Origin of the sequence: Bradyrhizobium sp. HKCCYLS3077, from assembly GCF_051167555.1 — a bacterium.
GTDB lineage: Bacteria > Pseudomonadota > Alphaproteobacteria > Rhizobiales > Xanthobacteraceae > Bradyrhizobium.
On record NZ_JBNPTH010000002.1, the window covers coordinates 173,015 to 227,581 of the forward strand.

The following is a 54,567-nucleotide window of genomic DNA, read 5'->3' on the forward strand; positions in this document are numbered from 1 at the left end:
AACGATACGACGGTCATGCGCGGGGCGAAGGCATTCATGAAGAAGGCGACCGTCGTCGGCTTCAAGTCTTACGAGGAGGTCTATGCGTTGCTCGCGGCCGGCGAGATCGATGCACTGGCGCTGGCGCGTGATCAGCTGGTCATCCTCTCCAAGCAGCTTCCGGGCACCAAGGTGCTGAACGAGACCTTCAAGAAGACCGACACCGCTGTCGCCGTGCCGCTGAAGCATCCGCAGTCGCTCGCCTTCGTCACCAAGTTCATGACGGAATCCAAGGCAAATGGCCTGTTGAAGAAGGCCTACGGCGCCAACAATCTGAGCGAGGCGACGCTGTTCACCCAGTGAGCGTCGCAGCCGTTGCGGTATAGCCGACCGAACTCTCCCTGCGCGTCATGCGAGGGAGAGTTTTCTGTTTCGACCCGATGCGATCGGATCAGTTCGGGGACTTCCTGACGATCGGATCGAGGCCACTCTCCGCGATCACCTTGCGTGCGTCCGGTGATCCCAGGAAATGGATCAGCGCCTTGCCGGCCTCCGGCTCCCTGGCATTCGTCGCGATGCCGGCGGAGAACACGGTGATCTTCTGCAGGCCCGCCGGCAGCGGCCCGACGATGTCGATGCCATGCACCGGCTTCAGCTCGCTGATCTGCTGGAAGCCGATTTCGGCCTCGCCCTGCGCCACGATCTCGCCGACCGGGGTTGCCGGAATCATCCGCGCCTTGCCCTTCATCTCGTCCTTGATGCCGAGCTTGTCGAACATCTCGGTGGAGACGTAGACGCCGCTGGCGCTGTCCGAATAGGCGATGGTCTTGGCGGCGACCAGCATGCGCTTCACGGCGTCGGCGTTCGAAATGTCCGGGTGCGGCGTGCCTGACTTGACCGCCACGCCGATCGGTGAATTGGCGAGATCGGCATGGCTGTCCGGCACCACCTTGCCTTTGGTGGTGAGATCGCTCAGCGCATAGCCGACCATGATCAGGACGTCCGCGGGCTCGCCGCGGTCCAGCCGCACCGGAATGGCATTGGCGGTGGTTCCCATCGACGGGCCATAGGCGATCGTGACCTTATGGCCGGAGCGCCGCTCGAACTCCGGCACCAGGGCCTTGAAGGCCGCGGTCATGCCGCCGGAGATCATGACGTGAACCTCTGCGGCCTGTGCTGCGCCGCTCAGGGCGATCACCGCCGAAACAGCGGCGGTCAGGGAACGCAGGCGGGTTGCGAGAGTCATGTGAGTCTCCGAGGCAGAGGCCTGTGGCCAGGGGCGCCTTGGATAGCTCGCCTGCCGTTCGATGACCAGCGGCCGACTGTGCGGCGCGTCCCATCGATCGGATCAAATCCGAGTGCTGTGGAGCCACGGAATACCGAGCGATCTCTGGTGCGGCAACAGCGTGTCGGCGCGGAGGCGACACGCTGGCGCCGAGCGGCATCACCCCGCCTGATAGGACGGCGCGGACGCAAGAAACGCGTGGTAGGCGTCGGCGTCGGGCGGCGTGAACATCTCCGCCAGGGCGCCGCGCCGCCGGCGCTTGGCGCCGATATCCGCAAGCAGTTCATCGAAATGCTTGAAATGATATGGCGCGACGCAGAGCCCGCCATAGACGCCCGCCGCCGGCCGCTCGACCCGCTTGAAGTGCAGCATCATCTCGATGTTGTCGCGCATCTCACGCTCGCTCGGCTGGTGCGCGAGCTGTTTGTCGGCGTAGCGGACGAGCCAATGCGCGGCCATGTCGGCGCACAGGACGGTGCAGAAGCTCGAATTGAATCCGACGAAGCCCATGTCCGGCAGATCGGGATTCGCAATGACGCGGTAGAGCCGGTACTGCCCGTCGGGGTCGACGAGCTTGGCGCGATCGGCCGCCGACAGGAAGGGAACACCGAGCTTGTAGCCGATCGCGAGCACGGCGACATCGGCGGCAATCCGCTCGCCGCTGCTGGCGACGATCGTGTTCGGCTCATAGTGATCGAAGGTGCCGAGCACCGCCTTGATGCGGCCGTCGGCGACCATCGGGAAGAAGTCGGGCGTCGCGATCGGGACCGAGCAATTGACGCCGTCCTCGATCCGCTCCTTGGGCACCATCTTGCACTTGGCGAGCTTGAGCTGCGCCTTGAGCAGGCTTTCCAGCCCGCGCCAATTCGCCCAGACCAGCGGCTTGGCGAGCTTGTGCGCCAGTCGCGACAGCGGGCCGATGCCCCAGCTCGCGAACATCTGCTCCTGGGCGCGGATGTAGAGGATGCGCTTGAAGTTGATGAGGCCGCCGATGAAATAGGGGATGCGCCACACCGGCTCGCGAAACACGATCGTGACCAAGCGCGCGCCGGAGCGGACCGCGTTCACGGCGATGTCGGTCGCCGATTTCGAACCGCCGAGCACGACGACGTTGCGCCCGCGGGCGATGCTGGGATCGTTATGCTTCGACGAGTGCAGGATGGTGCCGCCGGCGGCCGCGAACTGATCCTCACCGGCAAGCGACAAGGTCTGCGGCTCGTTGAACTGGCCGGTGCAGACGGCGACGAAATCAAAATCCTCTCGGCTCGATTGGTCGCCGGTCTTGAGATCGAGCGTCCAGCCTGGCTTGCCGTCCGCACGCCGCTGCATCGACAGCACGGTGGTGTTCAGCCGCATGAGGCGAGTGAGGTCATGGCTTCGCGCGTAGTCGGCGAGATAGGCATAGACCTGCGGTCCTTTGGGCCACTCCGGATAGCTGTCCGGCATCGCCTTGTCGGTGTAGCGATAGAGCTCCTTCGGGCTTTGGGTCTGCACGTCGGGATAGGAGCGCGCCGGTTCCCAGACGCCGCCGAGATCGGCGCTGCGCTCGACGATGGTGACATCGTGGCCGTGTGCCGTGAATGCCTTGGCTGCGGCGAGGCCGGAGACGCCGGCGCCGATCACGCAGACGTTTTTTCGAGTGATCATGGGACCTCCTGTTGTCGAGCGCGCGGCCGCATGCGGACGGCCGTCATCGGCCGCGCTGCAGGAGCTCGCTGAAAGATTCGATGATGGCGAAGGCCGCCCGGCGCGACCGCAGCAGACGACGCTGACAAGAGGCCAGCGCCGATGAGACGGCGAGATGCTCTCGCCAGTCAGAATTGGTTCAAGCGAAGCACCCGCTCATCCCGCGGAGACACGCCAAGGCGATCGCGCCCACCGCGCGCCGCGCTGCCGTGATGAGCTTGTGCTCCCCGCGTCGCCCGCGCCTAGTCGTTGGCCTCGGGCGGGAGGAAGTTGACCTCGTGCTCGGCGGAGATCCGCACGACCTCGGCAGGGTCGGCGAGATTGTCCAGCATATTGAACAGCGCCTCGAGCTTCTGCATCGGCGACACCCAGAATAGCGCCTTCGCCGGCTTGTCCGACTTGTTGAAGTAGCCATGCGGAATGCCGCGCGGCATGCGCACGAGATCGCCGGCATGAGCCTTCACCCAGGCGCCGTCGAGCTTGAGGTCGAGCACGCCCTCCTGCACCAGGATGAACTCGTCCTGCGTCGGATGGACGTGAACCGGCACGAACTGCCCGGGATCGCTGTTGGTCTCGAATGCGAAGGTCGAGTCGGTGACGGCTTTGGGGAAGTAGAGCTGACCCAGGATATTCCAGGTCTTGCCGGCATAGCCGGTGCCCGCGCGCGTGATGCCTTTTTCCAGTGTGATCATGGCGGATCTCCTTGCTGCACACGGGCTGAGGATCGAGCAGGTCGCGGCGCGGTGTCTATCCAGAAAACGAATCCCTCGACGCCAGATGCTAATTATTATAGGTTTCAAATGATTTCGACGGACGATGTGAGCCATGACTGCAGCTGCAGCTGCAGCCGCTGATCGTAGTTGGAAAGACGCCGCATCGCCGCGGCTCGCCGCCTATCGCCGTGTTGCAACGCACGATGTCGATGAGGCTGCTGAACAAATAGGCCGCATCTTCTGTCCGCACGGGCTGCAACCGAAGGCAGAGACTGCGCGTGATTTCCTCGCGCTGCATAATTGCGCGGCATTCGACGGCTTCTCGATCAACTATGTCGCCTATGGCGGCGTGGTCTCGATCGATCCCGGCTGCCTCGACCGGTTCTTCCTGGTGCAGTTGCCGTGCGCGGGGGCGGCCGGCATTCGCACCGCCGCCCGCGAACTGGCGACCGGTCCCGAGGGCGCGGCCTCCTTGTTGTCTCCGACCGTGCCGACGCGGATGGTCTGGGACCATTGCGCCCAGCTCATCCTGCTGCTCGATCGGAGCCTGGTCGAGCAGCGGGCCGCAGCGCTCTCGGGGCGCGCGGTGCGGCCGGTCGAGTTCGATCCGGCGATTGAGCTGTCCGTCGACCACGGCGCGCGGCTCCGGGCCCACATGCTTGCTCTTGCCGACCTTGCCGAACATCTCGGCGGCGAGCGAAGGCTGTCGGCGGTGGCCGCCGCCGACTGGCGCGAGACGCTGCTGGACATCCTGTTCCGGCAGCCGGGCGACGGATTGTCGGAGGCGATCAGGGTGCATTCCGGCCGGAGCGCGACGTTGCCCCAGGCCGTCCGCAGGGCGCGCGATCTGCTCGATGCGCAGGCAACAGAACCGCTCGATCTCAACGAACTCGCCGTCGCCGCCGGCGTCGGCATTCGTGCGCTGCAGGGCGGCTTCCGCCGTCACTTCGGCATGTCGATCTCCGACATGCTGCTGGATATCCGGCTGGCGCGGCTGAATGCGCAGCTGATGACGGCGGCCCCCGAGGCCCGCATCATCGACCTGGCCTTCGAGCTCGGCTTCACCCATCTTGGGCGGATGGCGGGGGCCTATCGCGAGAAGTTCGGGGAGACGCCGTCAGCGACGCTGCAGCGCGTGCAGCGTGGCCGCTCTACGAATTGACGTGGACGAAGTCGCGCAGCAACGGATAGATCTCGTTATTCCACTTCTTGCCGCTGAACACGCCGTAATGGCCGACGCCGGCCTGCATGTGGTGGACGCGGCGATAGGCCCGCACATTGGTGCAGATGTCCTGCGCCGCCAGCGTCTGGCCGATCGAGCAGATGTCGTCGCGCTCGCCCTCGACGGTCATGAGGCCGATCCGCCTGACAGCCTTCGGATCGACCGGACGGCCGCGATGCATCAGCCTGCCCTGCGGCAAGAGATGCTCCTGGAAGACGTCGCGCACAGTCTCGATGTAGAACTCGGCCGGAAGGTCCATGACCGCGAAGTACTCGTCATAGAAGGTCTTGATCGTCTCGGCCTTCTCGACCTCGCCCTTGGCGATGTGATCGGCGAGGTCGAGGTGCTGCTTCACATGCCGCTCGAGATTCATCGAGACGAAGGCCGTCAGCTGCACGAAGCCCGGATACACCTTCCGGAATGCGCCCCGGCATTGAAAGGGCACGTAGTGGATCAGGTTGTCCTCGAACCAGTCGATCGGCTTGCTCTTGGCGAACTCGTTGACCTTGGTCGGCTGGATGCGGGTGTCGATCGGCCCGGCCATCAGGGTCAGCGTCGCCGGCCGTGACGGATGGTTGCCCTCGCACATCACGGCTGTTGCGGCCAACGCCGAGACGGATGGCTGGCAGATCGCGACCATGTGCGGCCGCGGTCCGAGCTGGCTGAGGAAGCTGATGAGATGATCGGTGTAATCTTCCAGCCCGAAGCGGCCGTGGCCCGGCGGAATGTCGCGCGGATTGTGCCAGTCGGTGATGTAGACGTCGTGGTCCTGCAGCAGCGTCTTCACCGTGCCGCGCAGCAGCGTGGCGAAGTGGCCGGACATCGGCGCGACCAGCAGCACCTTGGGCTGGTCCGGCGCGCCATCCTTCTTGAAATGAAGCAGCGAGCCGAATGGCGTCTTGAACGTGACCTCCTCGGTCACGCCGAGTTCGTGGTTGCCGACCATCACGCTGTCGATGCCATAGGCCGGACGTGCGTAGGTCAGCGCGGAGCGGGAAATCAGCTCGAGCGCCGCGGAGAGCCGCCGCATGGCGCGGCCGGAGAGGCCTGAGGGGATCAGATTGAGATAGCGCATGGCGGCCGCAGCGCCCTGGCGCCATGGCTCGGTCAGGTCCATGTGGTTCTGATAGGCTTGGTACAGCAGCGCCATCGGGTCCGATCCGTTACATGCACGTGCATAGGCAGCATCGAAGATGCAATATCGGAGCCAGGGCCACGGAGTCTTGCCTGAAAAACTGGCATGTCGCTTGCTCAATGAAATCTCAGCAGTATCCGGCTCCGCGTGATCACCGGCCCGTGCGGGCCGGCCGATCGGCTGAGCGACAAGCGACCGACGAAACGACAAGGGGGTAGGGCGAGATGACCAAAGCGACGTTGACGATCAGCAGCAAGAATTACTCGTCATGGTCGTTGCGCGGCTGGCTGCTCGCGAAGTTCGCCGGGCTCGATTTCGACGAGGTCGTGGTCGGCCCGGACGACGCCTCGGCGCGCGCCGAGATCCTGCTGCTGTCGTCCTCGATCCTGGTGCCCTGCCTCCGCCATGATGGCGCGACGATCTGGGATACGCTGGCCATCGCCGAATACCTCAACGAGACCTTCCCGCAGGCCGGACTGCTGCCGGCCGATCGCATCGCGCGGGCGCATTGCCGCTCGATCTCGGGCGAAATCCACTCGGGCTTCACCACCTTGCGCGCGTCGCTCCCCGTCAACCTCAAGGGCCATTTTCCCGGCTTCAAGGTGTGGACCCGCGCCCAGGCGGACATCGACCGCATCTGGGCGATCTGGCGCGACTGCCTGGCGAAGTCCGGCGGCCCATACCTGTTCGGCCAGCAGCGCGGAATGGCGGATGCCATGTATGCGCCTGTCGTGACGCGCTTCGTCACCTATGACGTCAAGCTCGAGCCGCAGCTCAAGGCCTATGCCGACCTGATCATGGCGATGCCGGAAATGCGCGAATGGATCGAGGCGGCCAAGGCCGAGCCCGAGGAGATCGAGGAGCTGGAGGTCGAGTACTGACGGCCCGGCAGCCGCCGCTCGCCCCGCGGCTTGCCGCTCTGGCGGTCTCATGCGGCTCATGGCTCGGGCAGACGCTGCCCAAATCGAAGCCGACACGGTCCGGCGTCTGCGCGTGATCCGCGTCTCCGGAGCGACCTTCGCCACAAGAGACGACCGCGAAAATCCCGTTGCTCACAAGCAGTTCGCGCGCGCGTGCGGGGAGCCCGCCGGCCATCCTTGCGCTGGGAGCAGGGCATGGCGCGGTTTTCGCATAGCACAACGGGCTTTCAGGCGTGGTGGCCGCTGCGGCCGTTCGATGGGCCTCAGGGGTTGCCGATGCCGCGATCAACCGGTGGAGGCCGTCATGAACCAGCATGCTGTGGTGACCAAGTTCTCGCACGTGAAGCCTGAAGACACCGACTACAAGGGCGGTGGTCTGCGCGACTTCTTCCTCTATCGCGATCTCGGAATTGCCGACGCCACCGGCGGGCAGGTGATCTGCCATCTCGTCAAGGCCAATCCGGATTGTCCGCCGGTCGACGGCACCGGCTGGCACCGGCACGATTGCGATTTCCAGATCGTCATCATGATGAAGGGCTGGGCGCGCTTCATGTACGAGGACAAGCCGACTTTGGTGAAGGCCGGCGATGTCGTGCACCAGCGTCCGGGCATCGTGCACTACCTGTACGATTATTCCCCCGACATGGAATACATGGAGATCGTCAGCCCGGCCGATTTCAAGACGGTCGAGATGCCGCCCGCCACCGACAAGGTGCCGCCGGTCACGCCCTGGAGCTGAGCGCCGGGGTCCACGCCCTGATCCGTTAATGTCCGTCGTCCGAATCCTCTCTGCAGGCGGACGGCGGTCATCACGGCGTTGCTCGATCTGGTGGTGCATCGCGGTCCGCGCCGAGATGTAGCGGTGAACAGCCGAGAACATGATGTCGCGGCTGATTCGGGCGCGATTCGTTCCAGTCGCGTTCCGAAGGTTAAGCGCCGTCACGATCGCCGTTGCGTTCTGGGACACTCAGCGTGAATGTCGAATATCGGCGAGCCCGGATGACGATGTTGGCGCGAGAGTCCTTCCCACATCGGCCAGCATCTGCGTTGTTAAGCTTTGATGTGCGCCTGATCATCACTGCGTCAATCGCAGCCGTCACCATCTGGTAGGTCGGGCCGATGAACGCGCAGATGTAGCCGTGAACAAGTGTCGGACCTGATGTCGCCGCTGATTCGAGCGCGATTCGTTCCAGTCGCGTTCCGAACCTTAAGACGACCGCTCGGCACCGTCACATTTTGCAACAGGCCGGGTCTTGAAACACGCAGGGCGCGCCCTCAATGCCCGGCATGTCCATTGTCAGCGCGCGTGGCTGCCGTTCTTGCCGACGGCAATCGCGATGACGCAGTGGGCTTGCAACGACGGGATAGCGGGGCCGATGGCGGAACGGCGGATGCGGCGTGATCGCTAGCGGCCAATCCGTTCGTGATGCTCAATACGCGTTCGAAAATAGATGTTCGGCAAGACCGGCCCTGAGCGGAGCCCAGGGCCTTGAGTGATCAATAAGACGAAGCGCGGTCGGCAACGAAGCTCGGCTGCGGACGGCGCGCGTTGCGCTCGTCAAAGCGCGTGCGAGGGAAGCGCCAGCCGATCACGGTGGCTTCGAGTGCGCCGCCTGATTCCTTGTTGTGCCACTTGCCATCAATATAGAAACACGGAAACGGAAGCTGATAGGTGCCGCTGTGATCCTCGCAGAGCACCTCGACGGTCTGGCCCGGCGGTGGTTCGCCGTTGCCGTCGAATTGCGCCAGCCGTTTTTCGCGCGTAGCCATTCTGTACATCTCCCTAAAAACGGGTCCGAGCCCGGAACTTCAATGCGCGATTGAGGTCTCAGTATGGTATCAATCAGGAAACAGCGTAAGTTCCATGCAAAATCATGTGTTTGGCAAGCGAATGAGAAAATTGTGATGCGAATCGTCATGGCTGCGAGCGTGCTCGCGATATGTGTGTGCTCCGCCGTGCATGCGCAGGATATTCCAGGGATCGAGATTTGCACCGCCGAGAAGGCGATGGATCGCAGGACCTCATGCCTGCAGAGCAACATCGATTTCCTGCAGAAGACGATCACCAAGCAGTCGCTCGATCAGCAGCAGAAGCTCGATGCCGCGAACCGGCAGATCCAGGCCCTGAGGGCAGCGCTGATCGCGCAGCAGAGCGCGATCGACGAACTCAAGGCCGCGCAGGCGAAGCTCGTCGACGAACTGAAGAAGAAGGCCGATGCAGCGGCCGCCAAGGACGCCGCCCCGGCGAAGCCGGCCGGCAAATAGCCGGGCCGCGGCGCAAGAACGATCAAGCGGTCGAATCCGTCGACCGGCATGATGCGCGGCTTCGTCAGGAGACAGGCGTGTCTACCAACCCCGCCCAGAAGGCGCTCTGGTACATCGAGAGTCATCTGACCGCGCCGCTGTCGCTCGATGACATCGCGCGCATGGCCGGCGTGTCGCGCTTTCACATCGTGCGTGCGTTCGCGGCGGCAACCGGCGTGTCGGTGATGCGCTATGTCCGGCTGCGTCGTCTCAGTGAGGCGGCGCGCGCGCTCGCCAAGGGCGCGCCCGATATCCTTACTCTCGCGCTGGAGGCGGACTACGGCTCCCACGAAGCCTTCACCCGTGCGTTTCGCGACCAGTTCGGTGTCACGCCGGAGATGGTCCGCGCCGACGCGCGCCTCGATGGCCTCGCATTGCAGGAGCCGATCCTGATGGACCAGACCCCGCTCGATGATTGTCCCGTTCCCCGCTTCGTCACGTCAGAGGCGCTGCTCGTCGCCGGTCTCGGCGATCGTGTCAGCGTCGACAGCGGCGCCGGGATTCCCGCGTTGTGGCGCCGCTTCAATGCGATCACGCACGAGGTTCCGGCACGCCGCGGAACGGTGGCTTACGGCGTCTGCTGCAACGGCGACGATGCCGGCAATTTCGACTACATCGCAGGCATCGAGGTGGCCGATTTTTCCGACCTGCCGCGGACCTTCAGCCGCGTGCGGGTGCCGGCTTCGACCTTCGCCGTGTTCACCCATGCCGGCCACATCTCCTCGATCCGCCGCACCGTGCACACGATCTGGAATCGCTGGTTGCCGCAGTCGGGCTGCACGATCGTCGACGCGCCGAATTTCGAGCGCTACGACCAGCGCTTCGACCCGCTGACCGGCAATGGCGGGCTGGAGATCTGGCTGCCGGTGATCCGCTGACCGCGCCGACTTGCGTCAGCCTGCTGCGAGCCTCACCCCGCAGCAGAGCTGCCCTGCGGTCGCACACCCAGCCGCTTGCTTGGCAAGCCACGTCAGCTTTGCGATAACCTCCTGATAACAACAAGGCGCCGCATCGCGGCGTGACAAGCGGGAGGTCCGTCCGATGTCCAACATGCGCGTGCTCGCCACAGATCTCGAATTCCCCGAAGGGCCGGTCGTGATGCCCGACGGCTCGGTGGTGCTGGTCGAGATCCGCGGCAAGCGCCTGACGCGGGTCCATCCCGACGGCCGCAAGGAGGTCGTGGCGCAGATTCCGGGCGGGCCGAACGGCGCCGCTCTCGGCCCCGATGGCAAGATCTACATCTGCAACAATGGCGGCTTCTCCTGGATTCCGACCGGCAAGATGATCATGCCGGGCCCGCAGCCGGAGGATTATCAGGGCGGCTCGATCCAGCGGATCGATCTGCAGAGCGGCAAGGTCGAGACCGTCGTCACTCGTTGTGGCGAGCACGAACTGCGCGGGCCGAACGACCTCGTGTTCGATCGTCACGGCGGGCTGTGGTTCTCCGACCTCGGCAAGCGCCGCGCCCGCGACATGGATGTCGGCGCGTTCTATTATCTCAAGCCCGGCATGAGCGAGATCGTCGAGGCCGTGCACGGCATCCTGCCGGCCAACGGCATCGGCCTGTCGCCGGACGAGAAGACCGTCTACATCGCGGAGACGCCGACCGCGCGGCTCTGGGCGTATGACGTGCCGGAGCCGGGCACCGTGAAGCCGCGCGACGTGATCTATCGCGGCGAGCGCGGCCGCCCGATCTGCGGCCTCGGGGGCTACCAGATGTTCGATTCGCTCGCGGTCGAGGCCAACGGCAATGTCTGCGTCGCGACGCTGGTCTCCGGCTGCATCAGCGTGATCGCGCCGAATGGCACCCTGGTCGAGCAGGTCCCGACCGGCGACCGCGTCACCACAAACATCGCCTTCGGCGGCCCCGAATTGAAGACCGCGTACATCACGCTGTCCGGCCGGGGCGAACTGGTGACGATGGACTGGCCGCGCCCGGGCCTGCCGCTGAATTTTCTGAACAAGTGACGTTCGGCATGATAGTTCCGTCATTGCGAGCGTCAGCGAAGCGATCCAGGGCCGCGTACGCGACTCTGGATTGCTTCGTCGCTTGCGCTCCTCGCAATGACGGAATCCAATGATGCCCTTTCTCGAACCGGTCACCCTGCGCGGCACGCACGCCAGCCTCGTGCCGCTGTCGCCCGACCACCACGACGCGCTGGTCGAGGCCGTCAGCGACGGCGAATTGTGGAATCTGTGGTACACCGCAGTTCCGAAACCCGAGACCATGGCCAAGGAGATCGAACGCCGGCTCGGCCTGTTCGCCGCGGGCAGCATGCTGCCGTTCACGGTGCTCGACGCCGACGGCAAGGTCGCCGGCATGACCACCTACATGAATGTCGACGCCGCCAACCGCCGCGTCGAGATCGGATCGACCTGGACCGCGAAGCGGGTGCAGCGCAGTGCGCTCAACACCCAGTGCAAGCGGTTGCTGCTGGCGCAGGCCTTCGAGGCGATGGACTGCATCGCGGTCGAGTTCCGCACGCATTTCTTCAACCACCAGAGCCGCCGCGCGATCGAGCGGCTCGGCGCCAAGCAGGACGGCATTTTGCGCAGCCACCAGATCGCGCCGAACGGCACGCTGCGGGATACCGTCGTCTACAGCATCACCGCCGCGGAATGGCCGACGGTGCGGGCGCATCTCGATTATCAACTGCATGACAAGGCGCGCTGATCGCGCTATGGCCGCCTTGCCGCGTCATGCGGCAGGCATGATGAGACCGGGACGACAGACGAGATGGATACGTTCGACTATGTGATCGTGGGCGCCGGCTCGGCCGGCTGCGTGATCGCCAACCGCCTCAGCGAGGACCCGTCGGTGACGGTGTGCGTGCTGGAGGCGGGCCCGCGTGACTGGCATCCCTACATCCATCTGCCGGCCGGCTTCATCAAGACCTTCTACATGAAGAGCATCAATTGGGGCTACCAGCAGGAGCCGGGGCCCTACACGGCCGGCCGCAGCATCTATGCGCCGCGCGGCAAGACGCTCGGCGGCTCGTCCTCGATCAACGGCCATGTCTACAATCGCGGCCAGAGCCAGGATTTCGACACCTGGGCGCAGATGGGCAATCGCGGCTGGAGCTATTCCGACGTGCTGCCGCACTTCCGGCGCATGGAGAAGCGCATCGGCGCCGGCGACGAGCAATATCGCGGCCGCGACGGCAGCCTTGAAGTCACCACCATGGAGTGGAAGGACACGCTGTGCGAGGCGTTCATGGACGGCGCTGTCACGCTCGGCATCCCGCGCAATCCCGACTATAACGGCGCCATCCAGGAGGGCGTGTCCTACGTCCAGCGCACCATCCAGAACGGCCGCCGCGTGTCCTCGGCGACCGCGTTCCTGAAGCCCGCCAGCAAGCGGCCCAACGTCGAGATCCGCACCCACGCGCATGCCACCGGCATCATGCTTGAAGGCAAGCGCGCCGTCGGCGTGCGCTACAGCCGCGGCGGACGCGGCGGCGTGCCGGTCGAGGTGCGCGCGCGGAAGGAGGTCATCCTGTCCGGCGGCACCTACAACTCGCCGCAGCTGTTGCAGCTCTCCGGCATCGGCGCGCCCGAGCTGTTGCAGCAGCACGGCATCGAGGTGCGCCATGCGCTCCGCTCTGTCGGCGAGGGCCTGCAGGATCACTACGCGCCGCGCACGGTGGCGCGCGTCAAGAACATCAAGACCATCAACGAGCTCGCGCGCGGCCTCAATCTGTGGGGCGAGGCGCTGAAATGGGCGGTGACGCGCAAGGGCATCCTGTCGCTGTCACCGACCATGGTCTATTGCTTCTGGCATTCCGGAGAAACCGCGGAGAGCTCCGACCTGCAGCTCACCTTCACGCCTGCGAGCTATAAGGAAGGCGTGCAGGGCCAGCTCGAGGACGAGCCCGGCATGACGGTCGCGTCCTGGCAGCAGCGTCCAGAGAGCCGCGGCTACGTCCGCATCCGCTCCGCTGATCCGTTCGCGCCGCCGCTGATCCAGACCAACTATCTCACCGCCGAGCTCGACCGCCGCGTCATCGTCGCCGGCATGAAGCTGGCGCGCCGGCTCTTGGCCTCGGCGCCGCTCGCGCCGTACTACGCCTATGAGGACTTCCCGGGCCCGAAGGTGAACAGCGACGACGAATTCCTTGCCGCCGCCATCCAGCGCGCCACCACGACCTTCCACCCCGGCTGCACCTGCCGCATGGGCCCGGCCGACTCCACCTGGGCCACCGTCGACGACCAGCTCCGCGTGCACGGCATGCAAGGCCTCCGCGTCGCCGACGCCTCCATCATGCCGCGCATGATCTCGGCCAACCTGAATGCGGCCACGCTGATGATCGGCGACAAGGCGGCGGATCTGATTTTGGGCAAGGTCGCGACGGCGGAGAGACTATCGGCCTAAGAGCGCGTCACCTCACCCGTGGAGGTCGAGCACCCACCGCGCCAAAGGTGAGCTCCCCTCCCCCTTGCGGGGAGGGGTCGGGGGTGGGGGTCCCCGGGCGCCGAACGCATTTTCAGGCTCACTTTCGGCGAGCTGCTATCCAGGACCAGTCTGTCTCGCGCGCACTCAATTGCGCATCATTGATAGTCGCACTCGTGGACCCCCACCCCCGACCCCTCCCCGCAAGGGGGAGGGGAGTGCACCGTCCGCGCCGGGCCAGTTGTGCCAAAAAACGCGAACCTGACTACTTCACCAGCCTGAACTTCCCGCCCTCGACCTTGATCAAAAACGCCGAGCGCTCGTCGTAGCCGTTGTGGTCGGTCGGGCTCATGGTGGAGAGGCCGTTGTTGAGGTAGACGTCCTTGCCGCGCTCGAGCTCGTCGCGCAGGGCGGCGCGGAATTCCGGCGTGCCGGGCTTGGCGGCCTTGAGCGCGCCGGGAATGGCGCCTTTCAGCAGCGTCACCGTGTCCCACAGATGCGCGGCGAAAATGTTCGGCCGGTCGCCATGGACGGCCTGATAGGCCGTAACGAACGCGTCGTTGGCGCGGCGGAACGGATCCTCCGGCGAAAGATCGTCGGCGATCGAGAACGCTTCGCCGGCGAAGATCGCGCCTTCGACGTTCTCCTTGCCGAGCTTGATGAACTCCTGCGTCGCCACGCCATGGGTCTGGAAGATCTTGCCCTGATAGCCGCGCTCGCGCAGCGCCTGCTGCGGCAGCACGGCGGGCGTGCCGGCCGACGCAATGAACACCGCATCCGGATTGGTCGCGATCACCTTCAGCGCCTGGCCGGCGGCGCTGGTGTCGCCGCGCGCATAGACCTCATGCGTCGTGACCGTGATACCGAGCTTCGGCGCCAGCCTGCTCACCTCCTGGTAGTAGCCCTCGCCATAGCCGTCGGAGACGCCGATGAAGCCGAGCGTCTTGACGCCGCTCTTGGCGATGTATTTCAACATCGCCGCGGCCATGATGTCGTCGTTGGGCACCACCTTGAACGCCCACTTCCGCTTGTCGTCCATTGGCTGCACGATCGCGGTCGAGGCCGCCAGCGACAGCAGCGGCGTGCGTGACTCCAGCGCGACATCGAGCATCGGCATCGTGACCGGCGTCAGCGACGAGCCGATGATGACGTCGACGCCGTCCTGGATGACGAGGCGCCGCGCATTCTGCAGGCCCTTGACGCTGTCGGACTCGTCGTCGAGCGCGATGTAGACGATCTTCTCGCCGCCGATCTCCTTCGGCAGTGCGGCGACCGCCTTGATCTGCGGCTGCCCGAGCGCCGAGCCGGGCCCGGTCGCCGACACCACGATACCGACCTTGATGTCGGCCCGCGCCGGCGCGCCGAGCGCCAGCATGGCTGCCATTCCGAGCGCAGTGAGTGCGGCTCTCATCGCGAGTTCCTCCCCGTTTAGTGTGCCCGGCGCGTTGATCGGCCGCGACTTCGAGCCGCCAAGCCTAGCCCCGTCGCGGCCGCGCGTCTGTCCCCGTGGTTGGTGACGTCGGGCGGCCTTCCAGCTGTCCAACGTTGCTGCTAGGCTGAAATAAACAGAACATCCGGGGGGAGGACCATCATGGAGGCCATCAGATCCGGCGTCGATGCGACCAGCGCCGTCAGCGCCCTGGTGCTTGCCATCGGCCAGCCATCGTTTCCGGCCGTCCTGATCGACACCTTGCGCGATGTCGCCGATGTCGGCCATTGCATGGTGTTCTCTTTCGCCGGCCAGCGCTCGGCGCGCTGCCTGCTCAGCACCGGCAACATCGCGATCGGGCCCGATCTCGGCACCGCCTATTCGGAGCACTTCCACACCGCTGATCCCAACCGCGACGTGATCTTCCGCGAGCGCGCGGAGCAGCGACACATCCTGCTGCCGCACTTCGCACGGCGGATGTATCCGAAGGGCTATCGCAAGCTGTTCTTCGAGGACTCGGAGATCGTCGACAAGGCCGCCACCGCGATCTGGGTCGGCGATCACTGCACCTATGTGAACTTCTATCGCACGGCGGAGCAGGGCGGCTTCACCGAGGCCCAGCGGCAGCGCATCACGGCGGTCGCCCCGATCGTCGCCGCGATCGTCGCGCGGCATTGCCAGGACGAGGCGGACGCGGCGACTCCGGCGGACAAGCTCGCGCTGCTGTTCGCGGCCGGCGGCCCGCTGTCGGTGCTGACCCCACGCGAGAAGGACGTTTGCCGGCGCATCCTCGACGGCTTCACGTCTGAGGCGATCGCCGGAGATCTCGGCATCGCGCTCAACTCCGTCTTCACCTATCGCAAGCGCGCCTATGAGAAGCTCGGCATCGCCTCGCAGAACGAGCTGTTCGCGATCGCGCTGCGGCTGATGACCGTGCCGAAGCCGCTGAACTGATCATGTCACCCATCACCGGGACAGACGCGGCTCATGCCCGCCGCTAGCTTGCGCCGTCTGACCGGAGGCCACGCGTGAGCACCGCACCGCATTTCGACATCGATCCCGCAACATTCTGGGCCGATCCCTATCCGGCGCTGGCGCAAATGCGCAAGGAGGCGCCGATCGCCTTCGTGCCGCAACTCGGCAGCACGCTTTTATGCCGGCGCGACGACATCTTCGTCTCCGAGAAGCAGATCGAGGTGTTCAGCTCGCACCAGCCGCAGGGGCTGATGAACCGGCTGATGGGCCACAACATGATGCGCAAGGACGGCGCCGCGCATATGGCCGAGCGTCAGGCGATCGCGCCCGCGGTGTCGCCGCGCGCGGTCCGCGTGCACTGGCTGGCGCAGTTCCAGGCCCACGCCGACCGGCTGATCGACGCGCTCGATCCGGCGGCCGGCGTCGATCTCGTCCGCGATTTCGCCCTGCCGTTCTCGGCCGAATGTCTGAAGCTGATCACCGGCCTCACCAACATGCGCTATCAGGACATGAACGCGTGGTCGCAGGCGATGATCGACGGCATCGCCAACTACACCGGCGATCCCGCGGTCGAGGCGCGCTGCAATGCGGCCACGTTCGGCATCGACGCCGCGATCGACGACATGGTGCCGGTGCTGGAACAGACCCCGAACCAGAGTCTGCTCGGTGTCATGCTCGCCACGCAGATGCCGATGGACAGCATCCGCGCCAACATCAAGCTCGCGATCTCCGGCGGCCAGAACGAGCCGCGCGATGCCATCGCCGGCACGGTATGGGCGCTGCTGACGCATCGCGAGCAGCTCGCGCTCGCCATGAGCGGCGAAGTGCGTTGGCTGCAGGTGTTCGAGGAATATGCCCGCTGGATCTCACCGATCGGCATGTCGCCGCGGCGCATCGCCAAACCCTGGTCGATCCGCAACGTGACGTTCGAGCCGGAGGAGCGCGTGTTCCTGATGTTCGGCTCGGCCAACCGCGACGAGGCGCATTTTCCCGATCCCGACCGCTTCGACATCCGCCGCGACGTCTCCAAGAGCATCGCCTTCGGCGCCGGCCCGCATTTCTGCGCTGGCGCCTGGGCCTCGCGCGCGATGATCGCCGACGTCGCCCTGCCGACGCTGTTCGCGCGGCTGCAGAACCTGCGGCTGCGCGACGCCGAGCCGGTCCGCATCGGCGGCTGGGCCTTCCGCGGCCTGCTCAACCTGCCGGTGACGTGGGATGCGACGCGGAATTAATCCGGTGCTGTCTGGCGATTTGTTTGCACGACGGGCACGCCGTGCATGTGCGCCATGCGTGAATTGCCCGTCGTGTTAGTTTGCCGCAGGCGTCCTGGCTTGTGTCGTCGGGCAAATCAGGTCGATGCTCTGGCTCAACCCGCCTCGAGCAGAGGGACGTACGCGTCGTCACGAACGTGGAGGTGGGCTGCGATGGACGTGACGGTCGTGCCAGACGAGCATGGCCGGCGCGGACGGCGAAGTCGTGTGGTCCTGGCCTCTCGACGCTGAGGTCAAGTCCGTGGTCGTTGCTTGACGGCACGCGCGGGCGATGGGGGCAACAAAGCCGATCCCCAGGGAGAGCACGAAGGACACCGTTAAAACCAATCGCGCGGGGAAGGCCGGGTCTGTCCGGCTGTACTCGTGGTGACTGCCGCCTGCATTTCTTTCTGCAGGCGGGCCACGGGCCTCAGCCGAGGTCCGGCCTTCCTCGCGCCCTCTCTTATTTCGGAGGGACATGAGCGATGCATGCCTCGGGCACGATGTGCCGCGGGACTGCAATCCCGCGTCTTATGAGTTGGCGCGGTCCCCAACCAAGTCCACCACTGTCGTCCCGGACAAGCGCGCTCCCGACACGCGCAAGCATTGTTCGGCAAGCGCGCGCCGATCCGGGACCCATAACCCCAGGGAGCTGTTCGAGGCACGATGGCCGCTCCATCCCGCCCAGCCACACCTGCTACGGCGTATGGATCCCGGGTCGGCGTCCGCCCCCGCTTCGCAGGGCCGGACTTGCCCGGGATGACGCTGAGGGTGTGGCCGGCCTATGCGTCCCAAAACCGCACGGGAGCGGGGCGCGTCGTGACGAGGAGACGCGCGGCTCCATCACGGTCGCCCTCACGCCTCCAGCGCGGTCCTGATCATGCGGGCGAGATCGGCGCTGAGATATGGCTTGGCGAGCAGCAGCACATCGGCGTCGAGCCGGCCATGATGCACGATGGCATTCTCGGTGTAGCCCGACGTGTACAGCACCTTCAGCCCGGGCCGCCGCTTCTCGGCTTCGATCGCGAGCTGGCGGCCGTTCTTGCCGCCGGGGATGATGACGTCGGTGAACAACAGGTCGACCCGCTCGTCGCTGTCGATGATCGCGAGCCCCTCGGCGGCGTTGCTCGCCGACAGCGTGCGATAGCCGAGCCGGCGCACCTGGGCGATGACGTAGTCGCGCACCAGCGCGTCGTCCTCGACGATCAGGATGGTCTCGTCGCCGCGCGGCACGGCTGGCCGCTCGACGTCGGCGGCCGGCAGCTCCGGCGCACTCGCCGCGCGCGGCAGATAGAGCTTCACCGTCGTGCCGTGGCCCTGCTCGCTGTAGATCTTGACGTGGCCGTTGGACTGCTTGACGAAGCCATAGACCATGCTGAGCCCGAGGCCCGAGCCCTTGCCGACGTCCTTGGTGGTGAAGAACGGCTCGAACACCTTGTCGAGCAGCGAGGCCGGAATGCCTTCGCCGGTGTCGCTGACCGCGATCATGATGTAGTGGCCGGGCCTCGCGTCGCGGTTCAGCCGCGCGTAGTGCTCGTCGAGCGTGACGTTCTTGGTCTCGAGCGTCAGCTTGCCGCCGTCCGGCATCGCGTCGCGCGCGTTGAGCGCGAGGTTGAGGATGGCGGTCGAGAGCTGGCTCGGATCGATCAGCGCCGGCGCGCTGTCATGCGCGAGCATCGACTCGATCTCGATCTGCTCGCCCAGCGTCGGGCGCAGCAGGCGTGCCGCATCGACCACGAGCCCATTGATGTCGGTGGAGCGCGGCTGCAGCGGCTGGCGGCGCGAAAAGGCGAGGAGATGCCGGGTGAGGTCGGCGCCGCGCTCGGCGGCGGCGCTGATCATGTCGGCGATGCCGGCGAGCTGCGGCTTGTCCTTGACCGCATCGGCGAGGATCTCGATCGTCCCGGTGATCACGGTCAGGATGTTGTTGAAATCGTGCGCGACGCCGCCGGTGAGCTGGCCGATCGCCTCCATCTTCTGCGCCTGGCGCACCTGGGCCTCGTTGGCCTCGATCTCCTGGAAACGCCGCACCATCGCCTCGGCGGCCTGGCGCTGCCGGATTTCTTCCTCCAATCGTTCATAGGCCTTCTGCAGCACGATGCGAGTCGGCTGCACCAGGATTTTGCGCAGCATCCTAATCATGCTGACAATGACCACGACCGAGATCACGGCGAGCAGGGCGTAAAGAAGACTCTCGAATCGTGCGTCCGACACCCAGAGATCGAGAATCGCGAGCAGACGCGTGAGCCCGTACAGCGCCACGAACACACCGAGCGCCGCCAGTGCGCCGCGGAACATGACCTCATTCCAGCGCCGCAACAGATACAGGCCGATGACGATGGAGACCGTGAAGAAGGCGCAGGCGATGAGCGCGTTGGACACGACATACAGCCAGAACCATCCCGGCGCCTCCGGCAGGCCCGCCGCTTGCACCGTCAATGTCGGCATTTGCAAACCATCCTCAAAAAGGCAACGCGTCAATCCTGGCGCCACGCGGGCCGCCCGTTGTCTCAAACCGAAAGGATCATTCAGCTTTTCGTCCCTCGCGCAAGGGCATTGGCGGCCTGGCCGAACGCCATTCCCAACTCCGCTGTCAAGCCCGTGCCACACATCCTTAACCGCCCGGTCACGCGGCTGTTAACGCCGCCACCTAAGCCGCTCGACACCTTCGTCACTTCGGGAGTGAAAGAGATGTCGAACACGATCGCGCACAACCGGCGCGAGTTCCTGCGCCTGCTCGGAGCTTCGGCCGCCACCGCGGCGCTCAGCCAGAGCATCGAGCGCGCGCACGCCATTCCGGCGTTCAATCGTCACGGCAGCATCGAGGACGTCAAGCACATCGTCGTGCTGATGCAGGAGAACCGCGCGTTCGATCATTATTTCGGCGCAATGCGTGGCGTGCGCGGCTTCAACGACCCGCGCGCCGTGAAGCTGCCGAACGGCAATCCGGTCTGGCAGCAGCCGAACGGCACGGGATCGGTGATGCCGTTCCGCGTCGACAATGCCGGCCAGGTCTATGTCGAGGATGTCGCGCACGGCTGGAACGACGGCCAGAAGGCCTGGAACAACGGCAACTACGACAAGTGGATCGCCAACAAGGGCACCACGACGATGACCTGCATGAACCGGCAGGATCTGCCCTGGCACTACGCACTCGCCGACGCCTTCACGATCTGCGATCAGTATTTCTGCTCGGTGATGGGACCGACCGATCCGAACCGCTATTATCTGTGGACCGGCTGGGACGGCAATGACGGCAAGAATGGCGGCCCGGTCATCACCAACGCCGAGGCCGGCTATGACTGGACCACGTTCCCGGAGCGGCTGGAGAAGGCCGGCATCTCCTGGAAGGTCTATCAGGACATCGGCACCGGGCTGAATGCCGCCGGCTTCTGGGGCTGGACGCAGAATCCGTGGATCGGCAATTACGGCGACAACTCGCTGCTGTATTTCCATCAGTACCAGAACTCGCAGCCGGGCAGCCCGCTGTATGAGAAGGCGCTGCGCGGCAGCAACATCGCCAAGGGCGGTACGTTCGAGAATCTGTTCGACGGCCTGCGCAACGACGTCCGCAACGGCACACTGCCGCAGGTGTCGTGGATCGCCGCGCCGGAGGCGTTCAGCGAGCATCCGAATTGGCTGCCGGGTCCGGGTGCCTGGTACATCTCCAAGGTGCTCGACATCCTGACGTCGAATCCGGAGCTGTGGAGCAAGACCGTGCTGCTCATCAACTACGATGAGGGCGGCGGTTTCTTCGACCACGTCGTCGGTCCCTATCCGGCGATGTCGCGGGCCTATGGACAATCCACCGTCGACGTCAGCACCGACCTGTTCGCCGGCGACGCCAATCACCTCGCGGGACCGTATGGTCTCGGCGTGCGCGTGCCGATGATGGTGGTGTCGCCGTGGTCGCGCGGCGGCTATGTCTGCTCTGAGGTCTTCGACCACACCTCGGTGATCCGCTTCATCGAGCAGCGCTTCCATCGCCATGCGAAGGATCTGTTCGAGACCAACATCCCGGCCTGGCGTCGCGCTGTCTGTGGCGATCTCACCTCGGCGTTCAACTTCACCTCGCCGAACGAAGGTCTGGCGCCGCTGCCGAGCACGGCGGGCTTCAAGCCGCCGGCCTCCGATATCACCTCGGGCGCGCGCTTCGACGACTATCACCCGGTGCCGCCGGCCAAGCAGGTGCTGCCGCAGCAGGAGCCCGGCATCCGTCCGGCGCGCGCGCTGCCGTATGACCTGCGCGTGGACGGCGATGCGGATGCCGCGCATAAGAAGTTCGGCATCCGCTTCGTAAATCCGGGGCAGGCGGGCGTCTGCTTCCACGTGCGTTCCGGCAACACCGCGACCGGTCCGTGGAGCTACACGGTCGAGGCCGGCAAGTCGCTGAACGGCGTGTGGGATCTTGCCGCCAGCGCCGGCCAGTATGACCTGTCGGTGTACGGCCCGAACGGCTTCTACCGGCACTTCAAGGGCGGCGTCGTCTCGACCGCGGCGCTGGTCGACGTCGACACCGTTCACATGTGCGACTGGGATGAGGGAGACGACGCCCGCAGCCTCGCGGTGGCGCTCACCAACAAAGGCGCGAGCTGCGTGGTCACGCTGACCGACAACTATTCGGGACGCAGCGAGCGGCATCGCCTGCAGCGCGGCCAGCGGCTGGAGACCAAGGTGCGGCTGCGCCAGACCCATGGCTGGTACGACCTGACGGTGACGGCGGACAGCGACGCCAATTTCAACTGGCAGCTCGCGGGCCATGTCGAGAACGGCCGGCCCAGCATCAGCGATCCGGCGATGGGCAAGATCGCCGCGAGCTGATCGCGGACAACAGCGACGCGATGCGCCCGGAGCGATCCGGGCGCATCGTCAGGACGAAGAGGTGACGAGCGATTGATCGGCGTCGTCGGCGTTGGGATCACCGGGCGCGGTGGCCCAGGCAAGTTCGACCAGGGTCACGATACGGCGGCCGGCGCCATCGAGCTGGCAGACGATCAGGCCCTGGTCCTCGATATAGGTGAGCAGCCGCTGCGCCCGGCGCAGCGAGTGCGAACCGTAGGCGCGCGCGATCGCGGCGTCGCTCGGGCAGGGGCGGCCGTCCTTGGCCGCGCGGGCGAGCATCATGAACACGCCCTGCATGTCCTCGGGCAGCAGCGAGGCGCGCAAGGTGACGTCTTGCCAGCCGGCATCGTCGGAGGCCGCGTCACCGCCGAGGCCGGCGCGCGCGCGGGTCAGCATGCGGCGGAATTCGTTGAGGTCGGGCACGGCCGTGCCCAGCCCCTCGATGCGGCAGCGGACGACGAACTCCTGGTAGAGCACGCCGACGGCGCGGAAGCCGGCGTCGGGCTCGGCCAGCACCGCCTGCAACACCCGCTCGACGCGGGCGCGGCGCTCGGCGAGCTCCTCCTCGCTGATCTCCGGCGGCGGCGGTTCTGGGCGGAATTCGAGTGCGGCGGACTTCGCCGCGATGAGCTGGTCGAGCAGCTCCGGCTGCGGCTTGCGCTGCGGCCGCGGGTTGGCCTCGGGCGGTGGGGCGGCGAGGATGACGGCGCGGGCGTCCTCGAGCGAGGCTTCCGGCAGCGGCATCAGCCGCGGCGTCGCATTGCGCGGCTTGGTGTCGGTCGGGCCGATGCGCAGGCCGAGCGGACGGCGCGACAAAGCGGGGCCGAGCGCCATGAACTGGCCGCGCTCGAGATCGCGGAAGGCTTCCGCCTGGCGGCGCTCCATGCCGAGCAAATCGGCGGCGCGCGCCATGTCGATGTCGAGGAAGGTACGGCCCATCAGGAAGTTCGAGGCCTCGGCCGCGACGTTCTTGGCCAGCTTCGCCAGCCGCTGCGTCGCGATCACCCCCGCCAGCCCGCGCTTGCGGCCGCGGCACATCAAATTGGTCATGGCGCCGAGCGAGGCCTTGCGCGCTTCGTCGGACACTTCGCCGGCGACGGCGGGCGCGAACAACTGGGCCTCGTCGACGACGACGAGCATCGGGTACCAATGGTCGCGCGAGATCTCGAACAGGCCGTTGAGAAACGCCGCCGCCCGCCGCATCTGGTTCTCGGCGTCGAGCCCTTCGAGGTTGAGTACGGTGGAGACGCGGTGGATCCGCGCCCGCTCGCCGGCGACTTGAAGGGCGCGCTCGGTGTGGTCCTCGGCCTCGATGACGAGGTGGCCGAATCGCTCCGCAAGCGTAACGAAATCGCCTTCGGGATCGATGATGGTCTGCTGCACCCAGGGCGCGCTCTGCTCCAGCAGCCGGCGCAGCAGATGCGACTTGCCGGAGCCGGAATTGCCCTGCACGAGCAGGCGGGTCGCCAGCAGTTCTTCGAGGTCCAGGGCCGCAGGCGATCCCGCCGTCGTCTGCCCCATCTCGATCGCAACCGTCATGTGCCCCGACTCAAACCCGCGTCCCGCAGAGGGTGGCGCTTAACAAGCCCGGACCGATGCGTCGAGCCTTCGTGCGGGCTTGTCCCAGATTCAGCATCGGCTGTGGATGATTTCTGCAGGGAACTCCGAGGCTGCGGCGGGTCGGTCGAAGCCGCGGTCGACAGGAAACGCCCGGCGCTTGGCGCATGCTCGGGTTTCACGATACGATGCCGAAAAATGGGGCAGCAAGTGAACGAGCATTCGGACGCCGTGCGCGCGGACACGCAGATGCTCGCGCCCCAGGCCGACGTCGTGCAGGGCGCCGATGCGATGGCGCGACTGCGCGCCAGCGAGGAGCGTTTCCGCGCCTTCGTGACCGCGAGCTTCGACGTCGTCTATTGCATGAGCCCGGACTGGAGCGAGATGCGCTTTCTCCGAGGCAAGGATTTCATTGCCGATACGATGACCCCGAGCCGGCGCTGGCTCGCGAAGTACATCCCGTCCGATCACCAGCCGCAGGTGCTGGACGCCGTCGGCAGGGCTATTGCGACGAAGAGCGTGTTCGAGCTGGAGCATCGTGTCATCAGGGTCGACGGAACGCTCGGCTGGGCGCATTCGCGTGCCGTGCCGATGATGAGTGGCGATGGCGTCGTCCTCGAATGGTTCGGCGCGGCCCGCGACATCACCGAAAAGAAGCTGGCCGAAGAGGAGTTGCGCAAGAGCGAGGAGCGGCTGCGCAGCGCGGTCGAGGTCGGGCGGCTCGGTCTGTGGGATTGGAACGTCAGGACCGGCGAGGTTTATTGGTCGGACGAGCATTTCCGCATGGAAGGCTACGGCGTCGGCGAAGTGCCTCCGAGCTACGAGGCCTGGACGGCGCGGCTTCATCCGGAGGATCGAGCGGCAACGGAAGCGGCGGTGCGGCGGGCGATGGAGCTGCGCGAGGACTATGCGCGCGAGTTTCGCGTCATTCATCCGAACGGGACGCTGCGCTGGCTGTATGGCCGCGGCCGCTTCTTCTACGACGAGGCCGGACGGGCGATCCGCATGACCGGCGCGATGATCGACGTCACCGAGCGGCGCGAGTGGGAGGAGCGGCAGACGGTGCTGGTGGCCGAGTTGCAGCATCGCACCCGCAACCTGCTCGGCGTCGTGCGTTCGATGGCCGACAAGACGGCGCGCGCCAGCACCGATCTCGCCGATTTCCGCACGCGCTTCCGTGACCGGCTGGACACGCTGTCGCGTGTCCAGGGCCTGCTGTCGCGCCTCAAGGAGCAGGACCGGGTCACGTTCGACGATCTGATCCGCAGCGAGCTGTCCGCGGTCGCCGGCACGTCCGAGCGCGTCACACTGGCCGGGCCGCCGGGTGTGCGATTGCGATCCTCCACGGTGCAGATGCTTGCGATGGCGCTGCATGAGCTCGCCACCAATGCCGTCAAATATGGCGCGCTGGCGCAGCCGTCCGGCCGGCTCGGAGTGGTTTGGTCGCTGGAGCGGAACGGCGCGGACAACAGGCCCTGGCTGCACATCGATTGGCGGGAGAGCGACGTCGACATGCCGCCCCCTGGCGTCGTCTCCGTCGGCACGGGACAGGGCCGCGAGCTGATCGAGCAGGCCTTGCCCTATCAGCTCAATGCCAGGACCTCGTTCGGGTTCACGCCCGACGGTGTCAGCTGCACGATTTCGCTTCCCGTGTCTTTCACCACGCCGGAGCTCGAGGACCATGCCTGAACGTCCGCTGCGTGACCGTCACATCCTCATCGTCGAGGACGAATACATGCTGGCCGACGAGCTCAGGCGCGAGCTCGGCGGTGCCGGCGCAACGGTTCTGGGACCGGTCGGAACCGTTGCGGAAGCGCTGGTGCTCGCGAACAGCCAGGCGAGGATCGATGGTGCCGTGCTCGACGTGAATCTGCGTGGCGAGATGGCGTTTCCGGTCGCGGACTTGCTGGTTGAGCGCGGCGTGCCCTTCGTGTTCACGACGGGCTACGATGAATCGATCATCCCCGACCGGTTCGCGGAGATTCTCCGCTACGAGAAGCCGATTGCAGTCGAGGGGCTCATCGGTGCGCTCGGACGCATGGCCGAAACCGGGGCGCGACAATGACGCGCCCGCGGCACGGACCTGCCGGGCGGGAGGCGGAGGCCCTACACCTCGCGCCGGCTGAGGAAGGCGAGCCGCTCGAACAGATGCACGTCCTGCTCGTTCTTGAGGAGGGCGCCGTGCAGCGGAGGGATCAGCTTGCGCGGATCGCGCTCACGAAGCTGCTCGGGGCCGATGTCCTCGTTGAGCAGCAGCTTGAGCCAGTCGAGCAGCTCCGAGGTCGACGGCTTCTTCTTCAGGCCGGGCACGTCGCGCACCTCGAAGAAGATGCGCAACGCTTCCTCGACCAGACGCTTCTTGATGTTCGGGAAGTGCACGTCGACGATGCGGCCCATCGTGTCTGCGTCGGGGAACTTGATGTAGTGGAAGAAGCAGCGGCGCAGGAATGCGTCGGGCAATTCCTTTTCGTTGTTCGAGGTGATGATGACGATCGGGCGCAACTTGGCCTTGATGGTCTCGTTGGTCTCGTAGACGTGGAACTCCATCCGGTCGAGCTCGAGCAGGAGATCGTTCGGAAACTCGATGTCGGCCTTGTCGATCTCGTCGATCAGCAGTACCGGGCGCTGCTCGGCGGTGAACGCCTCCCACAGCTTGCCGCGCTTGATGTAGTTCTTGATGTCGGACACGCGGCTATCGCCGAGCTGGCTGTCGCGCAGCCGCGACACCGCGTCGTATTCGTAGAGGCCCTGCTGCGCCTTGGTGGTCGACTTGATGTGCCAGGTGAGCAGCGGCGCGTTGACGGCCTTGGCGACTTCCTCGGCCAGCACGGTCTTGCCGGTCCCCGGCTCGCCCTTCACCAGCAGCGGGCGCTCGAGCACGATCGCCGCGTTGACGGCCACTTTGAGGTCGTCGGTGGCGACGTAGTCCTGGGTCCCGGTAAATTTCATCGCGCCTCGCTTGTCGGTCGAACTTGTGTTGAGTGGCTACGCCGCGGCAGCGGCTTTGAGATGATGGCTGCCATCGGAAGGAGAAATAATCAAGCGCGCCTGATCAGCGAGAGGATCACGAGCACGATGACGGCGCCGATGGTGGCGTCCAAAATCGCACCCAAGGTGCCGCTGGCGAGCGCGATGTGCAGCGCCGGCAGCACGTAGCTCGCGACCAGGGCGCCGATGATGCCGATCACCATATTGCCGATCAGGCCGAAACCGGCGCCGCGAACGATTAATCCGGCCAGCCAGCCCGCGATGGCACCGATGATCAGCGCTGCAATGATACCCATGAAAACCCCCATTCCATCCGTGGTTCCTGGGATTGTAGAGCAAAAAGCCGCCCGGTCCAGACTGGCCGCAGCGGCAGCCCTCGACGCGCCCTGGCCCTTGACGTGCCCTCCGGGCCGCGCGATCTAATGGGCATGTTCCTGCAATTCTTCACAGCACTGCGCGACGCGCAGGTCCCGGTCTCCTTGCGTGAATATCTCACGCTGATGGAGGCCATCGACGCCGATCTCGCCGAGCATTCGGTCGAGAACTTCTACTATCTGTCGCGCACCGCGCTGGTGAAGGACGAACGCAATCTCGACAAGTTCGATCGCGTCTTCGGCACCGTGTTCAAGGGATTGGAAAATCTCCTCGATGCGATGGAGAAGGCCGAAATCCCCGAGGAGTGGCTGCGCAAGCTGGCCGAGAAGTATCTCACCGAGGAAGAGAAGAAAGAGATCGAGGCCATGGGCTGGGACAAGCTCATGGAGACCTTGAAGAAGCGGCTGGAAGAGCAGAAGGGCCGGCACCAGGGCGGCAACAAGTGGATCGGCACGGCCGGCACCTCGCCGTTCGGCGCCTATGGCTACAACCCCGAAGGCGTCCGGATCGGCCAGGACAAGAACCGCAACAACCGCGCCGTGAAGGTGTGGGACCGCCGCGAGTTCAAGGATCTCGACGGCAATGTCGAGCTCGGCATCCGCAACATCAAGGTCGCGCTGCGCCGCCTGCGCAAGTTCGCCCGCACCGGCGCGCCGGACGAGCTCGATCTCGACACCACCATCCGCGAGACGGCCAATCACGGCTATCTCGACGTGCACATGCGTCCCGAGCGGCGGAATGCGGTGAAGGTGCTGGTGTTCTTCGACATCGGCGGCTCGATGGATTCGCACGTCGCCCAGGTCGAGGAATTGTTCTCGGCGGCGAAGAGCGAATTCAAGCACATGGAATATTTCTACTTCCACAACTGCCTCTATGAGGGCGTGTGGAAGCAGAACAAGCGGCGTTTCACCGACCGCACGCCGACCTGGGACGTGCTGCACAAATATCCGCACGACTACAAGGTGGTGTTCGTCGGCGACGCGTCGATGAGCCCTTATGAGATCATGGTGCCCGGCGGCTCGGTCGAGCATGTCAACGAGGAGCCGGGCTCGGTCTGGCTCGATCGCGTCATCCGCACCTATCCGCATACGGTGTGGCTCAATCCGGTGGCGCAGAAGCATTGGGATTACTCGGAGTCGACCACCATCATCCGCCGCATCTTTTCCGAGCGCATGTATCCGATCACGATCGAGGGGCTGGAGTCGGCGATGAAGGAGCTGGTGCGCTAGAACGGCCCCGTCATTCCGGGACGGTCGCACCAGCGATCGAACCCGGAATCTCGAGGTTTGTTCGATAAGCTCTGGATTCCGGGTTCGGTCCTGCGGGCCGCCCCGGAATGACGCCGAGCAATACGACGCTCTGCAATAGCGGGGCAGGGAGGTTCGAGAATGCCCCAGACCATCACCCGCGGCATCAAGACGCTGCTCGACGAAGCCAATGCCGAGATCGAGACGCTCTCCGCGGCTGAGGCGATGGAGGCGGCCAAGCGCGACGACGTCGTGATCGTCGACATCCGCGATCCCCGCGAGATCGAGCGCGAGGGCAGGATTCCCGGCGCATTCTCCTGCACGCGCGGCATGCTGGAGTTCTGGATCGATCCGCAGAGCCCCTACGCCAAGCCGATCTTCCAAGAGGACAAGACGTTCATCTTCCATTGCGCCGGCGGCCTGCGCTCGGCACTGGCCGCCAAGACCGCAAAGGATATGGGGCTCAAGCCCGTGGCCCACATCGGCGGCGGCTTTGCCGCCTGGCGCGAGGCGGGCGGGCCGGTCGAGGCCTGGGCGCCGAAGAAAAAGGATTGAAACCTGCTCGTCACACGCGGGCTTGACCCGCGTGTCCATCGCTTGAAGAAGATGGATCGCCGGATCAAGTCCGGCGATGACGATTTGAAAGTGATGCTGGAGCCAGGCCATGACCGCCCCCAATGACCCGCTCGTCTCCACCGACTGGCTTGCGGCCCGTCTCGGCGATCCCAAGGTCAAGGTGCTCGACGCGACCTTCAAGATGCCGGGCGTGCTGCCTTTGCCGAAGGACGATTATCTGAAGGCGCACATCCCCGGCGCCGTGTTCTTCGACGTCGACGAGGTCTCCGACCATTCCAATCCGCTGCCGCACATGTATCCGAGCGCGGAGCAGTTCGGCCGGGACGCCGCGCGGCTCGGTGTCAGCAACGGCGATACGGTCGTGGTCTACGATGCCGGCGGCTGGGTCGCCGCCCCGCGCGCCTGGTGGATGTTCCTGTCGTTCGGCCACGCGGATGTGCGCGTGCTCGATGGCGGTTTAAAGAAGTGGGTTGCCGAGGGGCGCCCCGTGGATGGCGGACAGGTCACGCCGGCCGCGGGCAGCTATCGCGCGACCTTTGACGCCGCGCGCGTGCGCCGGATCGAGCAGATGGTTGCCAACCTCGCAGGCCATGCCGAGCAGGTGATCGACGCACGGCAGGCGCCGCGCTTTGCCGGCGAGGTCGCCGAGCCGAGGCCCGGCCTGCGCTCGGGTCACATTCCGGGCAGCCGCAATCTGCCGTATGCGGAGCTGTTCGACGCCGCCACCGGCGTGATGAAGCCGCTCGAGGACCTGCGCAGAGCGTTCAGCGCCGCGGGCGTCGACCTGGCGAGGCCGATCGTCACCTCCTGCGGCTCTGGCGTCTCCGCGGCGGTGTTGACATTGGCGCTCTACCGGCTCGGCATTCGCGACACCGCGCTCTATGACGGCTCCTGGTCGGAATGGGGCGTCGAGAACGGGCCGCCCGTCGCGACCGGACCGGCCTGACCGGCGCCGGCTCCTATCGGGAGCGCGGCGCGGCCGCCTGGGTCATGCCCTGGGCCTGACCGAAGGGCTGCTGCTCGAACGGGTTGGGGAAGGCCTGGGGTTGCTGCTGCTGGGCTGCAGCCTGGCGGGCGGCCCGGACGCGCTGGGCATAGCGGCGCTGCTTGGCACGCTTGGCGGCCAGTTGCTTCTCGCGGGCCTGCCGCTTCTTCAGGACGCTCCGCCGCAACTGAACGCTGGCGATTTTGACCGAAGCGCGATGCTCGCCGGCCGCGGGCCGCTCCTGGTGGATGGGCTGTTCGCCGAGTGCCGCCAGCTTGGCTGCGATCGGATCGAGCGCCACCGGTGCCGGGGCAGGCGCCGGCAGAGCCGGAGTCGCGATGGCGGTATCTGCGCTCGCGACGACTTGCAGCCCGGACGCAGGCGCGGTTGGGGTGGCCAAGGGCTCGCTGGTGGAGGACGCCACGACCGGTGCTGGATTCGAAGCGGTCGCTTCCGGAGCCATGTCCATCTTGGGCTTGTCGGTCGCCTTCTCGACGACGACCGTGCTCGCCATATCGGCGCTGCCAATTTCAGGCTTCATGCTGCCGGTGCCATCGCTCAGCGCCGCGACGGTCTGGCTCGGGATCACGACACGGCTCGTGTCGACCAGGTCAGCCGGCAGAGAGGGGGTCGGCAAGGCCGGCGGCTCGACGGCGGCCGCTGTCTCGATCTTCTCCGTCACCGGAGCATCGGATGCCGCGGCGCTCAGCGGCTCGGCTGCGGCCTGCGGCGCGTCGATGGGGCTCGCGGCTGAAGCGAGCGGGGCCGCGGGGCTGGGCTCGACCCGCAGCACGGCGAGAACCGGCGGTGGCTCCGCCGGTGGCAGGAAGGTGGTGAAGCCGGATGCCTGGGTCGAGCGCCAGGACGAGTTGCTGGCAAACTGTTCATGAGCGGCGCGCAACAGAGCTGCAGCACCCATGCCGAAAACGGTGAGAGAGATCGAACAGAGGATCGCGGCGACGAGGAAACGAAAGCCGGGAAGCATCGACGGAAAACTCTCCGTCACGGCAGCAGGACTGCCGAGACCTTCGAGCCAGTAGGGAACGCGGTGATCACAGGGAATGGCCGCGTTCGCGACGGTGCCGGCTTCTGCCGTGCATCGCGAATCAGGCTGAAGTCAGAATACCGAAAGCGTTCCCGCTCGCTCGTCAAATCGCGGCATCGATGCGGCCATCCGGAGCTTGGCTGCACTTTTTCGGCGGCGTGAGACTTCCGTGCAACGACGGTGGTGTGATCACAATTTGCCGAAATGGCACCGCGTCGGCCGGAATTGTCTTGAATGCGCCGCTATCTTCGGCCATCTGGCGGAGCAAAGGTCCCAATCGGCGGCTTGGGGATACTGCAAGGGCGATGATGATCAGACACATTCTGACGGTTTGCGCGGTCGCAGCGGCGGGCGCGGCGGCGACTTCGTTCGCCGAGGCACAGCAGGTCTATCAGACTGCACCGGGAGCCTACTCGCCCGCGCCGACTCCTTACCCGACCGACGCGCGCGGACATAACCCGGATTTCGATGCGCTGGACGACGAGGACGCGCCCGGCAACTCCGCCGCGCTGCCGCCGCCCGGACCGGTGATCTCGCCGGACGATCCGCGCTATGGACGGCCTGCCAGCGGACCCGTGTATGGGACCGCCGCTCCGAGCGGCCCTGTTCTCTCACCGGATGACCCCCGCTACGGGCGTCCGGCCAATGCTCCGGTTTATGGCGCGGCGCCGACCGGCCCGGTGATGTCTCCCGATGATCCCCGCTACGGCAGGCCGGCAGGGCCGCCCCCGGTGATCTACGGGGATCGCCCGGCCTCATCGCAGCAGGCCTATGGCGGCGATGCCGGCGCACTGCGTCCTCCGGGCGCGGTCGGCGGCGCCTCGTCCGTTCCGGGAACGGCCCAGGCTCCGGCCGGCGATCGGCCGATGACGGTGGCGGCTTTGCCGCCGGAAGAGCAGCCGGATGCAGCGCCCGCGCCGCTGCCGGCCAACCTGCGTCGCCAGGAAGTCGACTTCGTCACCAAGGAGCCGCCGGGCACGATCGTCGTCGACACCCCGAACACCTATCTCTACCTGGTGCTCGGCAACGGCCGGGCGATGCGCTACGGCGTCCGCGTCGGCCGTGAAGGTTTCACCTGGACCGGCGTGCAGAAGATCACCAAGAAGACCGAGTGGCCGGATTGGTATCCGCCGAGCGAGATGATCGAGCGCCAGCCCTATCTGCCGCGCTTCATGGCCGGTGGTCCGGGCAACCCGCTGGGCGCCCGCGCGATGTATCTGGGCTCGACCGTGTATCGCATCCACGGCACCAACCAGCCCTCGACGATCGGCAAGTTCGTGTCCTCCGGCTGCATCGGCATGCTGAACGAGGACGTCTCGGACCTGTTCGAGCGCGTCAAGGTCGGCACCCGCGTCGTGGTCATGCCGGGCGGCGCGCCGGCGGGATCGAACAAGAACATGGCGGCAGCAGCCAACGGCGCGCCTGCGCCGGCCCCCGTCCAGGCCCAGGCCAATGTCCCGGCCGCCCAGCCGGCGACGATGCAGCCGCTGCCTCCGCCGGTGACCATCCGCTGAGCAGCGGCGATCGATGGCTTCGAAACACCCTCCTCGCGGAGGGTGTTTTCGTTTCGGAAGGGGGTCAGGCGAGCCGGCGTGGCGGCTCGGCCCCACCGAGCCAAGTGGCGATGCACTCGACCATCTGGCCGTAATGGGCGCGGAAGCTTTCCTCCGTGACGTAGCCGAGATGCGGCGTCAGCACGACGTTGTCGAGCCTGCGCAGGGGATGCGTGACCGGCAGCGGCTCGACTGTGAACACGTCGAGCGCGGCACCCGCGATGCGCTTCTCGCGGAGGGCGCGCAGCAGCGCGGGCTCATCAATGATGGGAGCCCGGGAGGTGTTGACCAGATAGGCGGATGGCTTCATCCGCCCGATGTCGGCGTCGCCGACCAGCCCGCGTGAGCGCTCGCTCAGCACGACGTGGATGGTGATGATGTCGGCCGTCGCGAACAGCTCCTCCTTGCTCGCGTAGCCGACGCCGGCGTCCTGACAGCGCTCCGGCGTGAGATTGGGGCTCCAGGCGATCACCTTCATGCCGAACGCCTGAGCGAGCCCGGCAACCTTGCCGCCGAGCTTGCCGAGCCCGATCACGCCGAGCGTCTTGCCCTCGATCTCGACCCCGCCCAGCGACTGCCAGGGCTGGCCGGCATGCATCCGCGCATTCTCCTGGCCGATCCGGCGGGTCAGTTCCAGGATCAGGCCCATGGTGAGAGGAGCGGTCGGGTCGCGGCCATATTGGGTGCCGCAGATCACGACGCCGCGCGCCTTGGCTGCCTCCATGTCGATCGCGGCATTGCGCATGCCCGAGGTGATCAGGAGCTTCAGCTTGGGGAGCCGGTCGATCAGCGTGCGTGGGAATGGCGTCCGTTCGCGCATCGCGCAGATGACGTCGAATTCGGCCAGCGCGCTGGCGGCCGTATCCTCGCTGTCGAACGGATGGGTGAAGGCCGTGACATCGACCTTGTCGGCCAGCCGGGGCCAGTCCGCCAGCGACAGGGCCGTATCGTAATAGTCGTCGAGAATTACACAGCGCAGCCGCGTCATCGGTCCGGATCCATTCGGGCAGGGAACGGCGACGTGAGACCGTCGCCAGCGAATGGATGGCATCGTTGCGCGCAAAGCGCGGGCGGCGCAAGCCGTGCGCCGGTCAAGATCAGTCGAGATCAGCCTTGAGGCGGAACGCTGCGTCGTTGCCGTATTTCGCGCGCCAGGCGGGGCCTGGACCGCGCATGTAGTGCAGTTCCGGCCGATACGGGTTGAAGGCCCGGGCGACAAATTCGCGCCAGAAAGCCCTGACGTCGGCGAGGAGACCGGATCGGCTCTGGCGTTCTGCCACCGCGGCGGACAGTGAAACTGACGTAAGGGTTGCCATGACGGGCTCTCGCTGTTGTCGGTCGCGGCTTGTGCCGCTTGGGCGCGCGGTTCTTGCGGGCCGAGACCGAGTTTCCCGCCGAATTAATTAAAAGATGGTTGCAATTGTCGTGATCGACCGCACACATGGTGAGGAAACCGTAGTCGTCCGTGAGCGCCGGGTCTGCGCCGGGCGGATACGACCCGGGATTGTCCCGGCAATTGTTCCGCTTGAGGTGGGCTCTCCGGTTGCCCTTTGGTGACCGCACGGCTACATCAGCGGCAACCATTTTCCGAAATTTCAGCCGGTTTTGAGGGACACGCGATGGCGCGCCAGTTCGTCTACTTCATGCAGGGTCTGTCCAAGACCTACCCGACCCGCAAGGTGCTCGATAACATCCACCTGTCGTTCTATCCCGACGCCAAGATCGGCGTGCTCGGCGTCAACGGCTCAGGCAAGTCGACCCTGCTCAAGATCATGGCAGGGATCGACAAAGACTACACCGGCGAGGCCTGGGTCGCGGACGGCGCGCGTGTCGGCTATCTGGAGCAGGAGCCGCAGCTCGATCCCAAGCTCACGGTGCGCGAGAACGTCATGCTCGGCGTCGGCAAGCAGAAGGCCATCCTCGATCGCTACAATGAGCTGGCGATGAACTACTCCGAGGAAACCGCCGACGAGATGACCAAGCTGCAGGACGAGATCGAGGCCCAGGGCCTGTGGGATCTCGACAGCAAGGTCGACCAGGCGATGGACGCGCTGCGGTGCCCGCCCGACGACGCCGATGTGAGCAAGCTGTCCGGCGGTGAGCGCCGCCGCGTCGCGTTGTGCCGCCTGCTGCTCGACCAGCCCGACCTGCTGCTGCTGGACGAGCCGACCAACCATCTCGATGCCGAATCGGTGTCCTGGCTCGAGGGCCATCTGCGCAACTATCCCGGCGCGATCCTGATCGTCACCCACGACCGCTACTTCCTGGACAACGTCACCAGCTGGATCCTCGAGCTCGATCGCGGCCGCGGCATTCCCTACGAGGGCAACTACTCGTCATGGCTGCAGCAGAAGCAGAAGCGGCTGGAGCAGGAGGGCCGCGAGGAGGCCGCGCACCAGCGCACGCTGGCGCGCGAGCAGGAGTGGATCGCGGCCTCGCCGAAGGCGCGCCAGGCCAAGTCGAAGGCGCGCTATCAGCGCTATGAGGAGCTGCTCAAGAAGGCCAGCGAGAAGCAGACCCAGACCGCGCAGATCATCATTCCCGTCGCCGAGCGGCTCGGCCAGAACGTCGTCGACTTCGAGGGCCTCTCGAAGAGCTTCGGCGATCGCGTGCTGATCGACAATCTTACCTTCAAGCTGCCGCCGGGCGGCATCGTCGGCGTGATCGGCCCGAACGGCGCCGGCAAGACCACGCTGTTCCGCATGATCACCGGCCAGGAGAAGCCCGACGCGGGCACCATCACCGTCGGCGAGACCGTGCATCTCGGCTATGTCGACCAGTCGCGCGATGCGCTCGACGGCAACAAGACCGTGTGGGAGGAGATCTCCGGCGGCAACGAGCTGATCCTGCTCGGCAAGAAGGAAGTGAACTCGCGCGGCTATTGCTCGTCGTTCAACTTCAAGGGCGCCGACCAGCAGAAGAAGGTCGGGGCGCTCTCCGGCGGTGAGCGCAACCGCGTGCATCTCGCCAAGATGTTGAAGTCCGGCGCCAACGTCCTGCTGCTCGACGAGCCGACCAACGATCTCGACGTCGATACGCTGCGGGCTCTGGAAGAGGCGCTGGAGGATTTCGCCGGCTGCGCCGTCATCATCAGCCACGATCGCTGGTTCCTCGACCGCATCGCGACCCACATGCTGGCCTTCGAGGGCGACAGCCATGTCGAATGGTTTGAGGGCAACTTCCAGGACTACGAGAAGGACAAGATGCGCCGGCTCGGCCAGGACAGCGTGATCCCGCATCGGGTCAAGTACAAGAAGCTGACCCGCTGATCTCCATGACGAGGCGCGACGCTGTCTCTGCTCCGGGACAAAGCGTCGCGCCCGCGTTGCGACCAGTTGTCGCTTCCGCGTGCTATGCGATGGCGTAGATAGACGTTCCGCCATCCATCCTAGCCTGCGAGATTCCCGATCATGTCTTCTCCCGACGCGTCCCTGTCCTCCAAGGGCGGCGCGCTGCGCCCGATTCCCATGCTGATCTTCGGCTCGCGCTGGCTGCAGCTGCCGCTCTATGTCGGCTTGATCATCGCGCAGGGCGTCTATGTCGTTCTGTTTCTCAAGGAGCTCTGGCATCTGTTCGCCCACGCCTTCGATTTCTCCGAGCAGCAGATCATGCTCGCGGTACTCGGCCTGATCGACGTGGTCATGATCTCTAACCTGCTGGTGATGGTGATCGTCGGCGGCTACGAGACCTTCGTGTCCAGGCTCAATCTGCAGGGCCATCCCGACGAGCCGGAATGGCTGAGCCACGTCAATGCCAGCGTGCTGAAGATCAAGCTGGCGATGGCGATCATCGGCATCTCCTCGATCCATCTGCTGCGCACCTTCATCGAAGCCGGTGCGCTGTCGTCGGGCAAGTCGACCTACACCGAAACCGGCGTGATGTGGCAGACCATCATCCACACGGTGTTCATCCTGTCGGCGATCGGCATCGCCATGGTCGACAAGCTGTCGAATGCCGCGATCGAGGAGGCGAAGCAGGCTGCGGGGCATTGAGGAGGGGAGCGCAAGTAGGTTGTTCACATTCTGTTCGCGGTGTGGTAGGCTTGTGCCATGACCGAAGTGGAAAACATCGTCCTTGAACATCTGCGTCTTATCCGCGGGACGCTCGATTTGCTTCGCGAGGATGTCCGCGAGGTGAAGCAGCGCGTCGGTGGACTTGAGCGCGAAGTTGCCCACGTTCACGTTGAGCTCGGGCAGGTTCACGTTCGGATCGCCGAGCTTTCGGAGCGCGTTGATCGTGTTGGGGGACGTTTGGAGCGTGTAGAGAAGCGCCTCGAATTGACAGAAGCTTAGGCGGACGCCGCAGTGTTGTTGCGCACGCTCGTGGCTTTGCTTCTGCTCGCAGTTTCACCGTTCCTATCGGTCGCGTACGCCGCCGACCCCGCCTTCACGCAATTCGTCGCCTCGCTCTGGCCAGAGGCCAAGGAGCAGGGCGTGTCGCGGGCAACGTTCGAACGCGAAACGCAGGGGCTGGAGCCCGACTACAAGCTCCCCGACCTGCTGCTACCGGGCCGTCCAGCGACGGGTGCGCCGGCGCAGGCCGAGTTCGTGCAGGTCCCCGCCGACTACATCAAGGAAGCCTCGATCGCGCGGCTGGCCGCGCATGGCCAGCAACTGATTCAGCAATATCGTCCGGCGCTCGCCGAGATCGAGCGCCGCTTCGGCGTGCCCGGGCCGATCGTGCTCGCGATCTGGGGCCGCGAGACGGATTTTGGCCGTTACGCGCTGCCCTATGACGCGCTGCGCGTACTGGCGACGCAGGCCTATGTCGGCCGCCGCAAGGACCAGTACCGCACCGAGTTCATCATGGCGCTGAAGATGCTGAGCGACGGTGTGGTCTCGCGCCGCGATCTCCGGGCGTCATGGGGCGGTGCCGTCGGCCTGACCCAGTTCTTGCCGTCGGAGTACTACAAGCACGGCGTCGACCTCGACGGCGACGGCAAGGTCGATCTCTGGCGGTCGGTCCCCGATGCGCTGGGCTCCGCCGCGCAGCAGCTCGCCAACAAGGGCTGGCAACGCGGCGTGCGCTGGGCCTATGAGGTCAAGCCGCCGGCCAATGTCGACTGCACCATGGGCGTGCCCGAGGTGAAGAAGCCGATCGCGGATTGGCTGCGCGCGGGCTTCGTTCCCGTGCGAGGCCAGCGGCTCGGCGCGGCCGAGCAGCAGCAGCCGGCCTCGCTGCTGCAGCCCGAGGGCATCTACGGCCCGGCGTTCCTGACGACGGCGAACTACTTCGTCATCAAGGAATACAATTTCTCGGATTTGTATGTGCTGTTCGTCGGCCACCTCGCCGATCGCATGACCAGCCCCGCCGCCTTCGCGACGCCTTGGGCGGCCTCGAAGCAGCTGCGCAGCAAGGATGTCGAGGCGATGCAGAAGGGGCTGACGCGGCTCGGCCTCTATGGCGACAAGCTGGACGGCAAGGCCGGCATGCAGACACGCGCCGCGCTCGGCGCCTTTCAAAAGAGGGCCGGCCTGAAGCTGGATTGCTGGCCGAGTGAATCGGTGCTGCAGGCAATCGAGGCCGCGCGGTAGCGTGCCGACGATTTGCGCGAGTCCGGCAGCAAAAAGCCCGGCCTCTCGGCCGGGCTTTTCGAAGAGAAATGGTCGTCTGGCTCAGTAGCAGACGCGAACCGGGCGGGACACCCAGCCGTAGCCGTCCCAATAGCGCTCACGGCGCCACACGCACGGCGGCGGGGCCGGCGGAGGGGCTTCGACATAGACCGGACCGCCATAGGCCGGACGGCTGGAGGCAATCGCGCCACCGATCAGCGCGCCGCCGATCAGACCAGCCGCAACGCCCGCGCCGACGTCGCCGGCCTTCGCAGCCGGTGCAGTGACGCTCAGCGAACCTGCGATAGTCGCAACCGCGAGCACCGCGGTCAGGATCTTCTTCATGTTCCAAGATCTCCTGGAGAGCGCCCTCGGGGAGCGCCGGGTTGGTGATTCACGCACGATCAGGGCCATCAGCATCGCTGAGAAAACACGATAATCCGTCAACCCTTCGTAAACTCTGTCCGACCTGATGCGACGGAAAAACGGTTTTTTCTGGCCCTGCGGACAGCGGATTTTGCGTTTTCCGCCGCCGCTTCATGGAATTAATGTTGGTGAACGATCACTCGCACACGCGGACGCGGCGGATGCGCCAGCCATAACCATCCCAGAAGCGCTGGCGTTGCCAGTAGCAGGCGTAGCCGGGATCGGCCACATAGGCAGGGCCGCCTCCGTAATACGAGTATCCCGGGCCGTAGGAGTAGCCAGGGGAGTAGGAGTACCCGGGGCCGTAGTAATAGGGATTGCTGCCGGCGGCGATCGCACCACCAATGAGCGCACCACCGATCAGGCCCGCTGCCACGCCGGCGGCAACGCGACCATTACGCGCTTCGGCCGGAGCAGGCGCCAGCGCTGCGCTCGACAGGGTCGCGACGGCGGCCAGGGCCGCGAGAGTCTTCTTCATGACCTTACCTCTTTCACTTCAGGTCGGCAGATGGCGCATCGGGTGATGCGGCACGTTTTCACATCCCGCTTGAATGATCAATGAACGGGCTCGTCCCATTGGACGACCCATAGACAGGATACGTTCAAATGCTGCATTGCACAAAATTTTCCTGCGGCTCGGACCAGTCATGACGCCGGCGATGGCTATCGCCGTGGCCGTTGGGCTGACATCGGCCTTGTGCTGGGTACTGCTGGTCAGATCCGATCGCCAGCAACCGCGCCGGCGCCGGTCATCTGACACCGCGACCTCCGACACGGCGACCTCATCGACCTCCGGCCAGGGCTTCAGCCTCGCCAGCTGGTTTTCGAATACCTCGGTCGACGCCATGGGCAACCCGATGGACAGCGGCGGCGATGGGGGAGGAAGCGATGGAGGTGGCGGGGACGGAGGAGGCGGCGACTAAGACCGCCGATGATCGCGAGCTTCAATTGCTGACGACTTTGATCTGCAGCAACGTCCTACTCTGAAATCATTCTAGGTTGCACGACAGATTGGAATAGCTTCAAAAGCGCGGTTTTCCCTTTGCGCGGGTAGCTGCGGATGACTATCGATAGCGGACCAAACGACGATTGGCCGGTTTCTCATGATTGTTTGTTCCTGCAACGTCATCAGCGATCACGACATCCGCAAGGCTGTGACCTCCTCGGACGAATTGCCGCGGAGCCCCAAGCAGGTCTATGGCTGCCTTGGCTGCAGCGCGGAATGCGGACGCTGTGCGCGTACGATCAAGACGATCATCGATGAAGCCCTGGGTCCCTGTGCGCGTGCGTGCCAGAGCGGCTGCCAGCATGCCCATCAGCATGCGCAAGCGCCGGTGCAGGCCGTCGAGGACGGCCTCCAGAGCCGGTTCGCCCTCGCCGCCTGCTGACCGCCGCTGCCCTCCCGCGCGTCGCTCTCCGCCCGAAAAATGCACATGAACGGGGGTCGTCTCCGCACTTCGAACCTGTTATTGAGCGCCTGCGGCCTCAAACTTTTCGGAGCTTATCTATGCAGGGCGACCCCAAGGTCATTGAATATCTCAACAAGGGATTGCGCAGCGAACTGACTGCCATCAACCAATATTGGCTGCACTATCGCCTGCTGAACAACTGGGGCCTTCTCGACATGGCGAAGGTCTGGCGCAAGGAATCCATCGAGGAGATGGAGCACGCCGACAAGTTCACCGACCGCATCCTTTTCCTCGACGGATTCCCGAACATGCAGGTGCTCGATCCCTTGCGCATCGGCCAGAACGTCAAGGAGATCATCGAGTGCGATCTCGCCGCCGAGATCGGCGCGCGGACGCTGTATCAGGAAGCTGCGACCTACTGCCATGGCGTGAAGGACTACGTCTCGCGCGACCTGTTCGAGCAGCTGATGAAGGACGAGGAGCATCACATCGATTTCCTCGAGACTCAGCTCGACCTCATCAACCGCATCGGCCTCGAGCTCTACACCCAGAAGCACGTCGGCGGGCTCGAGAGCGAGCACTGACGGTCACGGCCAGACGGCGTCTCTCCTGCGGAACACGGTCGGTTCAGGGCTTCGTAACTTGCCTTGAATCGACCGCCTCCGCGACATTGCAGGCGCTCAGTCGATGATGCCGAATGCGATGACGGGAACGGCCCAATAGACCAGCTGTGTTCCCGCAAACGCGCTTCCGAGCCGCTGCAGCAGCCGCTCGAGATCCTTCTCCTGAAGTACGATCTGCACGACAATCTCGTTGGCATGTCCCTGGACCCGTTCCGAGGGGCTGCGCAGCCGGGCGCGCGCGCCATGGCCGGCGGCCTCCGACGCGGTAAAGCCCGTGACCAGATCAGTCTGCTCTGCGAGATGATCGAGCACCTCCGCACGAAGCCCCTGGGGCACGATCAACGTGAGGCAGACGGCTTGGCCGGTCATGTCGCCTCCTTGGCGCTTGCGCCGTAGCGGCGGTACAGGATCGGCAGCAGGATCAGCGTGAGCAGCGTGGACGACAGCAAGCCGCCGATCACCACGATCGCGAGCGGACGCTGCACCTCCGATCCCGGACCGGTTGCGAACAGCAGCGGTATCAAGCCGAGCGCGGTGATGCTCGCGGTCATCAGCACCGGCCGCAGTCGGCGCCGCGCGCCGTCGATCACGATGCGCTGCTCCGACAGCCCGTGGGCGCGCAGCTGGTTGAAATAGGACACCAGGACCACGCCGTTCAACACAGCAATTCCGAGCAGTGCGATGAAGCCGACCGATGCGGGCACCGACAGATATTCGCCGGTCGACACCAGCGCGAAGACGCCGCCGATCAGGGCGAATGGGATGTTGACGAGCACCAGCAGAGCCTGACGCACGGAGCCGAACGTCGTGAACAGCAGCACGAAGATCAGACCGATCGCGACCGGCACGACGATCGCGAGCCGCGCGGCGGCGCGTTGCTGATTCTCGAACTGGCCGCCCCAGGTCAGCCGATATCCCGCTGGCAGCGGCAGTTCGGCTGCAACCCTCTGCTGGGCGGCCTGTACGAAGCCGACCATATCGCGTCCCCGGACATTGCTGCGCACCACGCTCATGCGGTTGCCGTCCTCGCGGTCGATCTTCACCGGGCCATCGACCCGCTGGATGCGCGCCACTTGAGAGAGCGCGACATGCTGGCCCGATGCCAGCGTCAGCGGCAGCGATGCCAGCATCGTCGGCGCCTGCCGCGTGATCTCGCCGCCACGAACCAGGATCGGCGTCCGGCGTCCCTCCTCGAGCGCGGTGCCGATCGTTCGGCCTTCGATCTGCGTGCGCAGCGAGGCGGCGATGGAGTCCACCGTCAGTCCAAGGCGGCCAGCCTCCATCCGGTTGACGGCGATCGTGTAGTACTGCGCCCCCTCGTTCAACGTCGTGTAGACGTCCTGCGAGCCCTCGACCTCGGACAGGATGGATGAGAGCTTTGCGGCGATCTCGTTCAGCTTACCGATATCAGGCCCGAAGATCTTGACCGCGACGTCGCCGCGAACGCCGCTGATCATTTCCTGCACGCGCATGTCGATCGGCTGCGTGAAGCTGAGCGAGACGCCGGGGAAGCCGCTCAGGACCTCGCGCAGCTTGTGCAGCAGCGCGTCGCGATCCGTGCTTTGCCTCTGTTCCGCCGGCTTGAGCACGAGAAAGGTATCGGTCTGGTTCGGTCCCATCGGATCCAGACCGAGTTCGTCGGAGCCGGTGCGCGCGATGATGCCGGCGACATCTGGCACCTTCATCAGGGCCGTCTGTAGTCGGGCGTTGATGGCAAGCGATTCGTCGAGATTGACGGACGGAAGCGTTTCGACGCTGACGATAATGTCGCCTTCGTCCATCGTCGGCATGAAGGTCTTGCCGAGCTGAGCGTAGCCGTATCCCGCGGCGATGAGGGCGGCGAGCGCGGCAACAATGACCTTGCGTTCGTTCCGGAGCGCCCATTCCAATGCCGGCGCATAGATGCGCTGCGCGGCCCGGATCAGCCACGGATCCTCGTGCGATGCGGATGTGACGACGAAGGAGGTCGCGACCGGAAGCACCGTCAGCGCGAGCAGCAGCGACGCGGCGAGCGCGAAGATGATGGCGAGCGCGACCGGGATGAAGAGCTTGCCCTCCAGCCCCTGCAGCGTCAGCAGCGGGACGAAGACGATGATGATGATCAGGACGCCGGAGGCGACCGGCTGCAGGACCTCGCAGACGGAACGGTAGACGATGTGGACGAGCGGCGTCGTGCTCGCGCGGTCGTGCTTGCCGAGATTGCCGACGATGTTCTCGACCACGACGACCAACGCGTCGATCAGCATGCCGATCGCGATCGCGAGACCGCCGAGACTCATCAGGTTGGCGGACATGCCGACGGCCCACATCACGATCAGCGCGATCATGATCGCGAGCGGCAGGCTGAGCGCGATCACCAGCGATGCCCGCCAATTGCCGAGGAACAGCAGCAGCAGCACGACGACCAGCACAGTCGCCTCGGCGAGCGCCCGGACGACCGTGCCGACGGCGCGGTTGACCAGCCGGCTGCGGTCGTAGAACACGTTGATGCTGACGCTCGCGGGCAGCGTGGGCTTCAGCTGCTCCAGCCGGGCGCGGACATCGCGGACCAGTTGTCCGGCATTGGCGCCGCGCAGGCCCAGCACCAGCCCCTCGACCGTTTCGCCCTTGCCGTCGATCGTCACCGCACCATAGCGGGTGAGGGCGCCGATCTTGACGCGGGCGACGTCGCTGACCCGGATCGGGATGCCGTCGCGTGTGTCGACCACGATGGCCTTGATGTCGTCGATGCCGCGGATGCTGCCTTCGATGCGGACCAGCGCGCTGTCCTCGCCCTGGTTGACGCGTCCCGCGCCGTCGTTGCGGCTGTTGGCTTCGATGGCCTTGCGGAACAGCTCCGAGGAAATTCCGCGCGCTGCCAGCGCATCATTGCGCGGCACGATCTCGAACGCGCGGACATAGCCGCCGAGCGAATTGACGTCGGCCACGCCCGGCACGGTGCGCAGCGCCGGCCTGATCACCCAGTCGAGCAGAGTCCGCCGCTCCGCAAGCGACAGGTCGGGACTGTCGATCGTGAACATGAACATCTCGCCCAGCGGGCTCGTGATCGGCGCGAGGCCGCCGCTCACGCCTTCCGGAAAGTCGCGCGAAACATTCGACAGTCGCTCCGAGACCTGATTGCGCGCCCAATAGATATCGGTGCCATCCTCGAAATCGACGGTGATGTCGGCGAGAGCGTACTTCGTCGCCGATCGCAAAATCTTCTTGTTCGGCAGCCCGAGCAGTTCCAGTTCGATCGGCACGGTGATGCGCTGCTCGACCTCCTCGGGCGTGAGCCCGGGCGCCTTCATGATGATCTTCACCTGCACAGGCGAGACGTCGGGAAAGGCGTCGATTGGAAGGCTCGGCAGCACCACGGCGCCCGCGCCGATCACCAGCAGTGTGCTCAGCAGGACGAACAGCCGCTGCGACAGCGCGAAAGCGACCAGGCGCTTCAGCATCATTGTCCCAGCCGCGCGAGAATGCCGCGCAGCGCGGAGATGCCGCCGGTGGCGATGTCGTCCTTGTCGGTGATGGGCCCGGAGATGACGACGTGATCCTGGTCCTCGGCGAGCAGCGTCACCGCGACGAGGCGGAAGCCGCCCTGCGTGGCGACGAACACCGAGGCCTGGTCGCCGCGGCGGACGAGACCGCTATAGGGAATTTCCCAGGCGCTCTCGCCGGCAGAGATGAAGCCGATGCGCGCGGCCGCCATCTGGCCGGGATGCAGCTCGCCGTTGTTCGGAATTTCGGCGCGCACCAGGATGGTCTGCGTCGCCGCGTCCGTCGTCTCGGACACCAGGATCACCTGACCAGGCGTCGCGTAGCCGTCGATGTCGACCCTGGCGCCGGTCTTGATGGCGCCGATGCTGGTGGCAGGTATCGCGATCTCCGCCCACAGCGGCGACAGCCGTGCGAGCTTCACCAGCGAGGCGGCCTGCTCGAGGCGCTGGCCCGGCGATACCGTGATCTCGACCACCGACGCCGCGCGCGGCGCGGTCACGGTGAGCGTCGTGCTGATCGCGGCCTCGTTGGACAGCCGCGAGATCGCCTCGTCTGACAGCCCGCTGAGATGCAGCATCTGCCGCCGCTCGGCCACCACGATGCTGGCCTGTCGCGCCTCGGCCTGGCTAGACTCCAGAACGCGCTGCGGGATCGCCTTGCCGTCGTACAGGTCCGCATTGCGCTTGAGTTGCTGAACCGCGAGCACCTCCTGCGCCAGCGCATGCAGATAGTCCCGCTGCAGCGATACGAAGCTCGGGCTTTCCATCGTCAGCAGCGGCTGGCCGACCGCCACGCGATCGCCGCGGGCGACGGCGAGATTGGTGATCATGCCCGACACCGGCGCACTGACGACCCAGAGCTGCGGTGTCGGAATGACGAGCTGCGCGGGGTAGGGAAGCGTCTTGTCGAGCCGGCTCGAGATCGGATGCGTGACACGGACGCCGAGATTCTGCGCCTGCTCCGGCGTGAGTTTCAGCTCCTCATCGGCCGCCGCCGCGCCCACGATGGCCGACAGCGCGAGCGCCAGGAGGGCGCGCGCGAGGGGCGCTGCAGTCGATCGAACAAAACGCCCGGTCATGGTGATGAGGAATCTCAGCTGGATGCGATGACGCGCTTCATACCCAACTTCCTCTCGCTCCGCACCTGCACAGCTGCGTGAGCACGGTGGTTTACTTGACTGATCGCGACTGCAAATGAGTGGCAGCAGCGGAACTCACAGCTGCTCGCGCCAACGCGCATCGATCACGTCCTGAGCCTCCGGCGCGCCGAGCTTGGTCTGATCATAGATGATATCGCTAATGCTCGGCATCGCCGAGCGCGGGACCTTCGCATCCGGCGACCAGAGCTTCGCGCGCATGATCGCCTTGCCGCAATGGAAGTAGACCTCTTGCACGGTGATCACGAGCGCCGCGCGCGGCGGTTTGCCGAACTCTTCGAGCTGCGCCAGAAGATCGGGATCTGTCGACAGCGCGGCGGTGCCGCCGACGCGCAGGGTCTCGTTGAGGCCGGGCACGAAGAAGATCAGTTGCACCTGGCCGGAGCCTTCCGTCACGTTGCGCAGGCTGTCGATGCGGTTGTTGCCGGGACGGTCCGGCAGCAGCAGCCGCTGGTCGCCGTCGATCTGGACGAAGCCGGGATGACCGCCGCGCGGCGAGGCATCGACGCTGCCGTCGAGGCCGGCGGTGGCCATCACGCAGAACGGCGACATCGTGATGAATGTCCGGCTGTGGACGTCGAGCCCGGGGCGCACCTTCGCGAGCACGCGCTCATGAGGCTTCGGATAGATCGCTGCGAGATCGTTATCGGCTGGGGCGCTCACGGCTCGGCTCCTCGAATTATTTCACGTGATCAGGTGGACGGCGCCAGGGCCAATCGATGATGCCGGCGCTGTACAGCGCCCACCACACCAGCACGGGCTGGAACGCCAGTCGCGGGCCGTGATAGAGCCAGCTGCTGCCGAGCAACGGCAGGTCGATCGCCTCGAACGCATGCTTGAAGTTCGCGGGCCACACGCAGATCGCGTAAGCCGCGAGCCCGATCCCCGCCCAGCGCCGCATCGGTGTCGTCACCAGCGCGGCCGCGCCCGCGAGTTCGCAGATGCCTGTGAGCAGAATGACCTGCGGGGCGAACGGAACGAAGGACGGCGTGATCCGCAGGAACGGCTCGGGGATCGCCAGATGCGCGATGCCGGCGGCCGCGTAGAATGCCGCCATCAGCCAGCGCATCACGGCACGGCGCCGATCGTCGCGCGGTGCCTCCGTCATGTCGCTGTCCCATGCGCGGACCTCGCTGCGTTCATGTCACACGGCATCCGCCGGAACGAAGCAGCTGATGATGATATCGCCGCGATGGTGGACGTACCACACCACCGCCTCGCCGATCGGGTTGCCGCGGTCGCGGATGATGGCGCGCTCGGGCACGGCCATCCAGCGGCCCTCGATCGGCACCCAATAGGTGCCGTCGCGGACGTCGTAGGTGGTCCGGTGACCGTCGGAGACATCGCAGCAGGGGACGCCGTTGGGCGCGATCACGCTCTTGAACCAGGCGCGGATGTCCGGGGGCACGTTCTCGAACTGGCCGTTGTCGACGGCGAGCGCGACGGGTGCGGAGGCGAGCGCCCCGAGCATCAGAACGGCCAGAACGATTCCGCGCATTCGAGGCTCCTTCCCCCGCTACATGCCGCGCTGCGGCGCCGTCGCGAGCAACTCGCGCAGCGCCTCGACGTAGAATTTGGCAAAGCCGGTGGTGAGATGGCCGCGGGTCTCCGCCGACGCCGGGATCAGCAGTACCTTGCCGTTGGCGACGCGTTTCATGGCGTCCGCGGTAACGCCGGTCTCCGGCGGATTGCGTTCGTCATCGGCCGAGTTGATCAGGAGCACGGTCGCCTTGATCTTGTCGAGATCGGCGGACGGATTGTAGTCCTGCGACGAGCCCCACTGATAGAGGAAGTCGTTCGCATCGGTGGGAATGGGCGTGCCGAGGCGCTCCTCGACCAGCTTGTCGGCCTTGGCCGCCGTGGGCGCTGCCACCTGATAGGCGATCGTGCCGCCGGCGGTCGCGGTGCCATAGGCCGTGACGGCGTATTTCATCATCCGCGGCTGGGTCGTGTAGTTGCCGCCATTGTAGTCGGGATCGTTGCGGATCGTCTCCAGCATGATCCGCCGCAGCATCCAGTTGCGCGCCGCCATCTCCGTCGGCTGCGAGGCCATCGGCACGGCGATGTCCATGAACTCCGGATAGCGCGTCGCCCACACCCAGCTGTGCATGCCGCCCATCGAATTGCCGATGATCATCCTGACATGCTTGATGCCGAGCCCCTCGGTCAGCAGCCGGTGCTGGGCATCGACCATGTCGGCATAGTCATAGGCCGGGAATTTGGTCTTCATCCCATCCGACGGCTTCGACGATTTTCCGTGGCCGATGCTGTCGGGGATGATGATGTAGTATTTGCTCGCGTCGAGCGGCTGGTCCTTGCCGAACAATTCGCCGGCGAAGGTCGGCCCCAGCATGCTGGCCCCGGAGCCGCCGGTGCCGTGCAGCACCAGCACGGGCTGGCCCGTGGGCTCGCCGACGGTCGTGTAGTGCAGCTTCAGCTCCGGCAGCGTCTCGCCGGTGTGAAACTTGAAATCCTTGATGACGACGTCGCCCTGCTTCGGCGCGGGGTAGTCGGCGGCCAAGGCCGGTGCGCAAGAAACGATGATTGCGGCAAAAGCGGCGGCAAGCGGTCGAAGCATGCATTCCCCCTGATCTCTGCGCGACTCTTTCGATCGCGTCCGGGGCATGATAGCACGGTCGAGGACGTCGTTCAGCACCGGAATCCACCCGCCATGTGCCGCAACATCAAGACGCTGTTCAATTTCGAGCCACCGGCCACGGAGGCTGAAATCCAGGCCTCGGCGCTGCAGTTCGTGCGCAAGCTCTCAGGCTTCAACACGCCGTCGCAGGCCAACGAGGCCGCCTTCGCAACCGCGGTCGAGGACGTCGCCAACGCGGCGCGGCGGCTCTTGACCTCGCTGCACACCCAGGCTCCGCCGCGCGACCGCGAAATCGAGGCGGCCAAGGCGCGGGAGCGGTCGGCGGCGCGGTTCGGACCGCGCTGAGCCGGCGGGCGCCACAGCAGGGCGAGCGCCTCAGAACTCGTCGTCCTGATCCTCGCGCGCGGCGGCCTTTTTGCCGTGCTTCTTGTTTTTCTTGCCCTTCTTCTTTTTCTTCTTCTTGGGAACGTCGATCTCGTGCGGATCGTCGTCCTCGAACGCCTCTTCCAGCGCCTCGTCGTGCTCGGTCGAAGCGAAGATGTCGCGCACGGCGATCAGCTGCGCGTCGCGCTCATGCGCCTCGCGATCCCGGTTGCGCTTGTAGTCGTCATAGGCGGCGAAGATCTGCTCGAGCCAGGGCATCAGCTGATCGATCGTCGGCAAGGTGCCGGGCGGCCCCTGTTCACCGCGAGGGCCCTGAGGTCCTTCGGGACCCGGCTTGCCCGGCGGACCTTGTTCGCCGCGTGGGCCTTGTGGACCAGGTTTGCCCTGAGCTCCCGGCTTGCCGTCGGGGCCGGGCTTGCCGCGCTGACCATCCGGTCCGCGCCGTCCGGGCTGCCCTTGCGGGCCACGTGGACCCACCGGGCCCTGCAGGCCGCGTCCGGCCGGATTCCTTGCCACTACCGCAACTCCGCTACCAAGCTCTGATTCGCGGCAAAGCCTAACAGAGCCGTGATGATCGCAGCAATTGCAGGAGGGCTGCGAGGCCGACTGATCAACATCAATCGGCGACGCATCCTGATGAGTTCCACTCGATGGGATATCGGGCGGTCGCCGTTGGATCAGGCCGTATAGGCGGGCACCGCGATGCCGTCGGCCGTGTAGCTGCGGATCTTGTTGCGCAGGGTGCGTACGGGCATGCCGAGCAGCCTTGCGGCGTGGGTGCGATTGCCATTGCAGCGCGCCAAGGTCTGGACGATGAGCTCGCGCTCGATCTCCGACAAGGGCGTGCCGATCAACAGCGGCAGAACCTCCGCAGCCGATGGCGACGGCGGCATGACGAGGGGTACGAGTGAGGGACTTGCGGTATCGGCTGACAACTCTTGCGACATAACTCCTCCCGATCAACGCCCGCGCCGACGCTCGAGACGACGCGAAAACATCGAGACCAACTAAACATCCAGCCCGTAAATCACCGTGGTCGGACAAGGTTAACGGGGCCTTAACACGGGGGCGCAGCGAGCCAACCGGCCCGAAATACCCCGAAAGTGCCATTGTTTCGCTGGGGTCTCGACCCATTTCGCCGCAACGCGGCGCAAAAGGGGCGAGGGACGGAGCAGGCCACGCCGCTCCGTCCCGCATCGATCGGGAACGTTGTGTCAGAACTTGCAGTGGCCGTGGCGGAGCAGATGTTCCTTCATCGCCAGCGCCTCGATCACGGTCGGCACCTTGGTGCTGACCGTCTGATAGTTGCCCGGCCACGGCGTGGTCGGCACGCCGTTGTCCCACACCTGGCAGAAGCCGGTGTCGCTCCAGCGGATCAGGTGATAGGGCGCGGCGCTCGCAGGCGTCGCAGCGGAGAGAGCGGCGCCGGCAATAGCGGCAGTGGCACACAGCAGCGAAATGCGGGTCATCAGGAAGGCTCCTCAAATGGCTAAGTGAATGCGGGGCTCCGGCGGCGCCTGCGGCTTGCCGGAGCCGGGCCGGGCGCTTGGCCCGGACACCCCCTTCAGTGTCGTTCGTCATGGAACCGGTTCAATCCTGCATCGCCGCGGCGAGGGCGGCATTTCGACCACACTCGCGGCCTCGCATGCGCATGGCCGCGTAAAGGGCTAAATTCGGCCCGATCGATTCGCTTGGTGGGGCGCGATCGCCGCGCGCGGCCACCGAAATACCGCACCTTCGCGCATCTCATAATCACGCTGCAAAGCTCACTTCGCTGGAGACTTCATTCATGAAAATTGCATCCTCGCTTCGCGGTCTGCTGGTGGCGCTGACGGCCGCTTGCGGCGCCGTCATTCCCGCCACGGCGCATGCGGATGGCGGCTTCATCACGCTGACCATCTACAAGGCGGGATGGATCATCGGCGGCTCCGGCGGCAGCGGCGTGCTCAACTTCCACGGCCGCGCCTATCCGCTGTCGACCGGCGGCATCGACTACGGCCTCGTGTTCGGCGGCTCCCGCACGGTGCTGCGCGGCCGCGTCAGCAACATCTGGCGCCCGTCGGATGTCGAGGGCGTCTACGGCGCCGCCGGCGCCGGCCTCGCCGTCGGCCGCGGCGTTCGCGGCATCGTGCTGACCAACCAGAAAGGCGCGGTGCTGGAGCTGTCCGGCGAGCAGGTCGGCCTGCTGGCGAATGTCGACCTGTCGGGGCTCGCGATCACGATCAGGTAGGGAGGTCATTGGTGATCGGTGCCGGAAAAAGAGCATCGCCGCCGCTACTAACAACCGCTGTCATCGCCCGGCTTGACCGGGCGATCCAGTACGCCGCGGCTCATCGGCTCAATCACAACCGCGTCTGGAATACTGGATCGCCCGCCTGCGCGGGCGATGACAGTTTTTCCTGAGTTGGCCGCGCGGCGCATCATCGATCTCCCGCTCACGATTCGGCGTTCTCGCCGCACATCGTGCGCGAGGGTTGCCTCGGCTGAGCCCCATCGACATCCGAGAGGGGCAGGGAAGACCGGGAGCTCGCCGCTCCCATGGTCCGCGTGCAACAAAAAAGCACGCGGCAGAACCACAGGCTCGGCTGGGACATCCCGGCCTTCCCTGCGCGCATGGTTTGACGGCTTATACGTGGTCTCCCTGGTGCGCCGGGCTTGTTGGCCACCATGACGCACGGGATGCCTTCGCAACACCGCGCGCGTGATACCAGCATCGGGGTATCAGGACATCACGACTTCGCCGTACGTGACGGCCGGCGCTCGTCCGGCGCAGCCCTCACGTCCACCGCGGCCCACCTCCACGTATCGTGACGACGCGTACGTCCCTCTGCATTGGGGCGGGTTGAGGGAGAGATAATCATGATTTCGGAAAATAAGCAAGAAGTATTTTCGGCAAAGACGAATACGCCTTGAGAGGGCCGAGTGCCTGCCGCGTCGGCGGTGAGCTCCCCTCCCCCTTGCGGGGAGGGGTTGGGGGTGGGGGTCCGCGGGCGATGAGTTTCGTTTGAGGCAGGCCGGTCCAGGTGATCTGAAATCACCGGACCGACTTCTCGTGGGGACCCCCACCCCCGACCCCTCCCCGCAAGGGGGAGGGGAGTGGAGAGACCGGCGCCGTGGAGATGTTCTCGGCTAAGGGAAGACGGCACGGTCTCACCAGCCCTGTGAGCAAGATGGGCATGCAGTCCACCCTGCTAGGGGGGGCAAAGGCGCGCCCGTGACCCTCATTGTCTGCTGTGCTCCGTCACGCGCCGTGCCCACCGTCGTGCTGCTGAGTGCGCCGATGCATGGTGGGCACGCGCACGCCACCGCCCTGCGGGCGATTGCTTTGTCCACCCGATCATCCTTGGCACCGCGTATTAGGCCGTCGTCACGATATGCTCCGCCAGCTCCAACCATGGCTGCAGCGTCCACGCACCCGACGCGGCTCCCGACGGCGAAGACAGCACGAACACGGTCGGAAAATCGTCCTGCTCCGGCTGCCGTCCCAGCGCGATCGCGCTGGTCGGCCGGCCGTAGAACAGGCTCGCCGCCTTCTTGCTGGTGAAGGCCACGGTCGCCGGACGGTACTGCCGAATCTTCGCCGTGAACCCCGCAACATCCACGCCGGCCTTCAGCGCGACATGGTCCATGCCCGCGCCCTGCTTGCACAGGTCGGTGAAGCCGATGCCGAGCTGACGCAGCGTGGGATACTCCTCCGGCTGGTACAGCCGCGGCGTGAGCCCAGTCGCATGCAGCGTGCGCCAGAAGCGGTTGCCGGGATGCGCGTAGTAGTGCCCGGTCGCGGCCGAGCGCTCGCTCGCGGCGGTGCCGGCGAAGACGAGGCGCAGGCCGGGCTGAAGCTGGTCGGGCAGGCGGTCCATGGCGCCTTGTGCATTATTGCTGGCCTCGCAACAAGCTGTTGCGAGAGGGCTGCATTGTTGCCGCAGCGGCCGTGGTCTAGGTCAGGCGCAACACAGGGAGCCCCGCATGTCGCAACGTCGTCTGTATCAATTCACCCTCTCCGGCCACTCGCATCGCGCCAAGCTGATGCTGCATCTGCTCGGGCTCGACTGCGACTATGTCGATGTCGACCTCAAGGGCGGCGCGCACAAGCGGCCGGACTATCTCGCGCTCAATGCGTTCGGGCAGGTGCCGGTGCTGGTCGACGGCGAGGCCGTGATCCCCGATTCCAACGCGATCCTGGTCTATCTCGCGAACCGCTACGACGCCTCCGGCCGCTGGCTGCCGCGCGATCCGCTCGCGCAGGCGCAGGTGCAGCGCTGGCTGTCGGCGGCGGCGGGACCGCTCGCCTTCGGCGCAGCGGCAGCGCGGATCGCAACCTTGTTCGGCGCGCCGACCGACATGGCCCGCGCGCACCAGCTCGCCAGCGGCCTGTTCACGGTGATGGAGCAGGAGCTCGGCCGCCGGCCCTGGCTCGCCGGCGATGCGCCGACCATCGCCGACATCGCGCTCTACACCTACACGGCGCATGCGCCCGAGGGCGGCGTCTCGCTGAAGCCCTATCCGAACGTGACCGCGTGGCTCACGCGGATCACGCAGCTGCCCGGCTTCGTCGCGATGCCGGCGAGCCCGGTCGCCGCCGCCTGACGCCGCGGGGATGCACACTGCCGCGTCGCCGTCCTTCGAGACGCACGCCTGCGGCGTGCTCCTCAGGACGAGGCCTTGGCAGCAGGCCGATATCAGACCCTCATGGTGAGGAGCGCCGCTTGCGGCGCGTCTCGAACCATGAGGCCAGGGGGGAGGCGGCTTACAGGAAGCAGCGGCGCTCGTCGCGCAGCTTGAGCTGGATGTTGGTGGCCTCGACGAAGGTCGGCACCGGCTTGGAGACGATCTTGTAGGTCGACGGCCATTCCATCGGCTTCGACTGCAGCTCGGTGTTCCAAATCTGACAGATGCCGGTGTTGTCCCAGCGGATCACGTAGTAGCCGCTCTTCGGCGCGGGCGCAGCGAAGGCAGGTGTGGCGATCGAGGCGGCGGCGAGGGCCGCGGCGGCAGCGAGAGTGGTCAGGCGACGCATCGTCAATCTCCTCAAACGAACGACAGCGGCCCGCGGTGGCGGGCTGACGAAGGCGAGCGCGCGGCTGGCCTTGGGCGAAAGTGGTGCGACAAAAGGGCGCGTCGCGCAAGCCGCGACGTGGCGCCGTTCACAGCGATCTCGGCGATGTGACGATGGGGTGTCGTCATGATGGAGGAGGCGCCGGACGCGCGCCTCCCGGCGTGCAGATGCGGGGCTGCTCGCCGTCGCGCGGCCTCAGAGCGTGCAGCGCCCCTGGCGCCGCAGCTTCACCTGGAGCGTGACCGCATCGTTGAAGGTCGGCACGACGCGGCTGATGATCTGGTAGCGCGACGGCCACTGCACCGGCCTGAACGTGAACGCCTCGCTCCAGACCTGGCAGATGCCGGTGTTGTCCCAGCGCAGGATGTAATAGCCGGCGCGGGCCGGCGTGGCGGCCATCAGCGCCGCGGCGGCAAGGCTGGATGCAATACAGATTGTGGTGAAACGAAGCATCGACAAACTCCGGCAACAAATCGGCCCCTTCCTTGGGGCGCGGCCTGTGTCCATGCGGTGTCGTTCAATTTGAAGGCAGGGCGCCGCGAAACATGCGGCAAAACCGCGCGAGCAGGCATGCGTTACCGATGGCGCATGGCTGACGCGGCGCATCGATGCCGATCAGCGCGCTTGCGGTCCGGGCAGGATGGTGAAGCGGACGGCCTTCGCTGGACTATGGCGTCGCGTAGCTCAGGCGCGCGAACTCCGCCGGCGGCGTTGTCGCCTCCTGGACCGAGAAGCTTCTGTGATGATCGGCCACGCGATCGACGACGACGGCGGAGCCGACCATGGTCACGCGTTGCGTGCTGCCGGAACGGCAACGCGTAGTAGGTTTTTCCGGCCGCGGTGGTGAATTCGACCTGATGGGGAATCCCGTTGATGGCGCGGCTCCACGCGTTGTTCGGCACCTCGAGCGTATGCTTGCCGGGTGCAAGCTCGACAGTCATGTAGCGCCCCGGCGCGAGCGAGCCGACCGTCTTGCCATCGATGTCGATCGTCACCGGGAAGACGCTGACGTTGAAGCCGGTGGGCCGACCGACATGCAGCGTCGCATAACCAGTTCGCGGCGCCTCCGGCGGCTTGGCGGCCTCGTTCCCGATCGGGACCGATGAGCAGCCTGCTGTCAGCGCGATTGCCAGGCCTGCGAGCAGCCAGCGTAGGGGCCGATCCAGCGCCGCCCCGAAAAATGCAATGAACATCGCCGACATTCCCCCGCCCCAGCGGTATTCAACCACGGGCCGCATCGCAATGACAAGCGTGAGTCAGAACCGATATTGCTCGGAGCGGGTAGGGTAGGCAAGCGGCAGCCTCCAGGGCGGAAGCGTGTCTATCGTCGCGCTGCCGTGAAACTCTTAGCATCATGCCGCCGCGCGCCGCGCTGCTTGATACAGCGCCCTCGCCCCCAAGGCGAAGCTTTGCTTCGCCTTGG

57 protein-coding genes (1 of these 57 running past the window's edge) are annotated in these 54,567 nt (G+C 65.8%); 27 read left to right on the top strand and 30 right to left on the bottom strand.

Annotated features, from left to right (window positions below):
* A protein-coding gene (locus ACQR0Z_RS06810; protein ID WP_434862327.1) for a transporter substrate-binding domain-containing protein crosses the window boundary here: on the top strand, positions 1–342 show its 3' end. Its footprint begins 456 nt before the window's first position; the window shows 342 of its 798 coding nt (coding positions 457–798); its start codon lies off the left edge, out of view; it ends in the stop codon at positions 340–342.
* Positions 343–430: 88 nt separating this feature from the next.
* Here ACQR0Z_RS06810 and ACQR0Z_RS06815 read toward each other — a convergent pair whose 3' ends face one another.
* The 3 genes from ACQR0Z_RS06815 to ACQR0Z_RS06825 form a co-directional block, all read right to left on the bottom strand.
* On the bottom strand, positions 431–1,225 hold the full coding sequence (locus ACQR0Z_RS06815) for an extracellular solute-binding protein (RefSeq protein ID WP_434862328.1): 795 nt from the start codon (positions 1,223–1,225) through the stop codon (positions 431–433).
* Between the two features lie 198 nt (positions 1,226–1,423).
* Positions 1,424–2,911, bottom strand: a complete 1,488-nt coding sequence (locus tag ACQR0Z_RS06820) for a flavin-containing monooxygenase (RefSeq protein WP_434918134.1) — start codon at positions 2,909–2,911, stop codon at positions 1,424–1,426.
* A gap of 281 nt (positions 2,912–3,192) precedes the next feature.
* The gene (locus tag ACQR0Z_RS06825) at positions 3,193–3,642 is read right to left on the bottom strand and encodes a cupin domain-containing protein (RefSeq protein ID WP_172111146.1); all 450 of its coding nucleotides are present in this window, start codon (positions 3,640–3,642) and stop codon (positions 3,193–3,195) included.
* A gap of 133 nt (positions 3,643–3,775) precedes the next feature.
* On the opposite strand from ACQR0Z_RS06825, the gene ACQR0Z_RS06830 reads away from it, so the two are divergent.
* Positions 3,776–4,825 (top strand): AraC family transcriptional regulator, encoded by a 1,050-nt coding sequence (locus ACQR0Z_RS06830; RefSeq protein WP_434918135.1) that lies wholly within the window; start codon positions 3,776–3,778, stop codon positions 4,823–4,825.
* Here the strand turns inward: ACQR0Z_RS06830 and ACQR0Z_RS06835 are convergent.
* Positions 4,815–6,035 (bottom strand): polyhydroxyalkanoate depolymerase, encoded by a 1,221-nt coding sequence (locus ACQR0Z_RS06835; protein WP_434918136.1) that lies wholly within the window; start codon positions 6,033–6,035, stop codon positions 4,815–4,817. The genes ACQR0Z_RS06830 and ACQR0Z_RS06835 overlap by 11 nt on opposite strands.
* A gap of 209 nt (positions 6,036–6,244) precedes the next feature.
* On the opposite strand from ACQR0Z_RS06835, the gene ACQR0Z_RS06840 reads away from it, so the two are divergent.
* Complete coding sequence (locus ACQR0Z_RS06840) at positions 6,245–6,901, top strand: glutathione S-transferase family protein (RefSeq protein ID WP_434879542.1); 657 nt, start codon at positions 6,245–6,247, stop codon at positions 6,899–6,901.
* A gap of 343 nt (positions 6,902–7,244) precedes the next feature.
* Positions 7,245–7,679, top strand: a complete 435-nt coding sequence (locus tag ACQR0Z_RS06845; protein WP_434862333.1) for a cupin domain-containing protein — start codon at positions 7,245–7,247, stop codon at positions 7,677–7,679.
* Between the two features lie 758 nt (positions 7,680–8,437).
* On the opposite strand, the gene ACQR0Z_RS06850 is transcribed toward ACQR0Z_RS06845, so the two are convergent.
* Complete coding sequence (locus tag ACQR0Z_RS06850) at positions 8,438–8,710, bottom strand: hypothetical protein (RefSeq protein ID WP_434862334.1); 273 nt, start codon at positions 8,708–8,710, stop codon at positions 8,438–8,440.
* Positions 8,711–8,845: 135 nt separating this feature from the next.
* Between ACQR0Z_RS06850 and ACQR0Z_RS06855 the strand changes: the two genes are divergently transcribed.
* The 5 genes from ACQR0Z_RS06855 (at position 8,846) to ACQR0Z_RS06875 (ending at position 13,616) form a co-directional block, all read left to right on the top strand.
* Positions 8,846–9,205: a hypothetical protein gene (locus tag ACQR0Z_RS06855; RefSeq protein WP_434918137.1), complete on the top strand. Its 360-nt coding sequence runs from the start codon at positions 8,846–8,848 to the stop codon at positions 9,203–9,205.
* A gap of 77 nt (positions 9,206–9,282) precedes the next feature.
* Entirely contained in the window at positions 9,283–10,122 is an 840-nt protein-coding gene (locus ACQR0Z_RS06860; protein ID WP_434918138.1) for a GyrI-like domain-containing protein, read from the top strand.
* Between the two features lie 163 nt (positions 10,123–10,285).
* Positions 10,286–11,212 carry an SMP-30/gluconolactonase/LRE family protein gene (locus ACQR0Z_RS06865; RefSeq protein WP_434879538.1) on the top strand — a complete coding sequence of 309 codons (927 nt, stop codon included), beginning with the start codon at positions 10,286–10,288 and terminating at the stop codon, positions 11,210–11,212.
* A gap of 112 nt (positions 11,213–11,324) precedes the next feature.
* Positions 11,325–11,918, top strand: a complete 594-nt coding sequence (locus tag ACQR0Z_RS06870) for a GNAT family N-acetyltransferase (RefSeq protein WP_434879537.1) — start codon at positions 11,325–11,327, stop codon at positions 11,916–11,918.
* Between the two features lie 63 nt (positions 11,919–11,981).
* Positions 11,982–13,616 (top strand): GMC family oxidoreductase, encoded by a 1,635-nt coding sequence (locus ACQR0Z_RS06875; RefSeq protein WP_434918139.1) that lies wholly within the window; start codon positions 11,982–11,984, stop codon positions 13,614–13,616.
* Positions 13,617–13,899: 283 nt separating this feature from the next.
* Here the strand turns inward: ACQR0Z_RS06875 and ACQR0Z_RS06880 are convergent, their stop codons facing one another.
* Positions 13,900–15,045 carry an ABC transporter substrate-binding protein gene (locus ACQR0Z_RS06880; protein ID WP_434918140.1) on the bottom strand — a complete coding sequence of 382 codons (1,146 nt, stop codon included), beginning with the start codon at positions 15,043–15,045 and terminating at the stop codon, positions 13,900–13,902.
* 180 nt (positions 15,046–15,225) lie between these two features.
* Between ACQR0Z_RS06880 and ACQR0Z_RS06885 the strand changes: the two genes are divergently transcribed.
* Together ACQR0Z_RS06885 and ACQR0Z_RS06890 are read left to right on the top strand one after the other, a co-directional pair.
* On the top strand, positions 15,226–16,017 hold the full coding sequence (locus ACQR0Z_RS06885) for a helix-turn-helix transcriptional regulator (RefSeq protein ID WP_434918141.1): 792 nt from the start codon (positions 15,226–15,228) through the stop codon (positions 16,015–16,017).
* A gap of 74 nt (positions 16,018–16,091) precedes the next feature.
* Positions 16,092–17,270: a cytochrome P450 gene (locus ACQR0Z_RS06890; RefSeq protein ID WP_434918142.1), complete on the top strand. Its 1,179-nt coding sequence runs from the start codon at positions 16,092–16,094 to the stop codon at positions 17,268–17,270.
* Between the two features lie 873 nt (positions 17,271–18,143).
* On the opposite strand, the gene ACQR0Z_RS06895 is transcribed toward ACQR0Z_RS06890, so the two are convergent.
* A complete protein-coding gene (locus ACQR0Z_RS06895) occupies positions 18,144–19,736 on the bottom strand; it encodes an ATP-binding protein (protein WP_434862345.1) in 1,593 nt (530 codons plus the stop codon).
* A 243-nt stretch (positions 19,737–19,979) separates the two neighbouring features.
* Here ACQR0Z_RS06895 and ACQR0Z_RS06900 point away from each other — a divergent pair, with 243 nt between their 5' ends.
* Positions 19,980–22,109 carry a phosphocholine-specific phospholipase C gene (locus ACQR0Z_RS06900; RefSeq protein ID WP_434879531.1) on the top strand — a complete coding sequence of 710 codons (2,130 nt, stop codon included), beginning with the start codon at positions 19,980–19,982 and terminating at the stop codon, positions 22,107–22,109.
* 48 nt (positions 22,110–22,157) lie between these two features.
* Here ACQR0Z_RS06900 and ACQR0Z_RS06905 read toward each other — a convergent pair whose 3' ends face one another.
* On the bottom strand, positions 22,158–23,669 hold the full coding sequence (locus ACQR0Z_RS06905) for a helicase HerA domain-containing protein (protein WP_434879530.1): 1,512 nt from the start codon (positions 23,667–23,669) through the stop codon (positions 22,158–22,160).
* Positions 23,670–23,897: 228 nt separating this feature from the next.
* Here ACQR0Z_RS06905 and ACQR0Z_RS06910 point away from each other — a divergent pair, with 228 nt between their 5' ends.
* Complete coding sequence (locus ACQR0Z_RS06910; protein ID WP_434879529.1) at positions 23,898–25,376, top strand: sensor histidine kinase; 1,479 nt, start codon at positions 23,898–23,900, stop codon at positions 25,374–25,376.
* Positions 25,369–25,752: a response regulator gene (locus tag ACQR0Z_RS06915; RefSeq protein ID WP_434862349.1), complete on the top strand. Its 384-nt coding sequence runs from the start codon at positions 25,369–25,371 to the stop codon at positions 25,750–25,752. Before ACQR0Z_RS06910 ends, ACQR0Z_RS06915 begins: the two co-directional genes overlap by 8 nt.
* Positions 25,753–25,793: 41 nt before the next feature.
* On the opposite strand, the gene ACQR0Z_RS06920 is transcribed toward ACQR0Z_RS06915, so the two are convergent.
* Positions 25,794–26,636, bottom strand: a complete 843-nt coding sequence (locus ACQR0Z_RS06920; RefSeq protein ID WP_008964954.1) for an AAA family ATPase — start codon at positions 26,634–26,636, stop codon at positions 25,794–25,796.
* An 89-nt stretch (positions 26,637–26,725) separates the two neighbouring features.
* Positions 26,726–26,971, bottom strand: coding sequence for a GlsB/YeaQ/YmgE family stress response membrane protein (locus tag ACQR0Z_RS06925; protein WP_434862350.1), 246 nt, complete (start codon positions 26,969–26,971; stop codon positions 26,726–26,728).
* A 132-nt stretch (positions 26,972–27,103) separates the two neighbouring features.
* On the opposite strand from ACQR0Z_RS06925, the gene ACQR0Z_RS06930 reads away from it, so the two are divergent.
* The 3 genes from ACQR0Z_RS06930 (at position 27,104) to sseA (ending at position 29,819) form a co-directional block, all read left to right on the top strand.
* Positions 27,104–28,279, top strand: a complete 1,176-nt coding sequence (locus ACQR0Z_RS06930; RefSeq protein ID WP_434862351.1) for a vWA domain-containing protein — start codon at positions 27,104–27,106, stop codon at positions 28,277–28,279.
* Positions 28,280–28,438: 159 nt separating this feature from the next.
* The gene (locus tag ACQR0Z_RS06935; protein ID WP_434862352.1) at positions 28,439–28,852 is read left to right on the top strand and encodes a rhodanese-like domain-containing protein; all 414 of its coding nucleotides are present in this window, start codon (positions 28,439–28,441) and stop codon (positions 28,850–28,852) included.
* 109 nt (positions 28,853–28,961) lie between these two features.
* On the top strand, positions 28,962–29,819 hold the full coding sequence (sseA, locus tag ACQR0Z_RS06940; RefSeq protein ID WP_434879528.1) for a 3-mercaptopyruvate sulfurtransferase: 858 nt from the start codon (positions 28,962–28,964) through the stop codon (positions 29,817–29,819).
* 13 nt (positions 29,820–29,832) lie between these two features.
* On the opposite strand, the gene ACQR0Z_RS06945 is transcribed toward sseA, so the two are convergent.
* Positions 29,833–30,843, bottom strand: coding sequence for a hypothetical protein (locus tag ACQR0Z_RS06945; protein WP_434918143.1), 1,011 nt, complete (start codon positions 30,841–30,843; stop codon positions 29,833–29,835).
* 365 nt (positions 30,844–31,208) lie between these two features.
* On the opposite strand from ACQR0Z_RS06945, the gene ACQR0Z_RS06950 reads away from it, so the two are divergent.
* A complete protein-coding gene (locus tag ACQR0Z_RS06950) occupies positions 31,209–32,417 on the top strand; it encodes a L,D-transpeptidase family protein (protein ID WP_434918144.1) in 1,209 nt (402 codons plus the stop codon).
* 64 nt (positions 32,418–32,481) lie between these two features.
* Here ACQR0Z_RS06950 and ACQR0Z_RS06955 read toward each other — a convergent pair whose 3' ends face one another.
* Both ACQR0Z_RS06955 and ACQR0Z_RS06960 read right to left on the bottom strand, forming a co-directional pair.
* Positions 32,482–33,444 carry a D-2-hydroxyacid dehydrogenase family protein gene (locus ACQR0Z_RS06955; RefSeq protein WP_434918145.1) on the bottom strand — a complete coding sequence of 321 codons (963 nt, stop codon included), beginning with the start codon at positions 33,442–33,444 and terminating at the stop codon, positions 32,482–32,484.
* Between the two features lie 109 nt (positions 33,445–33,553).
* Positions 33,554–33,772, bottom strand: a complete 219-nt coding sequence (locus tag ACQR0Z_RS06960) for a hypothetical protein (protein ID WP_434918146.1) — start codon at positions 33,770–33,772, stop codon at positions 33,554–33,556.
* A 303-nt stretch (positions 33,773–34,075) separates the two neighbouring features.
* Between ACQR0Z_RS06960 and ettA the strand changes: the two genes are divergently transcribed.
* From ettA to ACQR0Z_RS06980, 4 genes are all read left to right on the top strand, one after another.
* Entirely contained in the window at positions 34,076–35,725 is a 1,650-nt protein-coding gene (gene ettA / locus ACQR0Z_RS06965) for an energy-dependent translational throttle protein EttA (protein WP_434879525.1), read from the top strand.
* A gap of 141 nt (positions 35,726–35,866) precedes the next feature.
* On the top strand, positions 35,867–36,448 hold the full coding sequence (locus ACQR0Z_RS06970) for a TIGR00645 family protein (protein WP_434862359.1): 582 nt from the start codon (positions 35,867–35,869) through the stop codon (positions 36,446–36,448).
* A 57-nt stretch (positions 36,449–36,505) separates the two neighbouring features.
* A complete protein-coding gene (locus tag ACQR0Z_RS06975) occupies positions 36,506–36,748 on the top strand; it encodes a hypothetical protein (protein WP_434862360.1) in 243 nt (80 codons plus the stop codon).
* 18 nt (positions 36,749–36,766) lie between these two features.
* Positions 36,767–37,990, top strand: a complete 1,224-nt coding sequence (locus ACQR0Z_RS06980; protein ID WP_434918709.1) for a lytic murein transglycosylase — start codon at positions 36,767–36,769, stop codon at positions 37,988–37,990.
* Positions 37,991–38,071: 81 nt separating this feature from the next.
* Here the strand turns inward: ACQR0Z_RS06980 and ACQR0Z_RS06985 are convergent, their stop codons facing one another.
* From ACQR0Z_RS06985 to ACQR0Z_RS06995, 3 genes are all read right to left on the bottom strand, one after another.
* Positions 38,072–38,353, bottom strand: a complete 282-nt coding sequence (locus ACQR0Z_RS06985; RefSeq protein ID WP_006615582.1) for a hypothetical protein — start codon at positions 38,351–38,353, stop codon at positions 38,072–38,074.
* Between the two features lie 217 nt (positions 38,354–38,570).
* Positions 38,571–38,912 carry a hypothetical protein gene (locus ACQR0Z_RS06990; protein WP_434862361.1) on the bottom strand — a complete coding sequence of 114 codons (342 nt, stop codon included), beginning with the start codon at positions 38,910–38,912 and terminating at the stop codon, positions 38,571–38,573.
* A gap of 18 nt (positions 38,913–38,930) precedes the next feature.
* Positions 38,931–39,281, bottom strand: coding sequence for a hypothetical protein (locus tag ACQR0Z_RS06995; protein ID WP_434862362.1), 351 nt, complete (start codon positions 39,279–39,281; stop codon positions 38,931–38,933).
* A 256-nt stretch (positions 39,282–39,537) separates the two neighbouring features.
* Here ACQR0Z_RS06995 and ACQR0Z_RS07000 point away from each other — a divergent pair, with 256 nt between their 5' ends.
* Entirely contained in the window at positions 39,538–39,822 is a 285-nt protein-coding gene (locus tag ACQR0Z_RS07000; RefSeq protein ID WP_434918147.1) for a (2Fe-2S)-binding protein, read from the top strand.
* 119 nt (positions 39,823–39,941) lie between these two features.
* Positions 39,942–40,427, top strand: a complete 486-nt coding sequence (gene bfr / locus ACQR0Z_RS07005; RefSeq protein ID WP_315717837.1) for a bacterioferritin — start codon at positions 39,942–39,944, stop codon at positions 40,425–40,427.
* Positions 40,428–40,523: 96 nt separating this feature from the next.
* On the opposite strand, the gene ACQR0Z_RS07010 is transcribed toward bfr, so the two are convergent.
* The 7 genes from ACQR0Z_RS07010 to ACQR0Z_RS07040 all read right to left on the bottom strand — a co-directional run bounded on the left by ACQR0Z_RS07010 (position 40,524) and on the right by ACQR0Z_RS07040 (position 47,683).
* Positions 40,524–40,835 carry a DUF3240 family protein gene (locus ACQR0Z_RS07010; RefSeq protein ID WP_434879524.1) on the bottom strand — a complete coding sequence of 104 codons (312 nt, stop codon included), beginning with the start codon at positions 40,833–40,835 and terminating at the stop codon, positions 40,524–40,526.
* Positions 40,832–43,909, bottom strand: a complete 3,078-nt coding sequence (locus tag ACQR0Z_RS07015) for an efflux RND transporter permease subunit (RefSeq protein WP_434918148.1) — start codon at positions 43,907–43,909, stop codon at positions 40,832–40,834. Before ACQR0Z_RS07015 ends, ACQR0Z_RS07010 begins: the two co-directional genes overlap by 4 nt.
* On the bottom strand, positions 43,906–45,027 hold the full coding sequence (locus ACQR0Z_RS07020) for an efflux RND transporter periplasmic adaptor subunit (protein ID WP_434918149.1): 1,122 nt from the start codon (positions 45,025–45,027) through the stop codon (positions 43,906–43,908). Before ACQR0Z_RS07020 ends, ACQR0Z_RS07015 begins: the two co-directional genes overlap by 4 nt.
* Positions 45,028–45,162: 135 nt before the next feature.
* Positions 45,163–45,768 carry a pyridoxamine 5'-phosphate oxidase family protein gene (locus tag ACQR0Z_RS07025; protein WP_434918150.1) on the bottom strand — a complete coding sequence of 202 codons (606 nt, stop codon included), beginning with the start codon at positions 45,766–45,768 and terminating at the stop codon, positions 45,163–45,165.
* 16 nt (positions 45,769–45,784) lie between these two features.
* Positions 45,785–46,213, bottom strand: a complete 429-nt coding sequence (locus tag ACQR0Z_RS07030) for a DoxX family protein (protein WP_434918151.1) — start codon at positions 46,211–46,213, stop codon at positions 45,785–45,787.
* A gap of 36 nt (positions 46,214–46,249) precedes the next feature.
* Positions 46,250–46,603: a hypothetical protein gene (locus ACQR0Z_RS07035; protein WP_434862369.1), complete on the bottom strand. Its 354-nt coding sequence runs from the start codon at positions 46,601–46,603 to the stop codon at positions 46,250–46,252.
* Positions 46,604–46,621: 18 nt separating this feature from the next.
* Positions 46,622–47,683, bottom strand: a complete 1,062-nt coding sequence (locus ACQR0Z_RS07040; protein WP_434918152.1) for an alpha/beta fold hydrolase — start codon at positions 47,681–47,683, stop codon at positions 46,622–46,624.
* 93 nt (positions 47,684–47,776) lie between these two features.
* Between ACQR0Z_RS07040 and ACQR0Z_RS07045 the strand changes: the two genes are divergently transcribed.
* Positions 47,777–48,049 carry a DUF2277 domain-containing protein gene (locus ACQR0Z_RS07045; RefSeq protein WP_434918153.1) on the top strand — a complete coding sequence of 91 codons (273 nt, stop codon included), beginning with the start codon at positions 47,777–47,779 and terminating at the stop codon, positions 48,047–48,049.
* Positions 48,050–48,079: 30 nt separating this feature from the next.
* Here the strand turns inward: ACQR0Z_RS07045 and ACQR0Z_RS07050 are convergent, their stop codons facing one another.
* From ACQR0Z_RS07050 to ACQR0Z_RS07060, 3 genes are all read right to left on the bottom strand, one after another.
* Complete coding sequence (locus tag ACQR0Z_RS07050; RefSeq protein ID WP_434918154.1) at positions 48,080–48,604, bottom strand: collagen-like protein; 525 nt, start codon at positions 48,602–48,604, stop codon at positions 48,080–48,082.
* Between the two features lie 161 nt (positions 48,605–48,765).
* The gene (locus ACQR0Z_RS07055) at positions 48,766–49,035 is read right to left on the bottom strand and encodes a helix-turn-helix domain-containing protein (RefSeq protein ID WP_434862373.1); all 270 of its coding nucleotides are present in this window, start codon (positions 49,033–49,035) and stop codon (positions 48,766–48,768) included.
* A gap of 267 nt (positions 49,036–49,302) precedes the next feature.
* Positions 49,303–49,557, bottom strand: a complete 255-nt coding sequence (locus ACQR0Z_RS07060; RefSeq protein ID WP_434918155.1) for a hypothetical protein — start codon at positions 49,555–49,557, stop codon at positions 49,303–49,305.
* Between the two features lie 320 nt (positions 49,558–49,877).
* Here ACQR0Z_RS07060 and ACQR0Z_RS07065 point away from each other — a divergent pair, with 320 nt between their 5' ends.
* A complete protein-coding gene (locus ACQR0Z_RS07065) occupies positions 49,878–50,318 on the top strand; it encodes a hypothetical protein (RefSeq protein WP_434862375.1) in 441 nt (146 codons plus the stop codon).
* A 1,126-nt stretch (positions 50,319–51,444) separates the two neighbouring features.
* Here ACQR0Z_RS07065 and ACQR0Z_RS07070 read toward each other — a convergent pair.
* Positions 51,445–51,948 (bottom strand): mismatch-specific DNA-glycosylase, encoded by a 504-nt coding sequence (locus tag ACQR0Z_RS07070; protein WP_434918156.1) that lies wholly within the window; start codon positions 51,946–51,948, stop codon positions 51,445–51,447.
* 106 nt (positions 51,949–52,054) lie between these two features.
* Between ACQR0Z_RS07070 and ACQR0Z_RS07075 the strand changes: the two genes are divergently transcribed.
* Positions 52,055–52,675, top strand: a complete 621-nt coding sequence (locus ACQR0Z_RS07075) for a glutathione S-transferase family protein (protein WP_434918157.1) — start codon at positions 52,055–52,057, stop codon at positions 52,673–52,675.
* Positions 52,676–52,835: 160 nt separating this feature from the next.
* On the opposite strand, the gene ACQR0Z_RS07080 is transcribed toward ACQR0Z_RS07075, so the two are convergent.
* The 3 genes from ACQR0Z_RS07080 to ACQR0Z_RS07090 form a co-directional block, all read right to left on the bottom strand.
* Positions 52,836–53,105 carry a hypothetical protein gene (locus tag ACQR0Z_RS07080; protein ID WP_434918158.1) on the bottom strand — a complete coding sequence of 90 codons (270 nt, stop codon included), beginning with the start codon at positions 53,103–53,105 and terminating at the stop codon, positions 52,836–52,838.
* Positions 53,106–53,339: 234 nt separating this feature from the next.
* A complete protein-coding gene (locus tag ACQR0Z_RS07085) occupies positions 53,340–53,597 on the bottom strand; it encodes a hypothetical protein (protein WP_434918159.1) in 258 nt (85 codons plus the stop codon).
* 122 nt (positions 53,598–53,719) lie between these two features.
* Positions 53,720–54,346, bottom strand: coding sequence for a hypothetical protein (locus ACQR0Z_RS07090; protein ID WP_434918160.1), 627 nt, complete (start codon positions 54,344–54,346; stop codon positions 53,720–53,722).
* Between the last annotated feature and the right edge of the window lie 221 nt (positions 54,347–54,567).

Coding starts and splice junctions, on each gene's coding strand:
- ettA (WP_434879525.1), top strand. CDS start 34,076: ATGGCGCGCCAGTTCGTCTACTTCATGCAGGGTCTGTCCAAGACCTAC.
- ACQR0Z_RS06885 (WP_434918141.1), top strand. CDS start 15,226: ATGGAGGCCATCAGATCCGGCGTCGATGCGACCAGCGCCGTCAGCGCC.
- ACQR0Z_RS06820 (WP_434918134.1), bottom strand. CDS start 2,911: ATGATCACTCGAAAAAACGTCTGCGTGATCGGCGCCGGCGTCTCCGGC.
- ACQR0Z_RS06930 (WP_434862351.1), top strand. CDS start 27,104: ATGTTCCTGCAATTCTTCACAGCACTGCGCGACGCGCAGGTCCCGGTC.
- ACQR0Z_RS07055 (WP_434862373.1), bottom strand. CDS start 49,035: ATGTCGCAAGAGTTGTCAGCCGATACCGCAAGTCCCTCACTCGTACCC.
- ACQR0Z_RS06995 (WP_434862362.1), bottom strand. CDS start 39,281: ATGGCGTCGACCGAGGTATTCGAAAACCAGCTGGCGAGGCTGAAGCCC.
- ACQR0Z_RS06835 (WP_434918136.1), bottom strand. CDS start 6,035: ATGGCGCTGCTGTACCAAGCCTATCAGAACCACATGGACCTGACCGAG.
- ACQR0Z_RS06900 (WP_434879531.1), top strand. CDS start 19,980: ATGTCGAACACGATCGCGCACAACCGGCGCGAGTTCCTGCGCCTGCTC.
- ACQR0Z_RS06955 (WP_434918145.1), bottom strand. CDS start 33,444: ATGACGCGGCTGCGCTGTGTAATTCTCGACGACTATTACGATACGGCC.
- ACQR0Z_RS07000 (WP_434918147.1), top strand. CDS start 39,538: ATGATTGTTTGTTCCTGCAACGTCATCAGCGATCACGACATCCGCAAG.
- ACQR0Z_RS06960 (WP_434918146.1), bottom strand. CDS start 33,772: ATGGCAACCCTTACGTCAGTTTCACTGTCCGCCGCGGTGGCAGAACGC.
- ACQR0Z_RS07030 (WP_434918151.1), bottom strand. CDS start 46,213: ATGACGGAGGCACCGCGCGACGATCGGCGCCGTGCCGTGATGCGCTGG.
- ACQR0Z_RS06880 (WP_434918140.1), bottom strand. CDS start 15,045: ATGAGAGCCGCACTCACTGCGCTCGGAATGGCAGCCATGCTGGCGCTC.
- ACQR0Z_RS07035 (WP_434862369.1), bottom strand. CDS start 46,603: ATGCGCGGAATCGTTCTGGCCGTTCTGATGCTCGGGGCGCTCGCCTCC.
- ACQR0Z_RS06825 (WP_172111146.1), bottom strand. CDS start 3,642: ATGATCACACTGGAAAAAGGCATCACGCGCGCGGGCACCGGCTATGCC.
- ACQR0Z_RS06865 (WP_434879538.1), top strand. CDS start 10,286: ATGTCCAACATGCGCGTGCTCGCCACAGATCTCGAATTCCCCGAAGGG.
- ACQR0Z_RS06945 (WP_434918143.1), bottom strand. CDS start 30,843: ATGCTTCCCGGCTTTCGTTTCCTCGTCGCCGCGATCCTCTGTTCGATC.
- ACQR0Z_RS07085 (WP_434918159.1), bottom strand. CDS start 53,597: ATGCTTCGTTTCACCACAATCTGTATTGCATCCAGCCTTGCCGCCGCG.
- ACQR0Z_RS06870 (WP_434879537.1), top strand. CDS start 11,325: ATGCCCTTTCTCGAACCGGTCACCCTGCGCGGCACGCACGCCAGCCTC.
- ACQR0Z_RS07060 (WP_434918155.1), bottom strand. CDS start 49,557: ATGACCCGCATTTCGCTGCTGTGTGCCACTGCCGCTATTGCCGGCGCC.
- ACQR0Z_RS07065 (WP_434862375.1), top strand. CDS start 49,878: ATGAAAATTGCATCCTCGCTTCGCGGTCTGCTGGTGGCGCTGACGGCC.
- ACQR0Z_RS06920 (WP_008964954.1), bottom strand. CDS start 26,636: ATGAAATTTACCGGGACCCAGGACTACGTCGCCACCGACGACCTCAAA.
- ACQR0Z_RS06895 (WP_434862345.1), bottom strand. CDS start 19,736: ATGCCGACATTGACGGTGCAAGCGGCGGGCCTGCCGGAGGCGCCGGGA.
- ACQR0Z_RS06830 (WP_434918135.1), top strand. CDS start 3,776: ATGACTGCAGCTGCAGCTGCAGCCGCTGATCGTAGTTGGAAAGACGCC.
- ACQR0Z_RS07090 (WP_434918160.1), bottom strand. CDS start 54,346: ATGTCGGCGATGTTCATTGCATTTTTCGGGGCGGCGCTGGATCGGCCC.
- ACQR0Z_RS06845 (WP_434862333.1), top strand. CDS start 7,245: ATGAACCAGCATGCTGTGGTGACCAAGTTCTCGCACGTGAAGCCTGAA.
- ACQR0Z_RS07070 (WP_434918156.1), bottom strand. CDS start 51,948: ATGGACCGCCTGCCCGACCAGCTTCAGCCCGGCCTGCGCCTCGTCTTC.
- ACQR0Z_RS06970 (WP_434862359.1), top strand. CDS start 35,867: ATGTCTTCTCCCGACGCGTCCCTGTCCTCCAAGGGCGGCGCGCTGCGC.
- ACQR0Z_RS06875 (WP_434918139.1), top strand. CDS start 11,982: ATGGATACGTTCGACTATGTGATCGTGGGCGCCGGCTCGGCCGGCTGC.
- ACQR0Z_RS06815 (WP_434862328.1), bottom strand. CDS start 1,225: ATGACTCTCGCAACCCGCCTGCGTTCCCTGACCGCCGCTGTTTCGGCG.
- bfr (WP_315717837.1), top strand. CDS start 39,942: ATGCAGGGCGACCCCAAGGTCATTGAATATCTCAACAAGGGATTGCGC.
- ACQR0Z_RS06850 (WP_434862334.1), bottom strand. CDS start 8,710: ATGGCTACGCGCGAAAAACGGCTGGCGCAATTCGACGGCAACGGCGAA.
- ACQR0Z_RS06935 (WP_434862352.1), top strand. CDS start 28,439: ATGCCCCAGACCATCACCCGCGGCATCAAGACGCTGCTCGACGAAGCC.
- ACQR0Z_RS07010 (WP_434879524.1), bottom strand. CDS start 40,835: ATGACCGGCCAAGCCGTCTGCCTCACGTTGATCGTGCCCCAGGGGCTT.
- ACQR0Z_RS06855 (WP_434918137.1), top strand. CDS start 8,846: ATGCGAATCGTCATGGCTGCGAGCGTGCTCGCGATATGTGTGTGCTCC.
- ACQR0Z_RS06975 (WP_434862360.1), top strand. CDS start 36,506: ATGACCGAAGTGGAAAACATCGTCCTTGAACATCTGCGTCTTATCCGC.
- ACQR0Z_RS06985 (WP_006615582.1), bottom strand. CDS start 38,353: ATGAAGAAGATCCTGACCGCGGTGCTCGCGGTTGCGACTATCGCAGGT.
- ACQR0Z_RS06840 (WP_434879542.1), top strand. CDS start 6,245: ATGACCAAAGCGACGTTGACGATCAGCAGCAAGAATTACTCGTCATGG.
- ACQR0Z_RS07045 (WP_434918153.1), top strand. CDS start 47,777: ATGTGCCGCAACATCAAGACGCTGTTCAATTTCGAGCCACCGGCCACG.
- ACQR0Z_RS07080 (WP_434918158.1), bottom strand. CDS start 53,105: ATGCGTCGCCTGACCACTCTCGCTGCCGCCGCGGCCCTCGCCGCCGCC.
- ACQR0Z_RS07015 (WP_434918148.1), bottom strand. CDS start 43,909: ATGATGCTGAAGCGCCTGGTCGCTTTCGCGCTGTCGCAGCGGCTGTTC.
- ACQR0Z_RS06915 (WP_434862349.1), top strand. CDS start 25,369: ATGCCTGAACGTCCGCTGCGTGACCGTCACATCCTCATCGTCGAGGAC.
- ACQR0Z_RS07020 (WP_434918149.1), bottom strand. CDS start 45,027: ATGACCGGGCGTTTTGTTCGATCGACTGCAGCGCCCCTCGCGCGCGCC.
- ACQR0Z_RS06950 (WP_434918144.1), top strand. CDS start 31,209: ATGATGATCAGACACATTCTGACGGTTTGCGCGGTCGCAGCGGCGGGC.
- ACQR0Z_RS07040 (WP_434918152.1), bottom strand. CDS start 47,683: ATGCTTCGACCGCTTGCCGCCGCTTTTGCCGCAATCATCGTTTCTTGC.
- ACQR0Z_RS07075 (WP_434918157.1), top strand. CDS start 52,055: ATGTCGCAACGTCGTCTGTATCAATTCACCCTCTCCGGCCACTCGCAT.
- ACQR0Z_RS06925 (WP_434862350.1), bottom strand. CDS start 26,971: ATGGGTATCATTGCAGCGCTGATCATCGGTGCCATCGCGGGCTGGCTG.
- sseA (WP_434879528.1), top strand. CDS start 28,962: ATGACCGCCCCCAATGACCCGCTCGTCTCCACCGACTGGCTTGCGGCC.
- ACQR0Z_RS06905 (WP_434879530.1), bottom strand. CDS start 23,669: ATGACGGTTGCGATCGAGATGGGGCAGACGACGGCGGGATCGCCTGCG.
- ACQR0Z_RS06990 (WP_434862361.1), bottom strand. CDS start 38,912: ATGAAGAAGACTCTCGCGGCCCTGGCCGCCGTCGCGACCCTGTCGAGC.